This window comes from Streptomyces ardesiacus, assembly GCF_003112575.1.
GTDB classification, from domain to species: Bacteria; Actinomycetota; Actinomycetes; order Streptomycetales; family Streptomycetaceae; genus Streptomyces; species Streptomyces ardesiacus.
In genome coordinates this window covers 1-57,671 of the sequence record NZ_BEWC01000006.1, presented here as the reverse complement: position 1 = coordinate 57,671, position 57,671 = coordinate 1, and the positions used below count along the sequence as shown (strand labels likewise).

At 73.5% G+C, this 57,671-nt stretch carries 47 protein-coding genes and 1 rRNA gene (1 of these 48 running past the window's edge); 33 read left to right on the top strand and 15 right to left on the bottom strand.

Going from position 1 to position 57,671, the window contains the following annotated elements; translation table 11 throughout:
• From ribH to Sdi02f_RS20270, 6 genes are all read left to right on the top strand, one after another.
• Positions 1-138, top strand: the 3' portion of a protein-coding gene (gene ribH / locus Sdi02f_RS20295) for a 6,7-dimethyl-8-ribityllumazine synthase (protein ID WP_030399018.1). 348 nt of this gene lie to the left of the window's left edge; only the last 138 of its 486 coding nucleotides appear in the window; the start codon falls outside the window, past its left edge; the stop codon is at positions 136-138.
• A 33-nt stretch (positions 139-171) separates the two neighbouring features.
• Positions 172-444 carry a phosphoribosyl-ATP diphosphatase gene (locus Sdi02f_RS20290; RefSeq protein ID WP_030399017.1) on the top strand — a complete coding sequence of 91 codons (273 nt, stop codon included), beginning with the start codon at positions 172-174 and terminating at the stop codon, positions 442-444.
• A 47-nt stretch (positions 445-491) separates the two neighbouring features.
• The gene (gene hisG, locus Sdi02f_RS20285) at positions 492-1,349 is read left to right on the top strand and encodes an ATP phosphoribosyltransferase (RefSeq protein ID WP_030399016.1); all 858 of its coding nucleotides are present in this window, start codon (positions 492-494) and stop codon (positions 1,347-1,349) included.
• Between the two features lie 41 nt (positions 1,350-1,390).
• Entirely contained in the window at positions 1,391-1,861 is a 471-nt protein-coding gene (locus Sdi02f_RS20280) for a PH domain-containing protein (RefSeq protein ID WP_030399015.1), read from the top strand.
• Between the two features lie 203 nt (positions 1,862-2,064).
• Complete coding sequence (locus Sdi02f_RS20275; RefSeq protein ID WP_030399014.1) at positions 2,065-3,396, top strand: hemolysin family protein; 1,332 nt, start codon at positions 2,065-2,067, stop codon at positions 3,394-3,396.
• A complete protein-coding gene (locus tag Sdi02f_RS20270; protein WP_053638419.1) occupies positions 3,393-4,430 on the top strand; it encodes a hemolysin family protein in 1,038 nt (345 codons plus the stop codon). The genes Sdi02f_RS20275 and Sdi02f_RS20270 overlap by 4 nt, the downstream gene beginning before the upstream one ends.
• A 68-nt stretch (positions 4,431-4,498) precedes the next feature.
• Here the strand turns inward: Sdi02f_RS20270 and Sdi02f_RS20265 are convergent, their stop codons facing one another.
• Both Sdi02f_RS20265 and Sdi02f_RS20260 read right to left on the bottom strand, forming a co-directional pair.
• Positions 4,499-6,352, bottom strand: coding sequence for an AAA family ATPase (locus Sdi02f_RS20265; RefSeq protein WP_031184869.1), 1,854 nt, complete (start codon positions 6,350-6,352; stop codon positions 4,499-4,501).
• Positions 6,353-6,780: 428 nt separating this feature from the next.
• Positions 6,781-7,350 carry a uridine kinase family protein gene (locus Sdi02f_RS20260; protein ID WP_234328358.1) on the bottom strand — a complete coding sequence of 190 codons (570 nt, stop codon included), beginning with the start codon at positions 7,348-7,350 and terminating at the stop codon, positions 6,781-6,783.
• A gap of 236 nt (positions 7,351-7,586) precedes the next feature.
• On the opposite strand from Sdi02f_RS20260, the gene Sdi02f_RS20255 reads away from it, so the two are divergent.
• The 3 genes from Sdi02f_RS20255 to Sdi02f_RS20245 all read left to right on the top strand — a co-directional run bounded on the left by Sdi02f_RS20255 (position 7,587) and on the right by Sdi02f_RS20245 (position 10,020).
• Entirely contained in the window at positions 7,587-8,981 is a 1,395-nt protein-coding gene (locus Sdi02f_RS20255) for a C39 family peptidase (protein ID WP_108933794.1), read from the top strand.
• A gap of 111 nt (positions 8,982-9,092) precedes the next feature.
• Entirely contained in the window at positions 9,093-9,233 is a 141-nt protein-coding gene (locus Sdi02f_RS20250; protein WP_107049431.1) for an SCO1431 family membrane protein, read from the top strand.
• A gap of 124 nt (positions 9,234-9,357) precedes the next feature.
• Positions 9,358-10,020, top strand: a complete 663-nt coding sequence (locus tag Sdi02f_RS20245) for a TetR/AcrR family transcriptional regulator (RefSeq protein WP_030399009.1) — start codon at positions 9,358-9,360, stop codon at positions 10,018-10,020.
• A gap of 71 nt (positions 10,021-10,091) precedes the next feature.
• Here Sdi02f_RS20245 and Sdi02f_RS20240 read toward each other — a convergent pair whose 3' ends face one another.
• Complete coding sequence (locus tag Sdi02f_RS20240) at positions 10,092-11,357, bottom strand: glycoside hydrolase family 18 protein (RefSeq protein ID WP_055468277.1); 1,266 nt, start codon at positions 11,355-11,357, stop codon at positions 10,092-10,094.
• 368 nt (positions 11,358-11,725) lie between these two features.
• On the opposite strand from Sdi02f_RS20240, the gene Sdi02f_RS20235 reads away from it, so the two are divergent.
• Complete coding sequence (locus Sdi02f_RS20235) at positions 11,726-12,898, top strand: acyl-CoA dehydrogenase family protein (protein WP_108933793.1); 1,173 nt, start codon at positions 11,726-11,728, stop codon at positions 12,896-12,898.
• Here the strand turns inward: Sdi02f_RS20235 and Sdi02f_RS20230 are convergent.
• Together Sdi02f_RS20230 and Sdi02f_RS20225 are read right to left on the bottom strand one after the other, a co-directional pair.
• Positions 12,861-13,175, bottom strand: a complete 315-nt coding sequence (locus tag Sdi02f_RS20230; protein ID WP_055468275.1) for a hypothetical protein — start codon at positions 13,173-13,175, stop codon at positions 12,861-12,863. The genes Sdi02f_RS20235 and Sdi02f_RS20230 overlap by 38 nt on opposite strands.
• 170 nt (positions 13,176-13,345) lie before the next feature.
• Positions 13,346-13,783: a hypothetical protein gene (locus Sdi02f_RS20225; RefSeq protein ID WP_108933792.1), complete on the bottom strand. Its 438-nt coding sequence runs from the start codon at positions 13,781-13,783 to the stop codon at positions 13,346-13,348.
• Between the two features lie 266 nt (positions 13,784-14,049).
• Between Sdi02f_RS20225 and Sdi02f_RS20220 the strand changes: the two genes are divergently transcribed.
• The 4 genes from Sdi02f_RS20220 (at position 14,050) to fxsA (ending at position 18,209) form a co-directional block, all read left to right on the top strand.
• Positions 14,050-14,490: an Lrp/AsnC family transcriptional regulator gene (locus Sdi02f_RS20220; RefSeq protein WP_030399004.1), complete on the top strand. Its 441-nt coding sequence runs from the start codon at positions 14,050-14,052 to the stop codon at positions 14,488-14,490.
• Between the two features lie 89 nt (positions 14,491-14,579).
• Positions 14,580-16,184, top strand: coding sequence for an amidohydrolase (locus Sdi02f_RS20215; protein WP_053638420.1), 1,605 nt, complete (start codon positions 14,580-14,582; stop codon positions 16,182-16,184).
• A 524-nt stretch (positions 16,185-16,708) separates the two neighbouring features.
• Positions 16,709-17,584, top strand: coding sequence for a polyprenol monophosphomannose synthase (locus tag Sdi02f_RS20210; RefSeq protein ID WP_107049443.1), 876 nt, complete (start codon positions 16,709-16,711; stop codon positions 17,582-17,584).
• 46 nt (positions 17,585-17,630) lie between these two features.
• Positions 17,631-18,209 carry an FxsA family membrane protein gene (gene fxsA, locus Sdi02f_RS20205; RefSeq protein WP_108933791.1) on the top strand — a complete coding sequence of 193 codons (579 nt, stop codon included), beginning with the start codon at positions 17,631-17,633 and terminating at the stop codon, positions 18,207-18,209.
• 93 nt (positions 18,210-18,302) lie between these two features.
• Here fxsA and Sdi02f_RS20200 read toward each other — a convergent pair whose 3' ends face one another.
• The 4 genes from Sdi02f_RS20200 to yczE all read right to left on the bottom strand — a co-directional run bounded on the left by Sdi02f_RS20200 (position 18,303) and on the right by yczE (position 21,885).
• A complete protein-coding gene (locus Sdi02f_RS20200) occupies positions 18,303-18,677 on the bottom strand; it encodes an RNA polymerase-binding protein RbpA (RefSeq protein WP_003977404.1) in 375 nt (124 codons plus the stop codon).
• Positions 18,678-18,956: 279 nt separating this feature from the next.
• Positions 18,957-20,312, bottom strand: coding sequence for an MFS transporter (locus Sdi02f_RS20195; protein ID WP_108933790.1), 1,356 nt, complete (start codon positions 20,310-20,312; stop codon positions 18,957-18,959).
• Positions 20,313-20,365: 53 nt separating this feature from the next.
• On the bottom strand, positions 20,366-21,133 hold the full coding sequence (locus Sdi02f_RS20190) for a glycerophosphodiester phosphodiesterase family protein (RefSeq protein ID WP_031184865.1): 768 nt from the start codon (positions 21,131-21,133) through the stop codon (positions 20,366-20,368).
• A complete protein-coding gene (gene yczE, locus Sdi02f_RS20185; protein WP_420707244.1) occupies positions 21,130-21,885 on the bottom strand; it encodes a membrane protein YczE in 756 nt (251 codons plus the stop codon). Before yczE ends, Sdi02f_RS20190 begins: the two co-directional genes overlap by 4 nt.
• 30 nt (positions 21,886-21,915) lie before the next feature.
• Between yczE and Sdi02f_RS20180 the strand changes: the two genes are divergently transcribed.
• Positions 21,916-23,415 (top strand): SCO1417 family PLP biosynthesis transcription factor, encoded by a 1,500-nt coding sequence (locus Sdi02f_RS20180; RefSeq protein WP_030398997.1) that lies wholly within the window; start codon positions 21,916-21,918, stop codon positions 23,413-23,415.
• 179 nt (positions 23,416-23,594) lie between these two features.
• Here the strand turns inward: Sdi02f_RS20180 and Sdi02f_RS20175 are convergent, their stop codons facing one another.
• Together Sdi02f_RS20175 and Sdi02f_RS20170 are read right to left on the bottom strand one after the other, a co-directional pair.
• Positions 23,595-25,358, bottom strand: coding sequence for a P-loop NTPase family protein (locus Sdi02f_RS20175; RefSeq protein WP_108933789.1), 1,764 nt, complete (start codon positions 25,356-25,358; stop codon positions 23,595-23,597).
• Positions 25,359-25,410: 52 nt separating this feature from the next.
• Complete coding sequence (locus tag Sdi02f_RS20170) at positions 25,411-25,605, bottom strand: hypothetical protein (protein ID WP_007447353.1); 195 nt, start codon at positions 25,603-25,605, stop codon at positions 25,411-25,413.
• 281 nt (positions 25,606-25,886) lie between these two features.
• Here Sdi02f_RS20170 and Sdi02f_RS20165 point away from each other — a divergent pair, with 281 nt between their 5' ends.
• From Sdi02f_RS20165 to Sdi02f_RS20120, 9 genes are all read left to right on the top strand, one after another.
• Positions 25,887-26,279, top strand: coding sequence for an ankyrin repeat domain-containing protein (locus Sdi02f_RS20165; RefSeq protein ID WP_030398995.1), 393 nt, complete (start codon positions 25,887-25,889; stop codon positions 26,277-26,279).
• A 334-nt stretch (positions 26,280-26,613) separates the two neighbouring features.
• Positions 26,614-28,038 (top strand): hypothetical protein, encoded by a 1,425-nt coding sequence (locus Sdi02f_RS20155; protein WP_031082830.1) that lies wholly within the window; start codon positions 26,614-26,616, stop codon positions 28,036-28,038.
• Between the two features lie 151 nt (positions 28,039-28,189).
• Positions 28,190-28,885 (top strand): GntR family transcriptional regulator, encoded by a 696-nt coding sequence (locus Sdi02f_RS20150; RefSeq protein ID WP_031082828.1) that lies wholly within the window; start codon positions 28,190-28,192, stop codon positions 28,883-28,885.
• Between the two features lie 92 nt (positions 28,886-28,977).
• On the top strand, positions 28,978-30,504 hold the full coding sequence (locus tag Sdi02f_RS20145; protein WP_108933788.1) for a hypothetical protein: 1,527 nt from the start codon (positions 28,978-28,980) through the stop codon (positions 30,502-30,504).
• A gap of 88 nt (positions 30,505-30,592) precedes the next feature.
• Positions 30,593-31,474: a hypothetical protein gene (locus Sdi02f_RS20140; RefSeq protein WP_030398991.1), complete on the top strand. Its 882-nt coding sequence runs from the start codon at positions 30,593-30,595 to the stop codon at positions 31,472-31,474.
• 84 nt (positions 31,475-31,558) lie between these two features.
• Entirely contained in the window at positions 31,559-36,229 is a 4,671-nt protein-coding gene (locus Sdi02f_RS20135) for a hypothetical protein (protein WP_108933787.1), read from the top strand.
• Positions 36,230-36,334: 105 nt separating this feature from the next.
• Positions 36,335-37,321, top strand: coding sequence for a hypothetical protein (locus Sdi02f_RS20130; RefSeq protein WP_108933786.1), 987 nt, complete (start codon positions 36,335-36,337; stop codon positions 37,319-37,321).
• A 92-nt stretch (positions 37,322-37,413) separates the two neighbouring features.
• On the top strand, positions 37,414-39,261 hold the full coding sequence (locus tag Sdi02f_RS20125; protein ID WP_108933785.1) for an HSP90 family protein: 1,848 nt from the start codon (positions 37,414-37,416) through the stop codon (positions 39,259-39,261).
• Positions 39,262-39,263: 2 nt separating this feature from the next.
• Complete coding sequence (locus Sdi02f_RS20120; protein WP_108933784.1) at positions 39,264-42,449, top strand: ATP-binding protein; 3,186 nt, start codon at positions 39,264-39,266, stop codon at positions 42,447-42,449.
• A 55-nt stretch (positions 42,450-42,504) separates the two neighbouring features.
• Here the strand turns inward: Sdi02f_RS20120 and Sdi02f_RS20115 are convergent, their stop codons facing one another.
• Entirely contained in the window at positions 42,505-43,035 is a 531-nt protein-coding gene (locus Sdi02f_RS20115) for a hypothetical protein (RefSeq protein ID WP_063839764.1), read from the bottom strand.
• Positions 43,036-43,454: 419 nt separating this feature from the next.
• Between Sdi02f_RS20115 and Sdi02f_RS20105 the strand changes: the two genes are divergently transcribed.
• From Sdi02f_RS20105 to Sdi02f_RS20080, 6 genes are read left to right on the top strand one after another with little or no spacing between them, the layout of a single operon-like run.
• Entirely contained in the window at positions 43,455-46,238 is a 2,784-nt protein-coding gene (locus Sdi02f_RS20105; protein WP_108933783.1) for a sensor histidine kinase, read from the top strand.
• Positions 46,235-46,669: a roadblock/LC7 domain-containing protein gene (locus Sdi02f_RS20100; RefSeq protein ID WP_030398984.1), complete on the top strand. Its 435-nt coding sequence runs from the start codon at positions 46,235-46,237 to the stop codon at positions 46,667-46,669. The genes Sdi02f_RS20105 and Sdi02f_RS20100 overlap by 4 nt, the downstream gene beginning before the upstream one ends.
• Positions 46,670-46,679: 10 nt before the next feature.
• A complete protein-coding gene (locus Sdi02f_RS20095) occupies positions 46,680-47,075 on the top strand; it encodes a DUF742 domain-containing protein (RefSeq protein WP_030398983.1) in 396 nt (131 codons plus the stop codon).
• 46 nt (positions 47,076-47,121) lie between these two features.
• A complete protein-coding gene (locus tag Sdi02f_RS20090) occupies positions 47,122-47,727 on the top strand; it encodes a GTP-binding protein (RefSeq protein ID WP_030398982.1) in 606 nt (201 codons plus the stop codon).
• Between the two features lie 52 nt (positions 47,728-47,779).
• Complete coding sequence (locus tag Sdi02f_RS20085) at positions 47,780-48,589, top strand: M15 family metallopeptidase (protein ID WP_108933782.1); 810 nt, start codon at positions 47,780-47,782, stop codon at positions 48,587-48,589.
• 47 nt (positions 48,590-48,636) lie between these two features.
• Entirely contained in the window at positions 48,637-49,173 is a 537-nt protein-coding gene (locus Sdi02f_RS20080) for an NUDIX domain-containing protein (protein WP_030398980.1), read from the top strand.
• Here the strand turns inward: Sdi02f_RS20080 and Sdi02f_RS20075 are convergent.
• Complete coding sequence (locus Sdi02f_RS20075) at positions 49,164-51,542, bottom strand: glycoside hydrolase family 31 protein (protein ID WP_108933781.1); 2,379 nt, start codon at positions 51,540-51,542, stop codon at positions 49,164-49,166. The genes Sdi02f_RS20080 and Sdi02f_RS20075 overlap by 10 nt on opposite strands.
• A gap of 213 nt (positions 51,543-51,755) precedes the next feature.
• On the opposite strand from Sdi02f_RS20075, the gene Sdi02f_RS20070 reads away from it, so the two are divergent.
• Together Sdi02f_RS20070 and Sdi02f_RS20065 are read left to right on the top strand one after the other, a co-directional pair.
• A complete protein-coding gene (locus tag Sdi02f_RS20070) occupies positions 51,756-53,732 on the top strand; it encodes an acetoacetate--CoA ligase (RefSeq protein WP_030398978.1) in 1,977 nt (658 codons plus the stop codon).
• 120 nt (positions 53,733-53,852) lie between these two features.
• Entirely contained in the window at positions 53,853-54,755 is a 903-nt protein-coding gene (locus tag Sdi02f_RS20065) for a DUF8829 domain-containing protein (RefSeq protein WP_030398977.1), read from the top strand.
• Positions 54,756-54,827: 72 nt separating this feature from the next.
• Here the strand turns inward: Sdi02f_RS20065 and ptsP are convergent, their stop codons facing one another.
• A complete protein-coding gene (gene ptsP, locus Sdi02f_RS20060) occupies positions 54,828-56,498 on the bottom strand; it encodes a phosphoenolpyruvate--protein phosphotransferase (RefSeq protein WP_053638432.1) in 1,671 nt (556 codons plus the stop codon).
• A gap of 83 nt (positions 56,499-56,581) precedes the next feature.
• Positions 56,582-57,031 carry a PTS sugar transporter subunit IIA gene (locus tag Sdi02f_RS20055; RefSeq protein WP_030398975.1) on the bottom strand — a complete coding sequence of 150 codons (450 nt, stop codon included), beginning with the start codon at positions 57,029-57,031 and terminating at the stop codon, positions 56,582-56,584.
• A gap of 564 nt (positions 57,032-57,595) precedes the next feature.
• Here Sdi02f_RS20055 and Sdi02f_RS20045 point away from each other — a divergent pair.
• Positions 57,596-57,671: ribosomal RNA gene (locus Sdi02f_RS20045) — 16S ribosomal RNA — on the top strand; the annotation flags it as partial.

Below are 57,671 nucleotides of genomic sequence, written 5' to 3'. Positions count from 1 at the left end.
CTCACCTGCGACACCGAGGAGCAGGCCCTGGACCGGGCCGGCCTCGACGGCTCCCGCGAGGACAAGGGACACGAGGCGGTGACCGCGGCCGTCGCCACGGCGGCCACGCTCCGCTCAGTATCCGAACCGTGGCGCTAGGCCCGCCGGGGCACGCGTAAAGTGGGGGCCATCATGTCCAAGAAGACGTTCGAGGAGCTGTTCACCGAGCTCCAGCACAAGGCAGCCCACGGCGATCCCGCCACCTCCCGCACCGCCGAACTGGTCGGCAAGGGCGTCCACGCCATCGGCAAGAAGGTCGTCGAGGAGGCCGCGGAGGTCTGGATGGCCGCCGAGCACGAGGGCAAGGACGCCGCCGCCGAAGAGATCTCGCAGCTCCTGTACCACGTCCAGGTCATGATGGTCGCCCGCGGCATCTCCCTGGACGACGTCTACGCCCACCTGTGAGACACCGCACCCCCTCTTTCCCCCTTCACGCAAAGGAAGCCGACCCCATGCTGCGCATCGCCGTCCCCAACAAGGGTTCCCTGTCAGGTCCCGCGGGGGAGATGCTGCATGAGGCCGGCTACCAGCAGCGCCGCGAGTCCAAGGAACTGCGGATCGTCGACCCGGTCAACGAGGTCGAGTTCTTCTACCTCCGCCCCCGCGACATCGCGATCTACGTCTCCTCCGGCAAGCTCGACATCGGCATCACCGGCCGCGACCTGCTGGTCGACTCCGGCGCCCACGCCGAGGAGATCCTCCCGCTCGGCTTCGCCCGCTCCACCTTCCGCTTCGCCGGCAAGCCCGGCGCGGCGAACGGCATCGACGACCTCAAGGGCCGCACCGTCGCCACCTCCTACGAGGGCATCGTCGCCGCCCACCTGGCCGACCGGGGCGTCGACGCCTCCGTCGTCCACCTCGACGGCGCCGTCGAAACCGCCATCGAGCTGGGCGTCGCCGAGGTCATCGCGGACGTCGTCGAGACCGGCACCTCCCTGCGCAACGCGGGGCTGGAGGTCTTCGGCGAGCCCATCATGAAGTCCGAGGCCGTCGTCATCCGCCGCTCGGACGCCGAGCCCGACGAGACCACCGAGCCCAAGGTCCAGCAGTTCCTGCGCCGCCTCCAGGGCGTCCTGGTGGCCCGGACGTACGTGATGATGGACTACGACTGCCGGGTGGAGCAGCTGGAGAAGGCCGTCGCCCTCACCCCCGGTCTGGAGTCCCCGACCGTGTCCCCGCTGCACAACGAGGGCTGGGTCGCCGTCCGCGCGATGGTCCCCGCCAAGGAGGCCCAGCGGATCATGGACGACCTCTACGAGATCGGCGCCCGGGCGATCCTGACCACGGCCATCCACGCCTGCCGGCTCTGACCCGCCGCCCGCCGTACCAGGAGCACGACCGGAGCCCCACCATGCCCGACACCACGCCGGACCACCTGCCGGCCCTGCCCGTCACCTTCCGCCCGGGCCGCACCCGTGCCGTCCTGATGGTCCTCGCGGTCGTCACCTTCGTGACCGTCACGGCCCTCGGGATGCTGCTGGGCGGCCTCGGTCCCGGCGAGCGCCTCAGCTTCGTGCTGACCGCCCTCGTCCTGGCCGGCGTGCTGCTCCTGCTGGCCCGGCCCCGGGTGGTCGCCGACGAGACGGGCGTGACCGTGGTCAACCTGACCGCCCGGCGGCACCTCGCCTGGCCCGAGATCCTCAGGGTCAACCTCCGCCAGGGCGACCCCTGGGTCTTCCTCGACCTCAGCGACGGCACCAGCCTGCCCGCCCTCGGCATCCAGCCCGGCATCGCCAGGCAGCGCGCCCTCGCCGACGCACGCGCCCTGCGCGACCTCGTGGAGGCCCGTTCCGGTGCCCTTCCCGAGGCCCCGCGTGACTGACGCGGTGCCGCCGGCCCTGCCGCGGGCACCCTTTTCGTGATTAATCTGGGAACGAGGACGCGGCCCGTCGCGTCCTCGCCCCGTCGCTCCGCCCGGTGCGCGGGGTTCCTGCTACCCGAGGAGTGACTCCCTCCGGCGATGGACGGACCGTCCTGCAGTACCTGCGCCGCTCCCTGCTGTGACCTCCCACAGGCGGCGGCATCATGACCACCCCCCTGCTGCTCCTGGCAGCCGCACTCCTGCTGATCCTCGCCAACGGCTTCTTCGTCGCGGCCGAGTTCGGCCTGGTGACCGTCGAACGCCCCGACGCCGAGCAGGCCGCCGCGGCCGGCGACCGGCGCGCCCTCCGGGTCGTCGAGTCCCTCAAGGAGCTGTCCTTCCAGCTCTCCGGCACCCAGCTCGGGATCACCCTCACCTCCCTCGTCGTCGGCATGCTCGCCGAACCGGCGCTCGCCGAGCTGCTCGACGGCCCGTTCACGGCGCTCGGCGTCCCCGACGGCGCCGTCTCCGGCGTGTCGGTCGTCGTCGGCATGCTGCTGGCCTCGGCGGTCCAGATGGTGATCGGCGAGCTGGTGCCCAAGAACTGGGCGGTGTCCAAACCGCTCCAGGTCGCGCGCTTCGTCGCCGGCCCCCAGCACGCCTTCGCCCGCCTCTTCCACCCGGTGATCGCCGCGCTCAACACCGTGGCCAACCGCCTGGTCCGCACCCTGGGCATCGAACCCGCCGACGAGCTGGCCTCCGCCCGCACCCCCGGCGAACTGGTCTCCCTGGCCCGGCACTCGGCCCGGGCCGGCGCCCTGGAGCAGGACACCGCCGACCTCTTCGTACGGACCCTCTCGCTCGGCGAACTGACCGCCCAGCACGTCATGACCCCCCGCGTGAAGGTCAGCGCGCTGCACTCCTCGGCCACCGCCGAGGACGTGGTGAACCTGACCCGTGCCACCGGCCTGTCCCGTTTCCCCGTCTACCGGGAGAAGATCGACGAGATCGTCGGCATGGTCCACCTCAAGGACGCCCTCGCCGTCCCCGTGCACGACCGGCTGCGCACCCCGGCCGGCCGGATCGCCCGCCCGGCGCTGATGGTCCCCGAGTCCCTGCCCGTCCGGCCGCTGCTCACCCGGCTGCGCAGCGAGCAGCCCATCGCGGTCGTCGTCGACGAGTACGGCGGCACGGCCGGCGTCGTCACCCTGGAGGACATCGTCGAGGAGATCGTCGGCGAGGTCCGCGACGAGCACGACGGCCTCGACGTGCCCGAACTGGCCCCCGCCCCGCCCGAGGACGGCCGCCCCGCCTGGGACGTCGACGGCAGCTGCCGCGTCGATGCCCTGCGCCGCGTCGGCCTCCAGGCGCCCGAGGGGCCGTACGAGACCGTGGCCGGACTCGTCGCCGACCTCCTCGGCCGCATCCCCGCCGTCGGTGACCGGGCCGAACTGCCCGGCTGGCGGCTCTCCGTCCGCCAGGTCGGCCACTACCGCGCCGAGCGGATACGGCTGGTGCGCACCGCGCCGGTCTCCGTGCTGGAGGCCGCCCGATGAGCATCCTGCAACTCCTCTTCGCGGCGCTGCTGGTGCTCGCCAACGGCTTCTTCGTCGGCGCCGAGTTCGCCCTGGTCTCCGTGCGCCGCAGCCAGATCGAACCGCTCGGCACCGCCCGCGCCCGCCAGGTGCTGTACGGCCTGGAGCGACTGCCGCAGATGATGGCCGCCGCGCAGTTCGGAATCACCGTCTGCTCGCTGACCCTCGGCGCGGTCGCCGAGCCGACCGTCGCCCGCCTGCTGGAGCCGGTCTTCGAGTGGATCCACCTGCCGCACGGCGTGATCCACCCGCTCGGCTACGTCATCGCGCTGGCCGCCGTGGTCTTCTGCCACCTCGTCATCGGCGAGATGGTCCCGAAGAACCTCGCGATGGCCGCCCCGGAGAAGGCCGCGCTGTGGCTCAGCCCCGGCCTGGTCGCCTTCGCCCGCGTGTGCCGGCCGGTCACCGTGGCGCTCGGCGCCTGCGCGCAGGGCATCCTGCGGCTGTTCCGCGTCGAGCCCAAGGACGAGGTCGAGGCCGTCTTCACCAGCGAGCAGCTCAACCGGCTCGTGGAGGACGCCGGCCAGGCCGGCCTGCTCGACCCGGAGGAACAGGAACGCCTGGAGGACGCCCTGGAGCTGGGCTCCCGCCCGGTCACGGACGTCCTGCTCGGACGCGAGTCCCTGGTGACGGTCAGCCCCTCGGTCACACCGGGGGAGATCGTCGAGCTGACCGCCCGCACCGGCTACTCGCGCTTCCCGATCGCGGCGGAACAGGGTGCCTTCATGGGCTACCTGCACGTCAAGGACGTCCTCGACCTGGAGGAGTCCGACCGTGCCGTTCCCCAGCACCTGTGGCGGCCGATGACCACCCTGCGTCCCGAACTCCCCCTGGACGACGCCCTCACGGTCATGCGCCGCGCCGCCACCCACCTGGCCCAGGTCAAGGACGCGCCGGGCAGGGTCCTGGGCCTGGTGGCCCTGGAGGACGTACTGGAACTCCTGGTCGGCGAGGTGAGGGACCCGGCCCACCGAGAGGTCACCCTGGCGACCTGACCGCAGCGGCGGCGGGGGCCCGCCCACCGGGCCGCGCACCCGTCCCGGCCCGCGCCGAGGCCCTGCCCCTACGCGGCCGACGGCCCACCGGGCCCCCGCCCCGACAGCACCTCCCCGTACGCCTGCATCAGGTCCGGCAACCGCAACGTCGCCAGGTCGTCCCGGGTCAGCACCCCGGGACACACGGACAACCGCAGGTCCCGGTACGCGCAGCTCTTCTCGTACAGCGTCCGCAGGAACCGCCCGTTCCCCAACTCGTCGATCCACCCCTGGTCCACCACGTGCCCCGCGATCGACCGCAGTTCGTCGAGGGCCTCCTCGTCCCACACGTCCCCGTTCTCCGCCGCGAGCACCTCCCCGATCGAGGTCAGCTCCAGCGGCCGGTACGACGGAAAGTCCACCCGCGTCGTGAAGCGCGAGGACAGCCCGGGATTGGCGCCCAGCAGCCGGTCCATGCCCTCCGGATAGCCGGCCAGGATCACCACCAGGTGGTCCCGGTTGTCCTCGGCCCGCTTCAGCAGCACCTGCAGCGCCTCGTCGCCGTACGCGTCGCCCTTGCCGTACCCGGAGTTGGACAGCGCGTACGCCTCGTCGACGAAGAGGACGCCGCCGAGCGCGGAGTCGATCAGCTCGTTCGCCTTCACGGCGGTCTGGCCCAGGTACTCCCCGACCAGATCGGCCCGCTGCGCCTCCACCAGGTGGTCGCCGCCGAGCAGCCCGAGGGCGTAGAAGACGCGGCCCAGGATGCGGGCCACGGTGGTCTTGCCGGTGCCGGAGGGGCCGGAGAAGACGAAGTGACGTTTGGGCGGCTGCACCGGCAGGCCCTGCCCGGCCCGCAGCCGGGCCATGTTCAGCTGCGCGGACAGCGCCTTGACCTGACGCTTCACCGGTTCGAGGCCCACCATCCGCTCCAGCTCGGCGAGCGCCTCCTCCAGCAACGCGGGATCGGTGGGCCCGGTGGGCAGGGACGGGTCCGGGCCGCCCGACTTCTCGCGCACCGGGGCTCCACCCAGGGGCGGCAGCGGCGCGACCGGCGGGGGCTCGGGCACGGAGAGCTTGACGCCGCGCTCCTCGGTGCCGAAGAGGGGGTCGAGGCCGTCCAGTCCGTCCCCCGCACCGGGCTGGGCGAGACCCGCCAGGTCGGCCGGGTCGTCGTAGCCGTCGCCCTCGGCGATCGCGGCCAGCCGGGCGGAGGTGTCCATGAAGGCGGGGTCGACGCGGTGCACCGCCCGGTACAGCGGGAGCGCGGCGGCGCTGCGCCCGGTGCCCTCGTGGGCCCGCGCCAGCCAGTAACGCAGTTCCTTGCGCTGCGGCTGTTCGCTGCGGCACCGCATCAGCGCCGCCGACAGCAGCGGCTCGGCCTGCCCGTACATCTCCAGGCGGACCCGGGCCATGCCGCTGAACAGGCCGGCCTCGATGCCCAGTAAGGGGTCGCCGAGCAGCGGGTCGGTGTGCCGGACGAGCTGTTCCCAGTCCTTGACGAGGTAGGCGCGGCAGGCGTGCAGGAAACGGACCTGGGGATCGGAGTCCACCGGCGGCAGCCCGGCCAGGGCCCGGTCCAGCTCCGGGACGTGCCGGCCGTCCAGCCAGTGCGAGGCGTGCGCCAGCAGCAGGTCGCGCGGGTTCTCCAGCACGGGCTGCACCCACCAGCCCAGCCAGTACCAGGAATTGAGCGTCCGCCGGTGGCGGGCCCGCTGCTCGCCGAAGCGGTCGCGGTTGCGGAACATTCGCAGGAGCGCGTTCGTGGTGTCGACGCGCAGCGCGTGCAGTCCCAGCCAGGCGTCGGCCATCGTGGGGTCGATCCGCACCGCCGTCCGGAACTCCTCCTCCGCCTGCGGGTACGCCCCCATCGTGTAGGCGTCCACGCCCCGCAGCCAGGCGAGTTCGGCCGGGGCCGGCGGGCCCTGCGTGCCGAAGTCCATCACGTCCCCACCTACCGTGCCCCCGTCGGTAAGCCGCCGAGCCGTCGCTCGTCGGCCGCCTCGGTCAACGGTGTTGCCGCGGACCGGAGTTGCAGGTGCGTGCGGCAATCTCCCGTAGTTCGCACCGAGGGCATCGTACCCGCGGCGGCCTTTCCTCCGAAGGGTGCGGGAGGAGCCGTTCCACGAGGCCGGAGCGGGAGGGGCGCACGAGCGGACGGTGACCGAGAGTGAGTGCGCGGCGCCGCGGAGCAGCCGGGAAACGCGCTCAGGGCAGAACGAAGCCCCCGATCACGGGGGAACAACCGGGGGCTTCGCGTCTGCCGGCGGCTTCGAACTGCCGCACATTCAGAACGTAAGACCTGTACGGCCCCTGGGTCAAGCGAAGTTGGGGCACGTCGGCGGGTTGCCGAGAGCTGATCTTCACGAGTTCAACACATCGCCGACGGCCCGTCACGCTGCGTGAGAAAGTGGGCTCCGGTGCCCTTTCCCGCGGGTCCCGGCAGCACCTCGTACCCCTGTTCCCGCTGTCGCACCAGAAGGTGCGCGAAGGGGCGCGAGGGGTCCTCGGCGAAGTGCCGGCGCTCGGCCGGGATCCACCCGTCCCAGAACGCCCGCTGCTCCGCTCCGTCGCGCGCCCGCCCGCGCGCCCACGCCTGCTCGGGGGGCAGGTCCATCCAGAACAGCCCGGCCAGGTGCGGGCGCAGCGCCGAGCGGCCCGCGCCGACCCCCTCCACGAGGACCACCGGAGCGGGCGGCAGCGGGCGCGGCGGCCCGAACCGCCGGGTCCGCCAGTCATACGGCGTGGGGTGCGCGGTCTCCCCGCGCCGCAGGGGCTCGATCACCTGGGCGAACAGGCGCGCGGTCCAGTCGAACAGCTCGTCGTGACAGGCGATGTCGTCGAGGTGCAGCACCGGCGCACCGTCCAGCCCGTCCGCCAGCCTCCCGGCGAAGGTGGACTTGCCGGACCCGGCGTGCCCGTCGACGCCGATCAGGCGCACGGGCCCGCAGGAGGGGGGAAGCCGGCGGAGCCGGGCTGCCAGGTCGAGGATGACGGTTCCTGTGAGTGGGAGGGACGGACGCGGTCACTCGCACTCTAGTCACTGGTCGACACCAATATTGGTGGCGTGGCGTGCGTGGAAGTGCTGGCAGGACCGGCCGCCCGCGGCCATAGTTGGCGCACGACCGTGCAACGACGGACCCGCCCGACCCGGACACACCTGGGGGTCTCCCGCCCATGAGCAGAGTCGAACAGCCCTCCCGCAGAGCCCTCCTGGCCGCGGCCGTCGCCGCAGCCGCGGCGGCGGGCGGCGCGATCCCGGCCGCCGCCCAGGCCGCGCCCGCCGCGGGCACCGGCACCCGCGACGGCGCGGACCCCGACCGCGCCACCGCCCCGCGAGCGGTCGACTACCACGCCTGGACCACGTTCAAGGACTGGCGCAGCGGGACCGCGAAGGGGGCCCGCGCCGTCGCGGGTGCCCGCCCCGGGGTGGTGATCGGCACCCCGGCCGGCACCACCGACTACACCGACCCGCACACCGGCACCACCGCCGCCTGGGAGTACGCGGCCTGGACCTCGCCCGTGCACCGGCTCCCGGTGCCCGCGACGGAGGTCATCGCCTCCTGGAACGCGCACACGCCGGCCGGCACCTGGATCCAGGTCGAACTCGAGGGCACCTACACCGACGGCACGGCCACCCCCTGGTACGTGCTGGGGCGCTGGACGGCCGGTGACGGCGAGCAGGACATCAGGCGGACCTCGGTCGACGACCAGAGCGACGGCAGGAGCAGTGTCTGGACCGACACCTTCTCCATCGACGACGCCTCCACCGGCCTGCGCCTGGTCTCCTACCGGCTCCGGCTCACCCTCCACCGCCGGCCCGGCACGCGCACCACGCCCACCGTCTGGCGGCTCGGTGCGATGGGCTCCGACGTCCCCGACCGCTTCACCGTCCCGGCCTCCACCCCGCGCCACGCCGGGGAACTGCGCGTCCCGCGCTACTCGCAGGAGATCCACAAGGGCCAGTACCCGGAGTACGACAACGGCGGCGAGGCCTGGTGCAGCCCCACCTCCTCGCAAATGATCATCGAGTACTGGGGCGGCCGTCTCACGGAGGAGCAACTCGCCTGGGTGGACCCCTCCTACGCCGACCCGCAGATCTGCCACGCCGCCCGGTACACGTACGACAACCAGTACGAGGGCTGCGGCAACTGGCCCTTCAACGCCGCCTACGCCGCCACGTTCAAGGGCCTCCAGGGCGTGGTCACCCGCCTCGGGTCCCTCACGGACCTGGAGACGCTGATCGCGGCCGGCATCCCGGCGATCACGTCCCAGTCGTTCCTGGCACAGGAGCTGACCGGGGCCGGGTACGGCACCTCGGGCCACCTGATGACCGTGATCGGCTTCACCGCCGACGGCGACGTGATCGCCAACGACCCGGCCTCGGACGACAACGACGCCGTGCGCCGTGTCTACAAGCGGCGGGAGTGGGAGAACATCTGGCTCCGGACGAAGCGGTACAACGCCAGTGGCAAGGTCGTCTCCGGCACCGGCGGCGTCTGCTACCTCTACTTCCCGGCCCACCCGAGCCCGCGCCAGCGCACGGCGCTCGCGGCGGTGGGCGTGCGCTGACCGGTTCCGCTGTGACCAAGCTCTCGGCCGCACAAACCGCTCACGGTGGCAGAGTGGACACCGTGAGCGGGGACGTCCGCCGCAGCCGAAGCCCGAGACCAGCGAGAAGCCATGACCGCACACACCGCAGCCGCCGCCCGGGCCCGTACCGGCGGGCCCAAGACCGACGGCCCGAAGATCCTCGAACACGTCATGGGCTGGACCCTCGTCGTCGTGGTCGCGATGCTCGTGGTCCGGCTGGGCCTCCTGTGACGTGCCCCGGGGCTCCTGCGGCGTGACCCGGGCCGTCCGTGACGTGACCCGCGTGTGACCTGCCCCACGACCCGACCTGCCATACTGCGGATGTCCCGCCGCCCGTTGGAGACCAGGGTCGAAATTGAATATCAGTCAACAGCGTGCCGACGCCCGTCCCCGGGCGCGCGGCACCGAGCGCTCGGCGGCACGCCGCGCCGAACTCATCGCCATCGGGCGGAAGTTGTTCGCCGACACGTCGTACGACGCGCTCTCGATGGACGACATCGCCCGCCAGGCGCATGTCGCCAAGGGGCTGATCTACTACTACTTCCAGTCCAAGCGGGGCTACTACCTGGCGATCGTCGAGGACTCCGTCGCCGACCTCGTCACCACCGCGGCGCGCGGCCACGAACTGCCGCAGGTGGACCGCGTCCAGCGCACCATCGACGGCTATCTGCGCTACGCCGAGCACAACCAGGCCGCCTACCGCACCATCGTCAGCGGCGGCGTCGGCTTCGACGCCGAGGTGCACGCCATCCGGGACGGGGTGCGCGAGGCGATCGTCGTCACCATCGCCGAAGGAGCGTACGGGCGTTCGGACATCGGGCCCCTGGCCCGGATGGGCCTGCTCGCCTGGGTGTGCAGCGTCGAGGGCGCCACCCTGGACTGGATCGGCCGCCCGGAGCTGGCCCGCGCGACCATGTGCGAACTGCTCGTGAAGTCGCTGGGCGGCACGCTGCGCGCCATCGAGGAACTGGACCCCGCCTACCCGGCCCCGGCCCCGGCGCGCCGCGACGACGCCTGACGGCGCACGGACGGAGGGGTGGAGACCCGAGCCGGTCTCCGCCCCTCCGCCCCCCGTGTGCGCCGGACGGTTCAGTCGATTGCCTTGATCAGCTCACCGTTGGCGGTGTCGCCGCTCAGCTCCCAGAAGAAGGTGCCGCCCAGACCCTGCTCGTTCTTGTACGCCATCTTGGTGGCGATGGTCTGCGGGGTGTCGTAACTCCACCAGTCGCTGCCGCACTTGGCGTAGGCGGTGCCGCCCACCGTGCCGGTCGCCGGGCAACTGGTCTTGAGCACCTTGTAGTCCTCGATGCCGTCCTCGTACGTGCCCTTCGCCGGCCCGGTCGCGGTGCCGCCCGGTTCCGCCTGGGTGACGCCGGTCCAGCCGCGGCCGTAGAAGCCGAGCCCGAGCAGGAGCTTGGAGGACGGGACACCGAGGCCCTTGAGCTTCGCGATCGTCGCCGAGGTGTGGAAGTCCTCCTTCGGGATGCCGGAGTACGAGGCCAGCGGCGAGTGGGGGGCCGTCGGTCCGGTGGCGTCCCAGGCGCCGAAGAAGTCGTACGTCATCGGGTTGTACCAGTCGACGTACTGCGCGGCGCCCGCGTAGTCCGCCGCGTCGATCTTGCCGCCGGAGGTGGCGTCGGCCGTGATCGCGGCGGTGACCAGGTAGTCCTGGCCGAACTTGGCGCGCAGGGCGCCCATCAGCTTCGGGAAGGCCTCGCGGCCGCTGGTGTCGCAGCTCAGGCCGCAGGCGTTCGGGTACTCCCAGTCGATGTCGATGCCGTCGAAGACGTCGGCCCACTTCGAGTTCTCGACCAGGTCGTAGCAGGACTGCGCGAACGCCTCCGGGTTCTGGGCGGCCTGCGCGAAGCCGCCGGACCAGGTCCAGCCGCCGAACGACCAGAGGATCTTCAGGTCCGGGTGCTTCTTCTTCAGCTTGAGCAACTGGTTGAAGTTGCCGCGCAGCGGCTGGTCCCAGGTGTCGGCGACGCCGTCCACCGAGTCGGCCGCGGTGTAGGCCCGGTCGGTCGCCGCGTAGGCGTCGCCCATGGCGCACTTGCCGCCGGTGACGTTGCCGAACGAGTAGTTGATGTGGGTGAGTTTGCCGGCCGAGCCCGAGGACTCGATGTTCTTGACGTGGTAGTTGCGGTCGTAGACGCCCCATTCGGTGAAGTAGCCGACGACCTTGGACCCGGCCGCGGCCTGCGCGGCGGGAGCGTCGGCCGGACCGGCGGGCGCCGCGGCGGTGGCCGTGGCCGGACCGGCGCCGGCCAGCAGCCCGGCGCCGAGGGCGGCGGTGCACAGGGCGGAGAGGAGCGTCCGGACGGGGCGGACGCGGGGGAGGTGCGGGACGTGCATCGGGTGTCTCCTCGTGGGGGGAAGAGGGAACGCGCGCCGATTGGCATGAACGCGTTAAGGCGTTCGGTTCGATCACCGTAGGAGGACTAGACCAGTGCGTCAATGGTGCGGACCAATCTCGGGATCCCGGACCCGCGATGCGCGCCCTCGCGGCCCGGCGCGGGCGATTTCCCGATTTCTTCGAGTAAGCGGTCGTTAACTGGTGACTCCGTGCCCCCGATCGGGCATACTCACAGCGCACAGCCGCTGGTCAGGCGCTTCCGCGACCCGGAAGCGCGAAGATCGGCCAGGTCCGAACGACCCGGCGGAGCCGCCTCCACCCCAGGCTCACGCCCGCCGATGTGCCCGACAGGGAGGAGAGCGTCGACATGTCCGACCGCGCCCCGCAGCCGGTGGACCGGCAACTGCCCACGGACGAGGCTCGGGACCTGATCTCGCTCGTCCGCGACATCGCGCAGCGTGAGATCGTCCCCGGCGCGGCCCAGGAGGAGGGCGCCGGACGCTTCCCGCGCGAGGTCTTCTCCCTCCTGTCCGACTCCGGCCTCCTCGGGCTTCCCTACGACGCCGAGTTCGGCGGCGGCGAGCAGCCGTACGAGGTCTACCTCCAGGTCCTGGAGGAGCTGGCCGCGGCCCGGCTCACCGTCGGCCTCGGCGTCAGCGTGCACACACTCGCCTCCTACGCGCCGGCCGCCTACGGCACCAAGGAGCAGCAGGCCGAGTACCTGCCCGCGATGCTCGGCGGCGGTCTGCTCGGTGCCTACTGCCTCTCCGAACCCGCCTCCGGCTCCGATGCCGCCTCGCTGCGCACCAAGGCCGTGCGTGACGGCGACGACTGGGTGATCACCGGCACCAAGGCGTGGATCACGCACGGCGGCATCGCCGACTTCTACACCGTCATGGCACGCACGGGCGAGGAGGGGCCGCGCGGCATCACCGCCTTCCTGGTCCCCGGCGACGCCGACGGCCTGAGCGCCGCGGCGCCGGAGAAGAAGATGGGCCTCAAGGGCTCGCCCACCGCGCAGGTCCACCTCGACGGGGTGCGGGTGCCCGACGCCCGGCGCATCGGCGACGAGGGGCAGGGCTTCGCGATCGCGCTGTCCGCGCTCGACTCCGGCCGGCTCGGCATCGCCGCCTGCGCGATCGGTGTGGCCCAGGCGGCGCTGGACGAGGCGGTGTCCTACGCGGCCGGGCGCCGGCAGTTCGGCAAGCCGATCGTCGACTTCCAGGGGCTGCGCTTCATGCTCGCCGACATGGCGACGCAGATCGAGGCCGGCCGCGCCCTGTACCTGACGGCGGCCCGGCTGCGCGACGCCGGGCTGCCGTTCGCCAAGCAGGCCGCCATGGCCAAGCTGCACTGCACCGACACGGCGATGCGCGTCACCACCGACGCCGTGCAGCTCCTCGGCGGGTACGGCTACACCGCCGACTTCCCGGCCGAGCGCTACATGCGCGAGGCCAAGGTGCTGCAGATCGTCGAGGGCACCAACCAGATCCAGCGGATGGTCATCGCCCGTCACCTCGCGGGTCCCGAGGAGCGCTGAGACCGGCGGCGACGGTGAGGTCGCCGCCGACCCGGAGGTCGCCGGTGGTGAAGAAGCCACCCGTGGCGAAGTCGCCGAGTCCGCGCGGCGGTTCCGCGAGCCTGACCCACTCCGGGTCGTGGCGTCCCGGCAGGGTCCGGCCGCCGTCGGCCCAGGTCCGCATCAGCTCGCGGTAGATCGGCGGGTCCGGGATCTGCGGAGCCGGGGGAACCGGCCCCGCGGGTACCGGTACGAACACGCGGCGCCGACTCCCGGTCGACGAGTACGTGGGGGTCATACCCGGGCAACGCGGCGCGGCGCGGGCAGGTCACCGCCGGACGCAATCGAGCGTGAGTTCGCCGGTGTCCACGGACCGGCACCAGGCGCCGGAGGCGGCCCCACGGGCCGTCGTACCGCTGCCCGCGTCACGGTTCCACGGACACCGTGACGCGGCCCGGTACCGCTGCCTCAGGCCGCTTCGCGGCGCATCGTCGGCACCCGCATCGGGCGCGAGCCCGGGCCGCCGACGTGGGAGAAGGGCTGGGTCCGCCAGTCGAGGCCCCGGGGGAGCGTCAACAGCAGGGCGGTGTCCTGCTCGTGGGGCCGGAACGACTCGTCCGCCGGGCGCGCCTCGGTGGCCCGGCGGCCGGTGCCGTCGCAGACCGTGAGCCCGAACGGGTTCCACGGCGAGGCGCACAGCGCGTGCTCCGGCAGCGTTTCCTCGTCCGCCAGCAGCGCGATGGGCTGCGCGCAGTCCGGGCAGATCACCCGGTACATCTCGAAGGTGTCGTAGGCGTCGAGTTCCTCGTCGTCGAAGGCGTCCGGTTCGACGCCCTCCGATACGGGCTGGACGACCGGCTGCTGCCGCTTGGACGTGGTACGACCAGGGCGCTTAAGACTCTGCATGGGTTCTCCCCCTCGGGCTGGGCCGTGACGGCACTGCGGCCTCGACCACAGCAAGCACTTCCCGTCCCCCCACCGGGGTAATCACGAGAACATTACGGAGAACGTTCAACCAGTGTGGTCTTCGTCACATGTCGCTCGCAGGTGCCCCGTGCGGCGGGTTTGTCCCCGCCCGCCCGCCGCCCGGCACCCCGTCACATCACGAACGGGGCATGACCTGGGCCGTTCGGCTATCGGAGGAGATCAACCGCACGGTAGGTTCTTGCGCCATGGAGGAGCTGGACCGACAGATCGTGCGGCTGCTGGTCAAGGACGGGCGGATGAGCTACACCGACCTGGGCAAGGCCACGGGCCTGTCCACGTCGGCCGTGCACCAGCGGGTGCGGCGGCTGGAACAGCGTGGCGTCATCCGCGGTTACGCGGCCGAGGTCGACCCGGAGGCCGTCGGGCTGCCCATGACCGCCTTCATCTCGGTCAAACCGTTCGACCCCAGCGCCCCCGACGACATCGCGGACCGCCTCGCCGGCGTCCCCGAGATCGAGGCCTGCCACAGCGTCGCGGGCGACGAGAACTACATCCTCAAGGTCCGGGTGGCCACCCCGCACGAGCTGGAGGAACTGCTCGCGCGCGTCCGCTCCCTCGCCGGCGTCTCCACCCGTACGACCGTGGTCCTGTCGACCCCGTACGAGGCCCGGCCGCCGCGGATCTGACCGGCGACGCGAGAAGGCACCGGGCCCCGCCCGGCTCCCCGGCCGCCCCGACTGCCGGACGCGGCCCGCCAGGGGCGAGACTGGTGCCCATGAGTGAGTCCACCACCCCGTCCTCGACCGTCCTGCTGCGCCGCGGCGAGGTCCACAGTCCCGCCGACCCCTTCGCGACGGCCATGGTCGTCGAGCGCGGCCAGGTCGCCTGGGTCGGCTCGGAGGGCGCCGCGGACGCCTTCGCGGACGGGGTCGACGAGGTGATCGACCTGGACGGCGCCCTCGTCACCCCGGCGTTCACCGACGCACACGTGCACACCACCGCCACGGGCCTCGCGCTCACCGGCCTCGACCTGAGTGGCGCACCCACCCGCGAGGCCGCCCTGGCCCTCGTACGGGACTTCGCCGCCGCCCGCCCGGACGACCGGGTGCTCCTCGGCCACGGCTGGGACACCGCCCGCTGGCCCGACGGGCGGCCCCCGGCCCGCGCCGAACTGGACGCGGCCACCGGCGGCCGTCCCCTCTACCTCAGCCGCATCGACGTCCACTCGGCCGTCGTCACCACCGCGCTGCTCGACCTGACGCCCGGCGACCTCCCGCGGGGCGACGCACCGCTCACCGGCGACGCCCACCACGCCGTACGCGCCGCCGCCCTCGGGGCCGTCACCCCGGCCCAGCGCGCCGAGGCCCAGCGCGCCGCCCTCGCGCACGCCGCCTCCCTCGGCATCGGAACCGTTCACGAATGCGCAGGCCCGGAGGTCTCCTCCGAGGACGACCTCACCGGCCTGCTGCGCCTGTCGGCCGGGGAACCGGGTCCGCGGGTGATCGGCTACTGGGCCGAGCAGGACGTCGACAAGGCGCGGGAACTGGGCGCCGTCGGCGCCGCCGGCGACCTCTTCGTCGACGGCTCCCTCGGCTCGCACACCGCCTGCCTGCACCAGCCCTACGCCGACGCCGGACACACCGGCACCGCCCACCTGGACGCCGCCGCGGTGGCCGCCCACGTCGTCGCCTGCACCGAGGCCGGCCTCCAGGCGGGCTTCCACGCCATCGGGGACGCCGCCGTGACCGCCGTCGTGGAGGGAGTGCGCGCCGCCGCCGAGAAGGTGGGCCTCGCCCGCGTCCGCGCCGCCCGGCACCGGATCGAGCACGCCGAGATGCTCACCCCGGAGACCGTCGCGGCCTTCGCCGAACTGGGTCTGACCGCCTCCGTCCAGCCCGCCTTCGACGCGCTCTGGGGCGGCGAGGACGGCATGTACGCCCAGCGCCTGGGCGCGGAGCGGGCCCGCACGCTCAACCCCTACGCGGCCCTGCTGCGCGCCGGTGTACCGCTCGCCTTCGGCTCCGACAGCCCGGTCACCCCCCTCGACCCCTGGGGCACCGTCCGCGCCGCCGCCTTCCACCGGACCCCGGAGCACCGCGTCTCCGTCCGCGCCGCGTTCACGGCGCACACGCGCGGCGGCTGGCGGGCGATCGGCCGCGACGACGCGGGCGTCCTGGTGCCGGGCGCGCCCGCGGACTACGCCGTGTGGCGTACCGGCGACCTCGTGGTCCAGGCCCCGGACGACCGGGTGGCGCGCTGGTCGACCGACCCGCGCTCGGGCACGCCCGGCCTGCCCGACCTGGCCCCCGGCCGGGACCTGCCGGTCTGCCTGCGGACCGTGGTGGGCGGCCGGACCGTCTTCGTACGGCCGGGCGAGTGATCTCCACGGCCGACGGGGCGGTGATCTTCGTGCGGCCCCGACCTGCGCCTCCTCCGCGCTGACCTGCGCATTGGCGACAAAGGCGCAGGTCGTAGGGCTGTTGACAGGCGACGGCGGGGGGCCGGTAGGTTCGGCGGAGTCCACCACCGGACGCCCGACCGGGGAAACTTCCGCATACGCGTCGCGGCGCCGCTGAGTCAGGGACGGTGTGCCGCACCGGGGCACCGTCGCTGGGAGCCAGGCTCAGTGCCCGCGCCACGACGAGGGAACGTTCCGGCCGGTCGGGAGGTGTGACCCGGGTGGGGCCCGGGCGCTCAGTAGACAACGGCTCAGGTCGACCCGCAGCCGGCGGGTCCCGGGCCGGCCCGAAGGGCGCCGGGCCCCCATCCGTCGCACAACGTGCCGAAACGGCCATCCCTACCCCGCTTCCCGGGAACCGACACCACCGAAGGACCGTCCTGTCACGTTGACGCAGGCCGCGGCGATTATGGTGGTGGTCTGTGCACGGACACGAAGGGGCAGTGGTGAACGACGGCGACGGGACGCCCGCGGCTGCGGGGCGTGAGAGGCGGTTCGGCCCGCTGGGCACGGCCCTGGTGATCATCCCGACCTACAACGAGGCGGAGAACATCAAGGCGATCGTCGCGCGCGTGCGCGAGGCCGTCCCCGAGGCACACGTGCTCGTGGCCGACGACAACAGCCCGGACGGCACCGGCGAGCTCGCCGACGAACTGGCCGCCGCGGACGACCACGTCCAGGTCATGCACCGCAAGGGCAAGGAAGGTCTGGGCGCCGCCTACCTCGCGGGCTTCCGCTGGGGCATGGAGCACGGCTACGGCGTACTGATCGAGATGGACGCCGACGGCTCCCACCAGCCCGAGGAACTGCCCCGGCTGCTGACCGCCCTCAAGGGTGCCGACCTGGTGCTCGGCTCCCGCTGGGTGCCGGGCGGCCGGGTGGTGAACTGGCCCAAGTCCCGCGAGTTCATCTCGCGCGGCGGCAGCATGTACTCGCGGATCGCGCTCGACCTGCCGCTGCGCGACATCACCGGCGGCTACCGCGCCTTTCGCCGCGAGACCCTCGAAGGGATCGGCCTCGAAGAGGTCGCCTCGCAGGGGTACTGCTTCCAGGTCGACCTCGCCCGTCGGGCGATCAAGGCGGGCTACCACGTCGTCGAGGTGCCGATCACGTTCGTCGAGCGCGAACTGGGCGACTCCAAGATGAGCCGCGACATCCTCGTCGAGGCCCTGTGGCGGGTCACCACGTGGGGTGTGGGGGAGAGGGTCGGCAAGGTGCTGGGGCGCGACAAGCGGCCCGGTGACAAGTCGTCCGGGCCGGCCGGGACCGCGGAGCCGGCGGAGTCGGCGGAGTCGGCGAAGGTGTCCGACGGCAAGGCCTGACCTCCCCCTTATGCCGCACTGAGCCGGGGCCAGGCACACTGGGAGTATGACGACAGGCGCCCAGACCCCCAGGTCCCCCGCCCGGCCCCCGCGCTCCCGGCTGCGCACGTTTCTGCCGCTGGGCGTCGCCCTGTGGCTGGTGCTGGAGATCTGGCTGCTGACCGTGGTCGCGGGAGCGTCCAACGGCTTCGTGGTCTTCCTGCTGCTGGTCGCCGGTGTCGTCCTCGGATCCGTGGTCATCAAGGCGGCCGGCCGCCGGGCCTTCCGCAACCTCACGGACACGCTCAACCAGCAGCAGTCGGGTATCCCGCCCGAGTCCGCCCGCCCGAACAGCGAGGGCAACGGCCTGATGATGCTGGGCGGGCTGCTCCTGATCCTGCCCGGTCTGATCTCGGACGTGCTCGGCCTGCTGATGCTGCTGCCCCCGGTGCAGAAGGCCGTCAGCCGCTACGCCCAGCGGACGGTCGAGCGCAAGCTCCGCGACGCCGGCCCGGGCACCCTGGGCGACGCCTTCCGGCAGGCCAGGATGCACCGCCCGGACGGCAAGGTGGTCCAGGGCGAGGTCATACGGGACGAGCACCCGGACGACACCCCGCAGGGTCCCCGTCCTCCGCTGACGCGCTGAGTCCTTCCCCGGGCACGACAAAACCGCGGGTGCCGTACATGGCTTCATGTACGGCACCCGCGGCTGTCGGGCTGTGTCGCCTACGGTCTCCCGCTACGCACTCTTACGGCTGTCTCGCGGATGGACCGCGATGTTCATCGCGCCGGAGCGCAGAACGGCCAGCCGCTCCTCGAGGACCTCTTCGAGCTCCTCGCGGGTGCGTCGCTCCATCAGCATGTCCCAGTGCGTACGCGCGGGCTTGGCCTTCTTCTCCTCAGGGCCGTCGCCGTCCACCAGAAGTGCCTGGGCCCCGCAGACCTTGCACTCCCACTCCGGCGGGATCTCCGCCTCGACCGAGAACGGCATCTCGAAACGATGCCCCTTCTCGCATGCGTACTCCACGGCCTGGCGCGGGGCCAGGTCGATGCCGCGGTCCGTCTCGTAGCTGGTCACCACGAGGCGCGTGCCGCGAAGAGCTCGCTCACTCATGAATCGTGCCTCCCGGGCTTGTCGCCCACAGGACAGGTGTGTCGCTGTCGTCGTCATCCGGTCAACGTCCGGGCGGCGGTAAAGATTCCCGTCCCGACTCCCGATCCGGGCCCTGCGTCGCCGTCGCAGCCGCAGCCTTGCAACCAGTGCAGTACCCGCCGACGTCCGGTTTGTCACCTCTGCAGACAGACGTGACATAGCGATTCGGCACCTTTGACGCGCAGTAACGGTACGCCTGGCAGGCCAAACGCGTACACTACAGCCCTTTCGCGCCCAGCGCTAAATCCTTTCGGGTACCGGATTGCCCGCGTCGGCGATCGCCCGCCGCACGGACACGCGCGCCAGCAGCAGGAAACCGATCACGAAGAAGGCGACCAGCGAGATGATCGCGTCGCGGTAGCTCCCGGTGAGCTGGTAGGTGAGGCCGAAGAGCAGCGGCCCTAGCCAGCTCATCCCGCGGTCGCTCATCTCGTACGCCGAGAAGTACTCGGCCTCCTTGCCCGGCGGGACCAGGTGGGAGAACAGGGAGCGGGACAGCGCCTGGCTGCCGCCCAGGACGAGCCCGATCCCCGCGGCCAGCACGAAGAACCAGCCGGGTGCCCCGGCGGGCAGGAAGTACCCGGCGGCGAGGGTCACCGTCCAGGCGACCAGCGATCCCAGGATCGTGCGCTTGGCCCCGTACCTCCGGGCCAGCAGGCCCAGCGCCAGCGCGCCCGCCACCGCCAGTACCTGGACCAGCAGCACCGCCACGATGAGCGTGGACTGCCCGAGACCCAGTTCCTCGGAGCCGTAGACCGAGGCCTGGGAGATCACCGTCTGGATGCCGTCGTTGTAGACCAGGTAAGCCAGCAGGAAGGCCAGCGTCAGCGGGCGGCGGCGCATGTCCCGGACGGTCGCCGCGAGCTGCCGGAAGCCGGGCAGCGCGGCCTCCCGGGCCACCGCCCGCCGGTCCCGCAGCCGGCGCAGCGGAACGAGCGCGAAGGCGCCCCACCACAGGCCGGCCGACGCCAGACAGATACGGACCGCCGCGCTCTCGCTCAGCCCGAAGGAATCGTGGCCGGTGTACAGGATCAGGTTGGCGACCAGGACCAGGGAACCGGCCGCGTAGCCGAAGGCCCAGCCGCGGGAGGAGACCGCGTCGCGCTCCTCGGGCGGGGCGATCTGCGGCAGGTAGGAGTTGTAGAGCATCATCGCGACCGACTGCGCCGCGTTGGCGACGACCAGGAGCAGGCCGCCCAGCAGATAGCGGTCGCCGTCGAGGAAGAACATGCCGGTCGTGGCCGCCGCGCCGGTGTACGCGGCGGCGGCCAGCAGTGGCTTCTTGCGGCCCGAGCGGTCGGCGGCGGCACCCACCAGGGGCATCACCAGCACCGCCACGACGACCGACAGCGACACCGAGTACGCGAAGAACGACCCGGCGCGCACCGGGATGCCCAGCGGGTGGACGTACCCGTCCGCGTCCGCCGCCGACTCGGCGACCGAGGTCAGGTAGGGCCCCAGGAACACGGTGAGCACGCTCGTCGAGTAGACGGAGCACGCCCAGTCGTAGAAGTACCAGCCGCGCTGCTCGCGCCGCCGTTCGGCCGCCCCGTCGGCTCCGTCGGCCGCGTCCGTCCGCAGGGTGTCGGTGCCCACCCGTGCCCTCGCCTCCCCGTGCACGCGCACCGCCCCCGGGGCGCGGCCGGGCCTCATGCCCAGACGCCGCGGTCCTCCATGACCTTGCGCAGTGTGTCGATGTGATCGGTCATGATGCCATCCACTCCCAGATCCAGGAGCCGGTGCATCCGGTCCGGGTCGTTCACCGTCCAGACGTGCACCTGCAGCCCGCGCGCGTGGGCGGCGCGCACGAAGCGGTGGTCCACCACGCGGACGCCCGACTGCGCCTCGGGGACCTGGGCGGCCACCGCCGAGCGGCGCGGCACGGCCGGTAGGCCCCAGGAACGCAGCCGCAGACCGAGGACGCCCCGGGTGCCGTACGAGGTGGCCAGGCGCGGCCCGGCCAGGCGCTGGGCGCGGACCACGCGCGCCTCGGAGAACGAGCCGACGCAGATCCGGTCCCAGGCGTCGTGCCGTCGGACCAGTTCGAGCAGGGGCCGCAGCGCGGACTCCGCCTTCACGTCGACGTTCCAGCGCGTCCCGGGAAAGGTCTCCAGCAGCTCCTCGAAGAGCGGGACCGGTTCCTCGCCCGCCACGCGCGCGTGCCGCACGTCCTGCCACGGCAGGTCGGCGATCCGCCCGGCGCCGTCGGTCACCCGGTCCAGGGTCGCGTCGTGGAAGGCGACCAGCCTCCCGTCCCGCGTGGCGTGCACGTCGGTCTCGATGTACCGGTAGCCGGCCTCCACCGCGCGGCGGAACTGCCGCAGCGTGTTCTCCAGGCCGTCCGCCGCCCCGCCCCGGTGGGCGAACGGGATCGGGCCGGGATGGTCGAGGTAGGGGTGGCGTATCGGCGTGGTCACCGACGCAGTATCGCGCGCCGGGGTTGACCGGCGGCAACCAGCGTGCTGCCGTCCGGTGCCGACGGCACGGCGAACACGCGCAGGAACACCTGGGCCAGCGGTCCGATCGACACCGCGTAGAGCAGGGTGCCGAGACCGACCGTGCCGCCGAGGGCGAAGCCCGTCACCACGACGGTGATCTCGACGGCGGTCCGCACCAGCCGGACCGAGAACCCGGTGCGCTGGTTCAGCCCCGTCATCAGGCCGTCGCGCGGACCCGGGCCGAACCGCGCGGCGATGTACAGCCCGGTCGCCGCACCGTTCAGGACGATGCCCGCCACCATCGCGGCGATCCGCAGCGCCCAGCCACGGGCGTCCGGCACGACGCCGAGCGTGGCGTCCATCGCGGCGCCGATCACCAGCACGTTGGAGACCGTGCCGAGCCCCGGCCGCTGGCGCAGCGGTATCCACAGCAGCAGGACCACCGCGCCCACGATCGTCAGCACCACGCCCATCGACAGCCCGGTGTGCTCGGCGAGGCCCTGGTGCAGCACGTTCCAGGGCTCCAGCCCGAGTCCGGACCTGACCAGCAGCGCGGAACTCGCGCCGTAGAGCACGAGGCCGCCGTAGAGCTGGCTCAGCCGCCGCGGGAGTCGGCCCGGCTGCCCGGTCCGCGTGGTGTGAGTGGTCCGCCTGGACAAGAGATGCCCCCCTGTGTGGTCGTAGTGGCCTGCCGCATGACACCCTGTGGCCTGGGAGGGAGAGTCAACCATGGCCAATTCGGGGAAGGTGGACTGATTTCCATGGCGCAGTGGACCTCGGCCGTGGGAGCGGGGCAACTGGCCCGGCTTCTCGGCTCGCAGCAGGACCGCCCGGCCGGGCCCGGCACCCGCCGCCCACCGGCCTACCGCGCGCTCGCCGACGGCATCCGGCTGCTCGTGCTGGAGGGACGCGTCCCGGTCGCCGCCCGGCTGCCCGCCGAACGCGAGCTGGCCCTCGCCCTGACCGTCAGCCGCACCACCGTCGCCGCCGCCTACGAGGCGCTGCGCGCCGAGGGCTTCCTGGAGTCCCGGCGGGGCGCGGGCAGCTGGACCGCCGTTCCGGCCGGCAATCCGCTGCCGGCCCGAGGTCTGGAACCGCTGCCGCCCGAGGCCCTCGGGTCCGTGATCGACCTGGGGTGCGCGGCGCTGCCCGCCCCCGAGCCCTGGCTCACCCGCGCGGTGCAGGGCGCCCTGGAGGAACTGCCGCCGTACGCGCACACCCACGGCGACTACCCGGCCGGGCTGCCCGCGCTGCGCGCGATGATCGCCGAGCGCTACACCGCGCGCGGCATCCCGACGATGCCCGAGCAGATCATGGTGACCACCGGGGCCATGGGCGCGATCGACGCCATCTGCCACCTCTTCGGCGGACGCGGCGAGCGCATCGCCGTGGAGTCGCCGTCCTACGCCAACATCCTCCAGCTGATGCGCGAGGCCGGGGCCCGGCTGGTGCCCGTCGCGATGGCCGAGGGGCTCACCGGCTGGGACGTGGACCGCTGGCGGCAGGTGCTGCGCGACGCCGCGCCCCGTATCGCCTACGTCGTCGCCGACTTCCACAATCCCACCGGCGCGCTCGCCGACGACGACCAGCGGCGGCGCCTGGTCGACGCGGCCCGCTCGGCGGGGACGGTGCTGGTGGCCGACGAGACGATGACCGAGCTGCGGCTCGACGACGACGTCGAGATGCCGCGCCCGGTGTGCGCCTTCGACCCGGCCGGGTCCACCGTGATCACGGTCGGCTCCGCGAGCAAGGCCTTCTGGGCCGGGATGCGCATCGGCTGGGTCCGGGCCGCGCCCGACGTGGTCCGCAGCCTGGTCGCCGCGCGCGCGTACGCCGATCTGGGCACGCCGGTGCTGGAGCAGCTCGCCGTGAACTGGCTGTTCAACTCCGGCGGCTGGGAGCAGGCCGTGACGGTGCGCCGCGAGCAGGCCCGGCAGAACCGGGACGAGCTGGTGGCGGCGGTACGGCGGGAGCTGCCCGGCTGGGAGTTCGAGGTGCCCCGGGGCGGCCTCACCCTCTGGGTGCGGACCGGCGGCCTGTCGGGCTCCCGGCTCGCCGAGGCGGGGGAGCGGGTGGGCGTGCGGGTGCCGTCCGGGCCGCGCTTCGGGGTGGACGGCGCCTTCGAGGGGTATGTCCGGCTCCCGTTCACGGTGGGCGGCGCGGTGGCCGAGGAGGCGGCGGTACGACTGGCCGCGGCGGCCCGGCTGGTGGAGAACGGGGGCACCGGCGGCGGCGAGGCACCGCGCACGTTCGTGGCCTAGGGACCCTCCGGCGGAGCGGGCCGTGGGCGCACCACCGGCGCTCGTGCGCCCCGGCCGGCGGAGCCCGGCCCGGAGGGCCGTCGCACTCGGGACGGCGCCGACGCGCTCCGGCCGCCGGTGTTCGCGGACGCGAGGGGGCCGGGGCGGCGCGGTGGGTCGCGCCGGCCCCGGCCCGCGTGTCAGGAGGTCTCCGCAGCGACCGCCTTGGCCGGGACCGGCTCAGACGGAGCCGGCTCGGCCGCCGGCGGCCCCGCCGGCTCCGCGTTCGTCGCGGCCCCGTCCGGCTCGCCCGCGGTCACCGGGGCCGGGGCTGGGGCGTCCCTCTTCTCCATGGAGACGGCTTTCGCTTCGGCCGCCGCTTCCGCTTCCGCTTCCGCTGCCGCCGCCTCCGCCTTGGCCTCCGGCGGAAGGGGCGCCTGTTCCCCGTCCGCCGGTGTCGTGCGCGGGGGGAGCAGGTCGAGCACCGCCTGCCGGTGCGCCTCGCTCGTCGCGTCGTCGTAGGGGTCCGGGGTGGCCGGCACCTGGAGGCGGTGCACCGGTCCGGTGCCGAGGCGGGCGTACCCCCGCCCGGGCGGGACCTGGTCGACGGGCGTGGTGTGCGGGGGAGCGCCCAGCGCGGTCGTCAGCTCGTCCACGCTCGCCGGGCCGAGCACGACACGCGCGCGCGTGTGCTGGCGTACGGCGTCGGTGAGGCCGTCCAGGGCGTCCAGCTGGTCGGCGACGACCACGGTCACGTTCGCGGCCCGGCCGTGCCGCAGCGGGAGCTGGAGCAGGGTCTGCGGGTCGCGTCGGCCGTCCGTTTCCGCGAGGTGGGTGAAGGCGGTGGGGCGGTCCAGGAAGACCCACAGGGGACGCCGGGTGTCGTCCGGCGCCGCCAGGCCCTGCTGACGGGCCCGGTTCACGGAGATGAGGCGCCGTTCCGTTTCCGCGGCGGCCCACTCCAGGCTGGTCAGCGCGCCGGTGAGGCCGCACTCCACGGCCAGGACGCCGTCCCGGCCGACCAGGCAGGCGTACTCCCCGGTGCCGCCGCCGTCCACGATCAGCAGGTCGCCGTGGTGCAGCGCCTGGAGGGCGATCGAGCGCAGCAGGGTGGAGGTGCCGGTGCCGGGCTGTCCCAGGACCAGCAGGTGGGGCTCGGTCGAGCGGATGCCGGTGCGCCAGACGACCGGCGGCACGTCCCGCTGCTCCGCGCCGTGGGTGAGCGGGAGCGTGCGCTGGACGCCGGCCGGGTCGGTGAAGCCCAGGACGGTCTCGCCGGGCGCCGTCACGAAGCGCTGGGCGGCGATGTCGGTGGGGAGCGCGGGGAGCACGTCCACGGCGAGGTGGTTGGCCTCCTCGTCCCAGGTGAAGCGGTACTCGCGGCCCCGCCCGGACTTCGTGGCGAGCAGGTGCTCGATCCGGGCGCGGGACTCCGCCTCGCCGTCGGTGAAGTAGGCGGGGTAGCGGATCACCAGGTGGGTGACGCGGCCGTCGTCGTCGAACTCGTGGGCCGGGACGGCCTTCTCCCACCCGCCGCCGTGGGAGTACAGCGGGTCGGGGTCCTCGGCGATCGAGAAGTACGGGACCAGCGCCTCGTAGAGCGACTGCAGACGCCGGCTCCGCGAGTCGTCGGGGGCCGCGGGCGCGGGCGGGGTGCGGTCCCTGCCCTGCCAGGCCGCCGCCGCCATCAGGACGACGACGGCGAGCAGCGGACCGTACGGCACGAGTGCCACGACCAGGACCACCGAGGCCACCAGGAACAGGAGCGCGCCGCGCCGGTCCTTGGGGGTCTCGGTCCACCTGCGCCCCGCGGCCGAGGCCAGGCGGCGCAGACCGCGGGCGATCGTGATCAGCGGCTGGAGGACGTCGGTGGCGCCGTCGGCCGCCGTCCGGGCCAGCTCCCGGCTCCGGGCGAGCTGTGCGCCGCCGTTGCTCAGAATGCGGGGGAGGGGCCGCCGGGCCACTGCTGCCTCCTGGAGGTGCGTACGTGCGGATGTCGGGCGGGGGAGCGGGTCGTCAGAACTTGATGCCGCCGAGGAGACCCGCCAGGCTCTCGCCGCCCGCCTTGATGCTCGGGGCGATGGCCGTACTCGCGAGGTAGAACCCGAAGAGAACGGCGACCAGCAGGTGCGAGGCCTTGAGGCCGTCCTTGCGGAAGAAGATGAAGACGACGACGCCGAGCAGGACGACGCCGGAGATCGAGAGGATCATGTGAGTTCTCCTGGTTCACGGGGACAGTCACCATGAGTACTGCCAGGCTCACAGCATGTATCCATACGATAAAAGGTGCAAATGGGGGAAATTCGCGAGAATTGCCCCAGGTGGCAGAGGGGTCCTTGATCCGCTCGGGTGTCCCACGAGCCAGTACCCTGGCGATTCGCTCGCACGGCCACACCGCTCGTGGCCGTGCGCACACGTTGTCCCCGGCGCCCGTCGGCTTCAGGACGGGCGTCACGTTCGCAGTGACTGTGCAGTGAGAGGTGGTCCGGCCGATGAGTGAAGCCCCCGACCCCGAGGTCGTGGAGCTGGCGACCAAGATCTTCGACCTGGCCCGGCAGGGGCGGACCGAAGAGCTGGTGGCGTACGTGGACGCCGGTGTCCCGGCCGATCTCACCAACGACCGCGGCGACTCCCTCGTCATGCTCGCCGCCTACCACGGCCACGCCGACGCGGTGCGCGCGCTGCTCGCCCGCGGCGCCGACGCCGACCGGGTCAACGACCGGGGGCAGACGCCACTCGCCGGAGCCGCCTTCAAGGGGGAGACGGAAGTGACCAGGGCGCTTCTGGAGGCCGGCGCGGACCCGGCGGCGGGCACCCCGTCGGCCGTCGACACGGCGCGGATGTTCGCCCGGACGGACCTGCTGGAGCTGTTCGGCGCCTCGTGACGGGGCGGCGGAACGGAACCCGCCCGGGACCGCTCCGCACTTTCTGACCAGGGAAAACACTGAAAACGGGGGAGGCGGTACAGGGCCGCCGAAATTTCGGTCGCGGCAGATGTGACCGCCGGGTCATCATGACGACGTGGTTCACGGACGTGATGGCTGGGCAGATGTTGCCGCACCGCGCGGGCCGTGACACGGCCCGCAAGGGCCACCGACGAGAGGCAGAGGAACATGGCTTTCAGCAAGCAAGAGACGGCGGGCGCTCCGACGTGTTGGCGCACGGCCAGGTAACGCGTGCTCCCCGGTTGCGTCGACGCTTGATGTGAGGCTGTTTCCCATGTTCGATCCGGTCATAGCGCCCAGCGGCACGCTGCTCGGCCTGCTTCAGCGGGGTCGCGGCGACGGCACGCTGCACGCGCTCACCGCTCCGCGCGCCGAAGCGCTCGCGGCGCTGAACCACTGTGTGCTCCACGACCCCCGCCACGACTGGCAGGTCGAGAACCGCTCCCTCTACTACGCCCGCCTCTACCTCGACCTGGACGGCGAGCTGGACGCGGTCGAGGCCCACCTGTTCGACCCCGAGGACGTCCTGGACGCCGACGAGTCGCGCACCGGGCTGGCCCTCGCGGTCCTGGGCCACCTCGCCTCCTACGGCAGGCTGGACGCGCTCCAGTTGCTGCGCCGGTACGCCGCTCACGGCGTCAACTGGGCGTGGGCCCTGGACGAACTGGCGCTGCGCGACGACGACGCCGGTCTGCGCGCCCTCGCCGCCCCCGTGCTCGCCCGCTTCCCGCGCGACGCCGAGGGCGAGGCCGAACTCGCCGTCGCGATGCGGGAGGCCTTCGAACCCCGGCCCTGGCGCCTGTGGGCCGACGACCCCCGCGAATCGATCGCCACGCGCGTGCGTGCCGCCCAGGAGACGGGCTGCTTCGACCGCTGGCAGCGCCAGATGAACTCCACCGGGCCGCGTCCCGGCTGGAGCGTGCGGGCCGTGTTCGAGTGGGCCGAGCAGGGCGTCGAGCGCGGCACCCCGCTCCATGTGCCGGCCGCCCGCTGCCTCACGGCCGTCGCCGGCCCCGAGGACCGCCCCGAGATCGTCGAGGCGGCGCGGTCCGGCACCGAGGGCGCCCGCTGCACCGCCCTGCGCTATCTCGCCGACAGCGACGACCCGGACGTCCTCGACCTGATCGAGGGGGCCGTGGCCACCGGCTCCGCCCCGGTCGTGGAGGGCGCCGTCGCCGCCTACGAGCGGATGCGCGGCCCCGCCGCCGTCGACCGGGCCCGCGGCTGGGTGCACCGGCCCGACGCCCTGGGGGCCGCCGCCGGGCGCGTGCTGGCCTGCCGGGGCGCCGCCCAGGACCGCGATCTCGTCCTCGCCGCGCTGCGCGAGGCGGTACGCGGTGAAGGCCCCGATGCGCCGACCCTGTGGACCCTCGTCGACGGCACCGGACGGCTCGGCATCGCCTGCGCCGCCCCCGTACTGCGCCACATCTACCGCGAGACCGCCTCCTCCCACCTGCGCGGCCGGGCCGCCCGCGCGCTGGCCGCCACCGATCCGTCCTTCGCGGCGGGCTTCGCCGTCGAGTGCCTGTGGGACTGCGAGGAGACCACCCGCGAACTCGCCGCCCGCCACGCCGAGACCGGCGACAACCGCGTCGTGGAACGGCTGCGCAGACTCGCCAGCGACCCGGCCGAGGAGGACGAGGTCCAGACGGCGGTGCGCAGCCGCTTCGGCCCGGACGCGGACGCGCCGGCCGTGTGAGCGCCGCACCGCCGTCGCGGGCGGCCCTCTCCCCGAGCGCGTGAAGCACGGCAGGCCCGGGCGCCCCGCCGGGCCCCGGGCCCGCTCGATCGTTCAACGATCCCTCGATACCCCTATTGTTTCGTCCTCGCATCTGCGATTGAATCCCGGCATGGCAGAGCAGTTGACGGGACTGGCCGGCGACCGTGCCCTCCTCGGGCGGACCAGTACCGCCGAGCGGGTCTCGGACATCCTCAGGAGCCGGATAGCCGAGGGCTACTTCCCGCCCGGAACCCGGCTCTCGGAGGACAGCATCGGCGGCGCCCTCGGCGTCTCCCGCAACACCCTGCGCGAGTCGTTCCGCCTGCTCACCCACGAACGCCTGCTCGTCCACGAACTGAACCGGGGCGTCTTCGTCCGCGTCCTGACCGTCGAGGACGTCGAGGACATCTACCGCACCCGCTCCCTCGTCGAGTGCGCCGTCGTCCGCGGCCTCGGCGAGCCGCCGTACCGGCTGGGCGGGCTCGCCGAAGCCGTCGAGGCCGGGCGCCGGTCGGCCGGTGAGGGCGACTGGAAAGGCGTGGGTACGGCCAACATCCACTTCCACCGGGAACTGGTCGCCCTCGCCGGCAGCGAACGCACCGACGAACTGATGCGCAGCGTCTTCGCCGAACTGCGCCTCGCCTTCCACGTCGTGGACGACCCGCGGCGCCTGCACGAGCCGTACATCGCCAAGAACGCGGAACTCCTCAAGACCCTGGAGAACGGGGAGCGGGAGGAGGCGGCGCACATGCTCGCGGTCTACCTCGACAACTCGCTCGAGCGCGTCGTGGAGGTCTACCTGCGGCGCGTCGGGGACGACGCGTAGGCCCGGGCCGTCCGGCCGCCCGTCCCCGTGCCTCCCGGGGCAGATCTGCGCCGTTTGGGCCGATGTCAGACCGAGGACCTAGTCTGTGCACCGTGACTTCGCCTGCATCGACGGACAGCGTTCCGCCCCAGCTCGGCGCGGGGCCGCGCCCCGCCCCGGGCCCGGCCGCCGACGAGGGGCTGGCGCGGCGGCTGCGCGCGCTCGCCTGCACCGCGCCGCTGCACGACCTCGACGCACGCAAGGCCAACCTCGCCGGTGAGTACTCGGTGTACGGCATGGCGGAGGTCGCCCTCGCCGCCATCGACCTCGTCACGCTGAACATGGACTTCGACACGGGCGCCGACCACGACCAGATAGTGGCCAGGCTCATCCCGCGCGTCGCCGCCCAGGCCCCGCACCGCCCCGCCGCCGAGCACGAGCGGGTGGCCCGCTGGGTCCTGGAGAACCTGATCAACGTCGGCAGCGTCGACCGCGGCTTCCGCGCGGTGTACGGCACCTTCGGACCGGACGGCACCTATGTGCGCCGGGACTACGACTTCAAGCTCCTCGAAGAGGTCCCCGGCCCCGGCGGCACCGTCTACCTGCGCACCACCGACGAAGCGGTCAACGTCCTCGTCGGCGCCCTGGACACCGACGTCACCAGCGCCCAGATCGCCGCCGAGGTCAAGCTCGAGGTGTTGATCAGCCGCGGTCGCCTCGCCGACGCCCAACTGGCCGCCGAACAGGCCCGGTACCGGACCGTGCAGTACTCCGAGACGCTGCGCAGGGCCCTGGACGCCACCCGGCGCAACGTCCGCGCGGTGGACTGGCTCACCGCCGTCCCCGACATGATCGCCGAGGCCCTGGACCACGTCGCCGACCGGTACCGCCACGAGAACGCGATCCTCACCAACATCCGCAAGGCCCGCGACGAGACCGAGGACGCCGAGCACAAGCGCCGCGCAGCCGAGCTGGTCGACATCGTCAAGGACTGCATCCGCCGCCACACCCAGCTCCAGTCCCGCCTCCTGGAAGCGGGCCCGCTCTTTCGCGCGGAACAGGACCGGCAGGCCTTCGCGACCCCCCTGACCACCTCCGGCCTCGACCTGTACGGCCACCTCGTCGCCCCCGTGCTGCCGCTGCCCGTGGAGAGAGCGCTGCGCGTCACCGACGCCTTCTTCGCCCGCGGCACCGGCCTGCGCACGCCCGTCTCCGTCCGGGTCGGCGACCTCGTCGACCTGCTCCTGACCCCGCCGGTGGAGCGGGAGCACCTGGGCGCCGAGATGCCGGAGCCCGACCTGATCGCCACCCCGGACGACAGCCGATTCAGCGAGGAACAGCTCGCGGCCGCCATGGAGCTGCTCGACCTGCCGCACGACGCCCCGCGCCGCCTGTCGGGACTGCTGGCCGACGCCCGCGAACGGGACGCGGACCTGCCGTACCTCGTGGCCCTGCTCGCCGTCCACGCGGCCAGCCCGCCGGTCGGCACCGCCTACCGCCAGGGCGAGCCGAAGCTGCTGTTCGCCGTGGACGACGGCACCGAGCTGGACGACCCCGAGTTCGGCGGCGCCGACCTCATCGTCGGCACGGCGCTGCTGGACGCGGCGGGCATGGCCGCGGACCGTACGGAGGCCGCATGACCGGCCCGCGCCGCCCCGCCCACCGTCCCACCCACCGCCTGTCCCGCCACCGCGGCACAGAGCGGCAGCACAGCAAGGAGTACCGACCGTGACCGAGCACGTCGACCGGAGCGAACCGGAGGCGGGTGCCGCACCGGCCACCGCGGCCGTCACGCCCGCCGACGCCGCCGACGCGGCGCGGCTCGTCGCCTTCGGCCTCCAGCCCAAGCTGCTCCCCGCCCGCGACCAGGAGTACGCCGACCTGCTGCGCCGCTACCGCGAGGACCCGCCCTTCGCCCGGCTCGCCGACGCCGTGGCCGCCGGTCTCGGACTCGTCGTCCTGGAGGTGTCCCCCCGCGCGGGGATGGCCGTCACCGCCGCCGAGGACTCGGTGTTCGCCGTCCGCATGGGCGACTACGCGCGCCGCGCCGCCACCGACTCCGGCGACCGCTTCCTGCACGGCCTCGCCCACCTCGCCGTCGCCGCCATGGCCTACCCCCGCCCCGAGGACCTGGCCGACGACGGCTACATCGGCCGCGTCACGGTCAACGGCGTGGACGCGTTCGTCCGTCAGGCCTGCCGCCGGCTCGAGGAGCGCGCGGAGCAGCAGGGCGAGAACACCGACCCTGCCACCGACGCCCCCGGCCTGGAGGCCGCCTGGCGGATCTGGGTCAGGCGCAGTGCGACCGGCGCCACCAAGGACGCCCGCAGACTCCCGGGCTCCACCACCGGCATCGTAGGCAAGGCCGCCGCGTTCCTCACCGAGTCCGGCTTCCTCCAGCGCACCGGCGACGACCACGGCGGCACCTACCGGACGACCGCCCGCTACCAGCTCCAGGTGCGCGACATGGCGGGCAGCGCCGCCATGGCCGAGCTGCTCGACCTGGGCGTCGTCCCGGTCACCGACGGCACCGCGACGCTGCTGCCCGCCGAGGAGACGGACGACCTGGAGCTGGTCGCCGACGCCGGCCTGCCCTTCCACTCCTCCTGACCCGCCTCGCGCCGGCCGCACCCCGCCGACCGCCGCGCCCCCGTCCGAACGTCCCCGACTTCCGAAGACTTACGAGAGTCCGCCATGTACGAGCTGTCCCGGGTCCGCCTCTACTCCATCGGACCCGCCGGTGCGCGCTACGCCGACACCGTGCTTGACCTGCGCGGGGTGGGCGAGCCCGTGCCCGATCCCGCGCCCACGCAGGCGGAGTTCTTCGAGGAGGAGCCGGTCGGCCCGCCGCGCCGGCCCGCGCCCGCCGGCGTGCTCTTCCTGGAGAACGGCGGCGGCAAGTCCGTACTCCTCAAGCTGATCTTCTCGGTGATGCTGCCGGGCCACCGCAACACCCTGGGCGGCGCCAGCTCCGGCGTGCTGCGCAAGTTCCTGCTCGCCGACGACTGCGGACACGTGGCACTGGAGTGGCAGCACGTGCAGACCGGCGAGTGCGTCGTCGTCGGCAAGGTCAGCGAGTGGCGCGGACGGCAGGTCTCCGGCGACCCGCGGAAGTTCGCCGAGGCCTGGTACTCCTTCCGGCCGGGCCCCGGACTGACCCTGGACAGCCTGCCGGTCGCCGAGGCCACCGCCGTACGCCCGCCCGTGGAGGGCGCCTCCGGCGCGCAGGGCAGGCGGCGCACCATGAAGGGCTTCCGGGACGCGCTCACCGAGGCCGGCAAGGCCTACCCGCACCTGGAGGTGCACTGGGAGGAGATCCACGACCGCTGGAACGAGCACCTGGGCGACCTCGGACTCGACCCCGAACTCTTCCGCTACCAGCGCGAGATGAACGCCGACGAGGGCGAGGCCGCCGGTCTCTTCGCGGTCAAGAAGGACTCCGACTTCACCGACCTGCTGCTGCGGGCCGTCACCGACACCCGCGACACCGACGGCCTCGCCGACCTGGTCGGCGGCTTCGGCAACAAGCTGGGCCGGCGCGCCGAGCTGATCGCCGAACGGGACTTCACCGCCGGGTCCGTCGACCTCCTCGGCCGGATCGTCGAGGCCGCGGAGGCGCGCGCCCGTGCCCGGGACGTCCACACCGGCGCCGAACGCCGCACGAGGAACCTCGCCCGCCGGCTCTCCGCCCGCGGCGCCCAGGAGCGGGTGCGCGCGGGCGACCTCGCCCAGCGGGTCACGGCCGCCGCGTACGCCGTCACCCACGCCGAGTCCGCCCGGGACCGCAGCGCCCTGATCGCCGCCGAACTCGCCTACCGGCACGCCTCGCTGGCCCTGGCCGGCGCGGAGAAGGCCGCCGCCGCGCAGAAGCGCGAACTGGCCGACGCCCGCACCCTGCACTCCGCCTGGCAGGCCGCGGAGGCGGTACTGCGCCACCGTGCCGCCGCCGACCGCGTCGCCCGCGTGTCCGCCGCCATCCAGGAGGCCGAACGGGACGCGGCCCCCGCCCTCGCCGCCCGCACCAGGGCCGCCGTCGACCTCGTCCGCGCCCTGCACGCGGCCGCCGGAAAGGCCGAGCAGCACGCCAACGAGGAGGAGGAGAGGTCCGCCGCCCTCCAGGAGGTCAGCGACACCGCCCACCGCGACTCCACCACCGCCGCCACCGAGGCCCAGCGCGCCCGCAGCGAGGCCGGGCACCTGCGCCAGCGCCTCACCGAGGTCGAGCAGGAGACCGCCGAGGCCGTCCGCGCCGGGTGGCTGGACGACAGCGCGCCCGACGCGGACCCCGCCCGCGCGGCCCTCGCCGCCAGCGACGCGGAGAAGACGACCGTCGCCGCCTGGGACACCGCCCGCGAGGCCGCCCGCCGGGCCACCGAGCACGCCCGCGAGACCGCCGCCGCCGAGAGCCGCGCCGAACTGACCGCCGCCCGCGCGGCCGACGCGGCCACCGCCGCCGAGCGCGCCCACCAGGGCGAACGACGCACCGCCGAGGCACTGGCCGCGGAGGAACGGCTCGCCGAACTGCTCGGCCTGGCCGCCGAGGCCCGCCCGGGCATCCCCCAGCCCCGCAAGGACACCGACCGCGAGGACCGCGCCGCCGCTCCCGGCGCCTCGGACAACGCGCTCAGCCCCGAGGAACTCGACCGCTTCGCCGACGAACTGCGCGAACTGCTCGACGGCACCGTCTCCGCCGCCGAACGCCAGCTGTTCGAGCTGCGCACCGCCGCCGCCGACGACTCCCGCATCCTCGGCGCGCTCGGCGACGGCGGACTGCTGCCGCCGGGGCCGGACGTGCTGGCCACCGTCGAGTTCCTCGGCGAGCACGGCATCCCCGCCCTGCCCGGCTGGCGCTACCTCGCCCAGGCCGTCGACCCCGCCGACCACGCGCGCGTGCTGGCCGCGCGGCCCGAGCTGGTCGACGGTGTCGTCATCACCGACCCGGACTCGCACACCCGCGCCCGCGAGGTCCTCGGCGACGCCGCCCTGCTGCCGCGCTCCGCCGTGGCCGTCGGTACCGCCGCCGCCCTGCTCGCCCCCGCCCCGGCCGCCGAGTCCGGCTCCGGGGACGTCTTCCTCGTACCGCCGAACCCGGCCATGCACGACGAGCAGGCCGCCGACGAGGAGCGGCACGCGCTGCGCGCCCGGGCCGGCGAGCGCGACGAGGAGATCCGGACCCTCGCCGCCCGTCTCGGCAAGGACCGTGAACTGGCGGCCCGGCTCGCCTCCTGGCGCACCGGCTGCCCCGCCGGACGCCTCGCGGAGCTGGCCCGGACCGCCGAGGAGGCCCGTGCCTTCGCCGAGGAGACCGAGGCCGAGCTGACCGAGGCCCGCGCCCTGCGCGCCGAGGCCGACGAGAGCGCCGCCGAGGCCGTCCACCTGCGGGACGAGCGTCAGGAGGCCGCGCAGAAGGCCCGCCGCGCCGCCGACGCCCTCGCCGGACTCGCGTTCCGGCTGCGCGAACGCGCCGGCTGGCAGGTCAAGGTCCGTGAACTGGCCGACGAGGCGGCCGAGGCCGAGGCCCGCGCCCAGGCCTGCCTGGAACGGGCCCGCGCCGCCGACGAGGACCGGCGCGCCGCCCAGCGCGCCGCCGACGACGCCCGCCGCACCGCGCGGGCCCTGCGCGCCGAGCGCGCCGAGATCGCGGGCGCCCCCGACGACGTACCCGAAGAGACCGGCGAGGACGGCGCCGGGGCGACCAGGGCGAAGGCGTCCCTGCCCGACCTGCGCGAGGCCTACCGCGCCGCCTCCCAGGTGTACGAGAAGGTCGGCGTCGGCGCCGACCTCCGCGCCGAACAGGCCCGCGCGGAGAGCGACGAAAGCGCCGCCCGCGCGGAGCTGGACCGGCTCAGCAACAAGGTCCGCACCCGCGCGGCTCAGCTCCTGGAGTCGCCCGACGGCTCCGACGGGCCCTCCCGGCAGGCCGCCGCCGCCCGCGCCGAGGAACTGGTGCAGCTCCTGGAGACCCGCATGTCCAGCGCGAGCGAACAGCTCGGCCGGCTGCGCGGCGAGGCCGAACGGCACGCGCCCGAGGACGGCGACACCCACACCGACCTGCCCGAGGAACTCCAGCCGCGCGACGCCGAGCACGCCCAGAGCCTGCTGCGCACGGCGACCGCCGAACTCGCCTCCCGCACCGAGGCGCTCGCCCAGGCCCGCGAGGCACACGCCGAACTGCTCGACGCGCACCGCGCCGCCGAGGACGGGGCGGGCGGCTTCGACGAGACGGCCGCCCTCCTGCGCGACCTGCTGCGCGACCACGCGCCCGAGGAGGAGCAGGAGGAGCCCGAGCCCTACGCGGGCGACCTGGAGGAGGCCCGCAGGGCCGCCGCCGAGGCCCGTCGCTCGCTGCGCGGCTGCGCCGCCGACCTGTCCGCCGCCGAGGCCGCCGTGCGCGAGGCGAGCGACGTCCTGGTCCGGCACGCCAACTCCACCCGCTACGAGCAGGTCCGCACGCCCGCCCGTCAGCAGATCCGCGAACTGCCCGCCGCCGCGCTGCCCGAGCACGCCGCCAAGTGGGCGGACGCCTTCGCGCCCCGGCTGCGCGTCCTCACCGACGAGCTGGCCCAGTTGGAGCGCAACCGCGACTCGATCGTGGACCGGCTGCGCGGCCTGGTCGAGTCCGCCCTCGCCACCCTCCGCTCCGCCCAGCGGCTCTCCCGGCTGCCGGAAGGGCTCGGCGAGTGGTCGGGGCAGGAGTTCCTGCGCATCCGCTTCGAGGAGCCCGACCAGGCCACCCTGACCGAGCGGCTAGGCGAAGTCGTCGACGAGGCCACCCGCGCCGCCGTGAAGAAGAACTCCGACCTGCGCCGCGACGGCATGTCCCTGCTGCTGAGGGGCGTCGCCGCCGCCCTGCAGCCCAAGGGCGTCGCCGTCGAGATCCTCAAGCCCGACGCCGTCCTGCGCGCCGAACGCGTCCCCGTCGGGCAGATGGGCGACGTCTTCTCCGGCGGCCAACTGCTCACCGCGGCCATCGCCCTGTACTGCACGATGGCCGCGCTGCGCAGCAACGACCGGGGCCGTGACCGGCACCGCCACGCCGGCACCCTGTTCCTCGACAACCCCATCGGCCGCGCCAACGCCACCTACCTGCTGGAACTCCAGCGGGCCGTGTCCGACGCGCTCGGCGTCCAGCTCCTGTACACCACCGGCCTGTTCGACACCACCGCGCTGGCCGAGTTCCCCCTGGTCATCCGGCTGCGCAACGACGCCGACCTCAGGGCGGGCCTGAAGTACATCAGCGTGGAGGAGCACCTGAGGCCGGGCCTGCCCCAGCCCGCCCCCGCCGCCGGGGGAGAGGGCGAGGCGGTGCACAGCGAGATCACGGCGACCCGCATGTTCAAACGCCCCGCGCAGTCGCCCGCGTGACCCCGCTCCCCACGTGAAGCCGGTGTGGAAATGAAGTGGAGGCATTGTCAGAGCTTCGCTCTATGCTGCTCCAGTTGATCAAGCGGCACCTGGGGAGGGCGCGACATGCTCGGCAAGCTGTTCGGCAAGGCGGGGGAGAGACCGGAGGCGGATGCGCACGCCCTCCCCGTCCCGCGCGGGCGCCGGAACGGGACGTACCCGGTGCGCGCCCTCGGCGACACGCGGGTGCTGGCGCTGGTGGAAGCCGCCGACGCGGGGGACTGGGACGGGGTGAAGGCCGCGCTGGCCCCGTTCGACCTCGGCCGGGACCACCGGGTGCTCGGCGAACTGGCCGACCTGGACGGGGTGCAGGACTGGATCGGCCGGGCCGTCGAGCAGGACACGGAGCACCGGGCGACCGCGCTGCTCATATCGGGGGCGCGTCACATCGCCTGGGGCTGGGAGGCACGGACCGCCGACCGCGCCGTGAACGTCACGCGGGAACAGTGGCGCGTCTTCCACGAGCGGCTCGATATCGCCGAGGAACACCTGCTGCTCGCCGCCGAGGCGCGCCCGCACTGGGTCACCCCCTGGTGCCGGCTCCTCACCTCCGCCCGCGGCATGTCGCTCCCGGACGACGTCAAGAGGACCCGGTACGAGGCCGCGCTGCGCCGTGACCCCCTGGACCTGGAGACCCACCTGGAGCGCGTGTCCCAGCTGCAGCCCCGGTGGGGCGGCGAACCGGGGGAGGCGACGAGGTACGCCCGCGAGGTCTTCACCGGCGCACCCGAGGGACACCGCCTGGGCTGCGTGGTGGCCATGGCCCACATCGAGGACTGGGTGGAGTCGGACAGCCCGGGCTGCCTCGACCTGCCCTACATCCAGAAGGAGTTGCGGGACGCGGCCCGGCACAGCATCCTCCACCCCGCCTACGAGCGGCGCCCGGGCTGGCAGCAGGACTTCAACATGTTCGCCATGGCCCTGTCGCTGGCCTCGGAGAGCGTCGCCGCCCCGCAGGTCTTCCACGAGCTGGGCGGTGCCTACACGCCCTGGCCCTGGCGCTACATGGCCCAGCCCGAGAAGGCGTACGCCCGCTTCCGCCGCCACGCCTGAGCCGGACCGGCCGCACTCCACCGCCCCGGTCTGCCACTCCGGCGCCCTCCGGCGCCCCTCACTCCTCCCTCACGCCACCCCGGGACTGCCCGATGACTCTGCCCGACGCTTCCTCGAATCCGGCCGGCGCCGACCGCACCTTCCAGGTGGACCTGCGCGGCCTCGTCGACCTCCTCTCCCACCACCTCTACTCCAGCCCCCGCGTCTACCTGCGCGAACTCCTGCAGAACGCGGTGGACGCGCTGACCGCCCGGCACACCCTCGAACCGGCCGCCCCCGAGGGCGCCTTCGGCATCCGGCTGTACGCCGACGGTTCGGTCGTCCGGGTCGAGGACGACGGGGTCGGCCTCACCGAGGCCGACGTCCACACCTTCCTCGCCACCATCGGCCGCAGCAGCAAGCGCGCCGAGCAGGTCGCCGAGCAACGCGGCGACTTCATCGGCCAGTTCGGCATCGGACTGCTCTCCTGCTTCCTGGTCGCCGACGAGATCCACGTCGTGAGCCGCTCCGCCCGCACCCCCGACGCGCCGGCCGTGGAGTGGCGCGGACGCGGCGACGGCAGCTACACCCTGCGCACCCTGCGCGCCTCCGCCCGGCCCCGGCCCGGCACCACCGTCACGCTGACGCCCCGTGCCGACGCCGGCGAGTGGACCCGGCCGACGCAGGTGCGGGCGCTGGCCCGGCACTTCGGCTCCCTGCTGCGGCACCCCGTGACCTTCAGCGACGGCACGGGCGGCACGGGCACCGCCGTGAACCCCGAGCCCGCGCCCTGGGCCCGGACCCACCCCACCCCGGGGGCCCGTTCCCGCGCCCTGGCCGCCTACGGCGAGGAGGTCTTCGGGTTCACGCCGCTGGACACCATCGAACTGGACCTGCCGGCTGTGGGCCTCAAGGGCATCGCGTGCGTACTGCCCCAGGCGGTACCGGCCGGACGCCGCCACGGCCACCGCGTGCACGTCAAAGGCATGCTGCTGTCCGAACAGGCCGAGGAGATCCTGCCCGAGTGGGCGTTCTTCGTCCGCTGCGTCGTCGACGCCGAGAGCCTGCGCCCGACGGCCTCCCGCGAGTCCCTGTACGAGGACGACACCCTCGCCGCGGTCCGCGACGCCCTCGCCGAGCGGCTGCGCGCCTGGATCGCCCGGGCCGCCGCCAGCGACCCCGACCTGCTCGCCCGCTTCCTGCACGCCCACCACCTGGCCGTGAAGTCCCTCGCCGTGCACGACGACGAGATCCTGCGGATGCTGCTGCCCTGGCTGCCGTTCGAGACCACCGACGGGCACACCACCCTCGACGCGTTCGCCCGCACCCACCGCACCGTGCTCGTCACCGCGAACGTGGAGGAGTTCCGGCAGGTCGCGGCGATCGCCTCGGCCGCCGGGCTCGGAGTCGTCAACGGGGGCTACACCTACGACCGCGAACTGGTCCACCGGCTGCCCGAGATCAGGCCCGAGACCAGCGTCGCCGACCTCGACCCGGCCACCCTCACCGCGCACCTCGACCCGGTCGACCGGGAGACCGAACTGGCGGCGGCGGCCTACCTCGCCCGGGCCCGCGAAGCCCTCGCCGTCTTCGACTGCGACGTCGCGCTGCGGACCTTCCAGCCCGCCTCCGCCCCGGCCCTGCTCGTCGACAGCCGCGAGGCCCGCCACGAGCGCACCCGCTCCCAGCTCGCCCGGGAGCAGGAGGGCGGCCTGTGGGGCGACATCCTCGGCGCCCTGCGCCAGGAGGCCCCGCGCGCCCAGCTCATCCTCAACCAGCTCAACCCGCTGGTCCGCGCCGCCGTCGCCATCGACGAGCCCGAACTGGCCCGCACCAGCGCCGAAGCCCTCTACGGCCAGGCTGCGCTGCTGTCCCGTCGCCCGCTCAGGCCCGCCGAGTCGAGCCTCATCAACCGCTCCTTCCTCGACCTCCTCGCCCACGCCCTCCGCAAGGACCACTGACGATGCCGACCGCACCCCAGACCATCGACGAGCTGTACGAGGCGCTCCAGGCCAACCAGCGGCGCCCCTACGGCCGTACGCGCACCGTCACCGCCGAGGAACTCGCCGACGCCGCCGAGCAGTTCGACGAACCCCTGCCGCTCGTCCGCGCGCTGCTCGAACTCCAGGAGGCGTACACGTACGGCTCCGAGCCCCGCAAGTCGCCCGTGGCCTTCGCCCGGCTGCTCACCCTCTTCGACGAGCAGCCCGACGTCTTCGACGAGAACCTGCGCCACCTGGTGTTCTGGCGGTTCAAGTGGGTGGCCGCCGCCCTGCGCGCGGTGCCGGAGATACCCCTGACCAGCCTGCGCCAGTGGCTGACCGAGATGCGCGAGAGGTACGAGAAGGCCGGTCACGGCCTCCAGCCCTACTACGGGCAGGCCTACCGCCTCGCCGCCCACGTGGGCGAGGACACGGACCTCGCCCACGAGCTGTGGGCGGGCCGCACCCGCACCCCGCTCAGCGACTGCGAGGCCTGCGAGATCTGCGAACGCGCCCTGTACCACCTCGCGTCCGGTGACGACGAGCGGGCGCTGCGCACCTGGGAGCCCGTCCTGGCCGGCAAGGAGTCGTGCCAGGAGGAACCCGCCCGCTCCATCGCCCACGCCCTGCTGCCCCTGCTGCGCTCCGGCCACACCGACCGGGCCCGGGAGCTGCACCTCGCCGGCTACCGCGGCTGCCGCCGCAACCCCGGGATGTCCGGCGAGGTCGGCCGGCACCTGGAATTCTGCGCGCTGACCGGCAACGAGGCCCGCGGTCTGGAACTGCTCGCCGAGAACCGGAACCTGTTCGACGAGGTCGACTCGCCGCTGGAACTCCTCGACTTCCTCAACGGCGTCGAGGTCCTCCTCCAGCGCGTCGAGCAGCTCGGCCACGGCGATCTGCCCGCCGCCGGCTACCCGGGCCGCACCTGGACGGTGACCGGCCTGCGTGCCGAGGTGCACGGCCGCGCCGACGACCTGGCCGCCCGCTTCGACGCCCGCAACGGCACCACGGCCCACGGGGAGCGCCGCGGCGCCCGCCTCGGCCGCGCCCCGCTGCTGGAGACGCTGGAACTGACCCTGCGCCCCCGCCGCCTCGACGACGTGGCCCCGGCCGCGCCGGTCGCCGTCCCCGCCGCCCGTACGGTGCCCGCGGTCCCCGAGGCACTGCCCGAGCTGGTCGCCCGCGCACGGGCACTGGAGGAACAGGGGCACCCGGACGCGCGGGCCTGCTGGGCGGAGCTGCGCACCCGTCTCGCCGCCCGCGACTACACACACCCCGACGACCCCGCCGTGGGGCCGCTCGAGCGGCTGCGCGCCGACCTGCTGGCCGACGAGGCGAGCCGGCTGGGCGAGAAGGACGAGTTCACCGAGGCCGCCGCCCTGTACGAGGAGGCCGCGGGCCTGTACGAGGACGCGGGAGCGCCGGCCCACGCGGCCCTCGCCCGGGCCCACGCCCTCCTCGCCACCGCCGAGGTCCCGGCCCAGGAGTCCGCGCGGTCCGCCACCGAGCCCCCTGAGACGGCCGCGGCACCCGCCGGTCCGAGCGCTGACGCACCCGCGCCCGCCGCGCCACCGACGGAGGCGGCGGCCACGGAGGGCGCTGCCGAGTCCCCGGCCGGTGCCGCGGCCGAAACCCGGGACTCCGCCGGCGCCTTGGCGACGACCGCCGCGCCGGATTCCGCCGGAGTCCGCGCGCAGGACCCCGCCGGTGACCCGACCCGACCCCCGGCGGAGGGTGCCGACGACGGCACCCCGGCCAAGGTCGCCGCGCTGAGCGCCGCACACGCCGCCATGGTGCGCCTGCACGAGGAGACGCCCGGCCTGGTCCCGTACCAGGAGGCCCGGCTGCTGCGGCTCAGGGCCACCGCGCTGGGCCTGCGCCTGCAGGCCTCCGGGAACGACGAGCACGTCGCCCCGGTCCTCGCCGAGGCCGGCCTCCTGCACGCCTTCGCCACCCGGCACGACGTCCTTGGGCAGATCGCCGGTGCCCTGCTGCTGCGGGCCAGCACCCACGCGATCTCCGGCGACCTGCCCGCCGCGCTCGCCGAGACCGACGCGCTCCTGGACCGGCTCAAGGAGCACGGTCCCGCCTGGCACCTGCCCCGGGCACTGGGACTGCGCGCGCGGCTCCGGCTCGGCCTTAAGGACGCGCAGGCAGCCCACGCGGACCTGAGTGAGGCGCTGCGCCTGGCCGCCGACTGGCCGGCCGACGCCGTCGACACCGCCCGCCTCCACGGCGACCTCGCCGAGGCCTGCATGCACCTGGGCCGTCCCGACGACGCGCTGCGGCACCTGTCCCGCTCGGCGGAGCTGAACCTGCGGCGCGGCCACCGCTTCGACGCGTACTGCGCCTACAGCAACGCGGCCACGCTCAGCCTCGACCTCGGCCGCGTCGAGGACTGCATCGCCCTGCTCGACTCCCTGCTGGCCGAACCGGACGTCGTCGCCGGAGAGCTGGACGACCGGCTGGTCGCCCAACTGCGCCTGACCCGCGCCCGTGCCCTGCACACGGGCGAGGACCTCAAGGCGGCCACCGCGGAGCTCCTCGCCCTGGCCGCCGAGTCGGCAGGCTGGGACGACGACCCGGGCAGCCACGCCATGATCGCCGCGGAGACGGCCGTACTCCTGGCCGAGGGCGGTGAGTTCGGCCGGGCCCGGGAGGCGGCCGACCAGGCGCTGGCCGCGCACGCCCGGGCCCCGCGCCACGAGGCGCTCAGCAACTGCCTGCGCGAACTGGCCCGTCTCCACGCGCAGCAGCAGGGCTCCGACGGCCTGGCCGAGGCGCTCGCCTTCCTCGCCGACGCGGGCCGGGTCGCCGCTGGGGCCCGCGCCGCCGGGTACGAGGCCCACGGCCGCCCCCTGGACTCCGCGCTGGCCTACGAGTACGGACGGGTCAACGCCTACGCCGGCGCCTACGAGGACGCCCTGACCGCACTGGAGAAGGCCCTCGCCCTGGTCGGCGAGCCGGGGCCGGAGAACGACCGTGCCGGGGAGTGGGCCGAGTGCGTCCGCTTCGCGGCGGCCATGGAGGGCGTCTACCTCGAACGCCCCGCCCCCGCCCTCGCCCGTCTCGACGCGGCCGTCTCCCGCCTGACCGCCCTGGGGCACACCGAGGAGACCGAGCCGCTGACGTCACTGGCGGCCCGACTGCGCGACGAGGAGTGAGCAAGCCGTCAGCGACGGCGGGGCGGGAGCGGCCGGGCGAGCGTCGTCCGGCCGCTCAGGGATGCGACAGCTGTCCCGCGCCGCCCCGCCGGCCTATCCGCCCGCCGCCCGTCTCGGCGGCCCTTGCCCGCCGCCGCGCCCGACGGCGCTCACGGCGCATGGCCCGCGCGGTGCTGCTCGGCACCGACACCACTCCGTGCCGCTGGTTCCACACCTGTCGTGTCACCCACACGTCCAGGACGCACCAGGTGGCCACCACCGTGCCCGCGACACTGGCGAGCACCATCGGGAACGCCAGCCAGGACTCCGCCAGCGTGGACAGGAAGGCCACCATCGCCAGTATCAGCGTCACGGCGACCACGAGCACCGCCCGCACCGCAGCCGTCCGCACCGGATCCGGCATCCGCCGGCGCCGCGCGGGCTCCTCGCGCCACAACGGCCGGTACCCCGGCCGCCGTTCGTCCGCCGCCGCGTCCGGCCCGGCCACCGGAACGCCGTGATCCGGTGCCGTGGCGGCCACTGATGCGCTCACCCCGGTCCCCCCGTCCTCCGGCGCCCCGCGCCGCTCCGCCGTACCCATCGCCATGTCACTCCCCACCGCCGGCAGACAGCTCGCCCGTGTCCCGAAACACGGCTCCCCTCTGGTTGCCCGGCTTGCGCCGCTTTACGCCACCCGGGGGCGGCATGCGGCTCCTGTGGCCGATTCCGCCGCCATTTCCCGTAGTGAAGGACGAACGACGGGTCCCCAAGATTCCCGGAAATCACGCCCAGTCGAAAAATTTCGGCCATTCCGCCCGTCACCTCGGAACGACGACCGCTCGTCCACCCGGCGCTCCGGAGGACGCAATCTCCCGCAAAGGACGGACAACTGACCATCGCCGACCCGGGTACGGAGGTGCCGCCTCCGGATGGGCCTTCGAGTTACCTGTGGGTCGGTAGTAGGCTCGCGCCGTTTGTTGACGCACATGTGTACCCCCGTCGCAGGGGGCCGAGCTGGGGGAGGCCATGCGCTTTCGCGGGAAGTCGATCCGCCGGAAGATCGTGGCGCTGCTCCTCGTGCCGCTGGTGTCCCTGACCGCGATCTGGGCCTTCGCCACGGTGCTGACGGGACGTGAGGCCGCGCAGCTGTTCAGCGTCTCCACCGTCGTCGAGAAGATCGGCTACCCGGTCGAGGACACCGTCCGCGTCCTCCAGCAGGAACGCCGCCAGACCCTCGTCCACCTCGCCGACCCGCGCGCCTCCGACGGCCTCGCCGCCCTGCAGCGCAGCCGCACCGCCACCGACGAGGCCATCGCCGAGATCCGCCGCAACGCCGCCGACGGCGACGTGCGGGGAGCCCTCGGCCAGGCGGAGGAGGAACGGCTCACGGCCGTGCTGGACGCCTTCGACGGCATCGGCTCCCTGCGCCGCAGCGTCGAGGACGGCACCGTCGACCGCGCGCAGGCCCTCGGCCTCTACAACCGCCTGGTCGACCCCTGCCACGACCTGCTCGCCAACCTCGCCGTCGTCGACAACGTGGGCCTGGACAAGCAGTACCGCGCGCTCGTCAACCTCTCCCGCGCCCGCGAACTGCTCTCCCGCGAGGACGCCCTCCTCGGCTCCGCCCTGGTCACCGGGCGGCTCACCCGCACCGAGATCCGGGACGTCTCCGACCTCGTGGCCCAGCGCACCATGATGTACGACATCAACCTGCCGCTGCTGCCCGCCGCCGAACGCGGCCGCTACCAGCGCTTCTGGAAGAACGCCTCCTCCGCCCCCCTCCGCGTCGCCGAGCAGGCCGCCGTCTCCTCCGACACCGGCACCCCGCGCGGAGTCACCGCCAAGAGCTGGGACACCGCCGCCGGAAGCGTCCTGCGGGAACTCGGCGAACTCGACGACACCGCCGCCGACCGCTACCAGGACCGCGTCGACCCGGTCGCCACCCGCACCATCGTCAAGGCCGTCGTCGCCGGGGCGCTCGGCCTGATCGCCCTGCTGTACTCCCTCTTCCTGTCCGTGCGCGTCGGGCGCTCCCTCATCCGCGACCTCAGGCAACTGCGCCTGGAGGCCCACGAAGCCTCCGGCGTCCGCCTGCCCAGCGTGATGCGCCGCCTGTCGGCGGGCGAGGAGGTCGACGTCGAGACCGAGGTGCCGCGGCTGGAGTACGACAAGAACGAGATGGGTGAGGTGGGCCAGGCCCTCAACACCCTTCAGCGGGCCGCCGTGGAAGCCGCCGTCAAACAGGCCGAACTCCGCGCCGGCGTCTCCGAGGTCTTCGTCAACCTCGCACGCCGCAGCCAGGTGCTCCTGCACAAGCAGCTCACCCTGCTCGACACCATGGAGCGCCGGACCGAGGACACCGAGGAACTCGCCGACCTGTTCCGCCTCGACCACCTGACCACCCGCATGCGCCGGCACGCCGAGGGCCTGGTCATCCTCTCGGGCGCCGCCCCCTCCCGGCAGTGGCGCAAACCCGTCCAGCTCATGGACGTGGTCCGGGCCGCCGTCGCCGAGGTCGAGGACTACGAACGCATCGAGGTCCGCAGGCTGCCGCGCGTCGCCGTCACCGGACCCGCGGTCGCCGACCTCACCCACCTGGTGGCCGAACTCCTGGAGAACGCCACGGTGTTCTCGCCGCCCCACACCGCGGTCCAGGTGCTGGGCGAGCGCGTCGCCAACGGCTTCACCCTGGAGATCCACGACCGGGGACTCGGCATGGCCGCCGACGCCCTCCTCGACGCCAACCTCCGGCTGGCCGAGACACCCGAGTTCGAGCTGTCCGACACCGACCGGCTCGGCCTGTTCGTCGTCAGCCGGCTCGCCCAGCGCCAGAACGTCCGGGTGTCCCTGCAGCCCTCGCCGTACGGCGGCACGACCGCGGTCGTCTTCGTGCCCGACGCCCTGCTCACCGACGACGCCCCGGACACCAACGGCGTCGGCTTCCGCCTCGACCGTCCCCAGCCCGCGCAGAAGAAGGAGCGGGAGGACAGCCGCCGCTCCGCCCTCTCCCACGTGCCCGCCCGGCTCCCCGAGCGGCCGGCCGCGATGCTGGACGGCCCGGTCGAACTGGAGGCGCCCGTCGACCTCGACGCCCTCGACCTGCCGGAGGTGCTCGACGACCAGGACGGCGAACGCGGGGGCCTGTTCCGCCCCCGCCGCTCCCTGGCCGCGGCCGACGACGACCAGGCGGCCCGCCGCCCCGGACGGCGACGCCCCGGGCCCCGGCACGGCGACGACGCGGCCGAGGACGGGCCCGGGGCCGACGCGCCGGTCGCGCTGCCGCGCCGCCGTACCCCCAAGCTGGTCAGCTCGCACGGGCGCCCGGTCCCCGAACGGCCCGCCCGGGACTCCGCCGACGAGCAGCCCGCGACCGGCACGGACCGGACTGACTCCCCGGCCGCACCCCGGTCCCGGGCGGACGACCTCCCGGCCCTGCCCACCCGCCGCCGCGGCGACCGTGCCGCGGACCGGACCGCGGACCGGGCTGAGGGCCCCGCCGCCGGCCGCGACGACGAGCCCCGCGCGCCCGAGGACACGCCGTCCGCGCACGCCGGGACCGGCCCGCTGCCCCGGCGCGTACGGCAGGCCAGCCTGGCCCCCCAGCTCCGGCAGAGCCCCGAACCGTCCGCCGAGGACCGCTCGGGCCCCGCCGACCGCGACGCCGACGAGGTGCGCAGCCGCATGGCCTCGCTCCAGCGCGGCTGGCAGCGCGGCCGCGAGGAGAACGCCGGGACCGACGACCCACCCGGCGGCACAGCACCATCCGCACCATCAGCACCACGAGGAACGACTAAGGGGGACGGTCGATGACCGCACCGAAGGCGACCGGCCACACCGACACCGAGTCCGGCGAGCTGAACTGGCTCCTCGACGACCTGGTGGACCGTGTCGCGAGCATCCGCAAGGCCGTCGTCCTGTCCGGCGACGGGCTGGCGACGGGCGTCTCCAAGGACCTCACCAGGGAGGACAGCGAGCACCTGGCCGCCGTGGCGTCCGGATTCCACAGCCTCGCCAAGGGCGTGGGCCGGCACTTCGAGGCGGGCACCGTCCGGCAGACGGTCGTCGAACTGGACGAGGCCTTCCTCTTCGTCACGGCCGCCGGCGACGGGAGTTGCCTGGCCGTCCTGTCCGACGCCGACTCCGACGTCGGCCAAGTCGCCTACGAGATGACCCTGCTGGTCAAGCGGGTCGGCGTGCACCTGGGCACCGCTCCGCGCACCGATCTGCCCTCCGGCGGGTAAGTGGGATGACATGAGCGCAGACGGTCAGGGAAGAAACCACTGGTTCGACGACGAGGCGGGCCCCGTCGTCCGCCCGTACGCCATGACGCGCGGCCGCACCACCAGCGCGGGCCAGCACCGCCTCGACCTGATCGCGGTGGTCGTCACGGAACCCCACGCGGACGACCCGGAGGCGGACGTCACCCTTTCCCCGGAGCACGTGGACATCGTCGGACTGTGCCGCGAGAGCCCGCAGTCGGTCGCCGAACTCGCCGCCGGACTCGACCTCCCCGTCGGGGTCGTGCGGGTCCTGGTCGGCGACCTCGTGGACAGCGAACTCGTCCACGTGAACCGCCCCGTGCCCCCGGCCGAACTGCCGGACGAGAACATCCTGCGCGACGTGATCAGCGGGCTGAGGGCACTGTGAACCGGACCCCGCGCACGTCGGGCGGCACGTTGAGGAGAAGAGACAGATGATCTTCGGGCGTTCCCAGCGCGGCAAGCCGCCGGTCGAGCCCGTCACGTTGAAGATCCTCGTGGCCGGCGGGTTCGGCGTGGGCAAGACCACCCTCGTCGGCGCGGTCAGCGAGATCAGGCCGCTGCGCACCGAGGAACTGCTCACCGAGGCCGGGCGGCCCGTCGACGACGTCAGCGGCGTGGAGGGCAAGCACACCACCACGGTGGCCATGGACTTCGGGCGGATCACCCTGCGCGAGGACCTGGTGCTGTACCTCTTCGGCACGCCCGGCCAGGAGCGGTTCTGGTTCATGTGGGACGAGCTGTCCGAGGGCGCGCTCGGGGCCGTCGTGCTGGCCGACACCCGGCGCCTGGAGGACTGCTTCGCCGCCGTCGACTACTTCGAGCGGCGCTCCATCCCGTTCGTGGTCGGCGTCAACTGCTTCGAGGGAGCGGCGCGCTATCCGGCCGACACCGTCCGCCAGGCGCTCGATCTCGACGCGGACGTGCCTCTGGTGCTGTGCGACGCGCGGGACCGGGAGTCCGTCAAGGAGGTCCTCATCGGCGTGGTCCAGCACGCGATGACCCAGGCGGCGGACCGCCGCCGGACCGTCACGACCTGAACCCGTCCGGCCCCTTCCCCCGTCGAACCCCGGCCTGATAGATGCAGGGGACATGACACGACTCTCCACCACCCTCCGCGGTCTGGCCACCGCCTTCGCCGCCGTACTCGCCGTCACGGCCGTCCCCGCCACCGCGCAGGCACGGCCCGAAATGAGGGCCCCGGAGGACTTCGTGGCGCTGCGCGCCGTCGACCCGACGATCATCGAGGAGATGCGCTACGCCACCGTCCACAACTTCGTCGGCGAGCGCGTCGACGGCTACGCGCAGCCGCTGTGCATCCTCACCCGCCCCGCCGCCGAAGCCCTCCACCGCGCCCAGACCCGGCTGCTGCGCCAGGGCTACTCCCTCAAGGTGTACGACTGCTACCGGCCCCAGCGCGCCGTCGACCACTTCGTCCGCTGGGCCGAGGACCTCGACGACCAGAGGATGAAGGCGGAGTTCTACCCGGAGGTCGACAAGACCCGCCTGTTCGCCGACGGCTACATCGCGGAGAAGTCCGGCCACAGCCGCGGCTCGACCGTGGACCTCACCCTCGTACGTCTCCCCGCGAAGCCCACCCGCCCGTACCACCCCGGACAGCCCCTGGTGTCGTGCTTCGCACCCCAGGACGAGCGCTTCCCCGACAACTCCGTCGACATGGGCACCGGCTACGACTGCTTCGACACCCGCTCGCACACGCTCGACCCGCGCATCCAGGGCAACCGGCACGCCAACCGGATGCTGCTCAAGAACACCCTGGAGGACGTCGGCCTGGTGAACCTGCCCGAGGAGTGGTGGCACTTCACGTACAAGCCCGAGGCCCACCCGGACACCTACTTCGACTTCCCGGTCTCCGCCGCGTCGCTCGCCGGCCGCCGCTGACCGGCCTGCCGGAGCCGCCCCCTCCGCGATCGGATACAGTCCGCCGCGTGTCCGAAACTCAAACCTCCGTTCCCAACTCCGCAGCCGGTTCCCACTGTTCGAGCTGCGGATCGCCCTACGGAGAGGGCGTCTCCGGCTGGCCCCGCACCTGCCCCGCGTGCGGCGCCGTGGCCCACCGCAACCCGCTGCCGGTCGCGGTGGCCCTCCAGCCCGTGTACGACACGCAGGGCACCGCCCTGGTCGTCATCACCCGCACCGTGACCCCCGCGCGCGGGGGAGTCGCCCTGCCGGGCGGCTACGTCGACGACCGGGAGGACTGGCGGCAGGCCGTCGTCCGCGAACTCAAGGAGGAGACGGGCATCGACGCCGCGAGCCGCGACGTGCGCCTCGCCGACGCCATGAGCGCGGCCGACGGCCACCTCCTGCTCTTCGGCCTGCTGCCCGAGCGGCCCGCCGAGAACCTGCCGCCCTCCGCCCCCACGGACGAGACCGAGGGCTGGCACCTCCTGCGCCGGGCGGAGGAGCTCGCCTTCCCGCTCCACACCCAGGCCGTACGGGCGTTCTTCGAGGGCCGCTACATCTGAGCCGTCCGCTCCGCCAGCCCACGGACGCGGACCGGGCGGGACGGCTCACCCACCCCGTCCTCGCCCGACCGCTCCACGACCACCCGCCGCCCCTCCCAGCGGCACACGTACCGCTCGATCTCCGGTTCCACCCATCCGTCGCCCGCGTCGGGCACGACCAGCCCACCGCCGGTCCGCCCCCGCGCGGGCGCCCACACCTCCAGCTCCGGCGCCCCGTCCTCCCCGCGCACCGCAAGCACCGCTCCCGCGCGCGCGAACACCGGAATCCGCTCCACCGGGGCGTCGACGAGCACCTGCGCGGGCCCCTCGTACGCCCGCTCCGTCCGCACGTCGTACCAGCGCCCCCGAGGCAACCGCACCGCCCGCCGGTCCGCTCCCGGGCGCAGCACCGGAGCCACCAGCAGACAGTCGCCCAGCAGAAAGGCGTCCTCGCAGTCCCGCAACGTCCGGTCCTCCGGCGCCTGCCACCACAGCGGACGTACGTAGGGGGCGCCCGTACGCCGGGCCAGATGCGCCAGCGTCACGAAGTACGGCAGCAGCCGCCGCCGCTCGACGAGCACCGCGCGCGCGTGCCCGAGGATCTCGGCCCCGAACTCCCACGGCTCCGGACTGCCCGCCCGCTCTCCGGCGTGCGTGCGGAACAGCGGCAGGTGGGCGGCCAGTTGCAGCCCCCGCAGATACAGTTCCGGCGACGGTGCCCTCCCGGACCCGCCCACGGCGGGCCCCGAGTACGGCACCCCGCACAGCCCGAGGCCCATCACCCGCGCCAGCGCGGCCCGCAGCCCCGCCCAGTCCGTCACCGCGTCCCCCGACCACGTACCGCCGTAGCGCTGCAGGCCGGCCCACCCGGAACGGGAGAGGACGAACGGCCGCTCGTCGGGCGCCAGCGCCCGCAGCCCCTCGTACCCGGCCCGCGCCACGCACAGCGCGTAGACGTTGTGCGCCTCCCTGTGGTCGCCGCCCCGGCCCTCCAGCCCGTGCCGCGCCGACCGCGGCAGCGTCGGTTCCCCGAAGGCGGCGAACGACGTGGGCGCGTCGAGGTCGTGCCGGAACCCGGCGAACCCCTGCCCGAGCCGTTCCTCGTACAGTCCGCCCCACCACGCACGCACACGCGCGTGCGTGACGTCCGGGAAGACCACGTCCCCGGCCCGCCCCACCCCCCGGACGACCGCCCCCGCGGCGTCCCGCACGAACGCGTCCCCGCGCGCCCCCTCGTCGTACACGGCGTTGCCGGGAGCGGCCACGACCGCGGGCTCGACGGCCGACACCAGCCGGACGCCCTCCCTGCGCAGCTCCTCGGCGAGCACCGGCAGCTTCGGGAACCGCTCCTCGTCGACGGTGAACACCTGCTGGGCGTCGGCGTGCCCCAGACCCAGATGCACCGCGTCCAGCGGCAGACCGCGCTCCTGATGACCGGCCACGATCCGGCGCAGCTCCTGCTCGTCGCCCCACCCGGACCGCGCGTGATGGTGCCCGAGCGCCCACGCCGGCGGCAGCGCGGGCGCGCCGGTCAGCGACGCCCAGGCCAGCAGCACGCGCGCGGGGGTCCCCACCGTCACCCAGCACCGCAGCGGACCGCCGTCCATCCGCAGCACACTCCGCCCCGGCCGGTCGTGCCCGGAACCCGCCCCCTCCTCGCCCTCGCGCAACGCCACCGTGCCGTCCCACGACGTGTCGTGGAAGACCAGATGCGTCCCCGCGTCGGCCACCACCATCTGCACGGGCATCGTGACGGACGCCGCGTCCGCGCCGGCGGCGGACGGCGCCCCCGGGCCGGAGTTCCACAGGCGGTACGTGCCGTCGCGCAGCCGGGGCCCCACGGACCGCCCACCGAGCCCGAAGAACCGCGCGTCGGCCGCCACCTCCGACCGCTGCGTCCAGCGCGCCGGCCCGCCGTCGACCGGCTCCCACCAGCGGGGCGGCAGCTCACGACGCAGGACGACACCCCCGGGCGTGCGCACTTCCACCGCACCGTCGCGGGACACGGCCACCGTCACCCGCTCCGCCACCACCCGCCGGCCGCCGTCCTTGTCCGGCTCCAGCACCGCCCGCGGATCCGGCTCGGGACAGCGGCCCGCCAACGCGTAGGAAGGCTCCGCCCCGGCGCCGTCCCACCCCCAGAACACGGCACCGTTCACCGCGACGAGGACGCGCAGCTCCGACCGCTCGAACCGGATCACACCGCCCCCGGGGCCGGGCACCACCTCCCGCATCACCCCCGGGACCCGCGCCCGCTCCGCACCCCGCCGGGGCAGCGCGGCGGCATCGGCACGGCGACCGCGCCACGCCGCCCGCACCGAACGCAACCCCTGCGCCACCCCCGCCGAACCGACCGTCTTCATCGAACGCACCAGGTCACGACCGTCCATGCCGATCACCCTGCCATCGACGACCGCGCGCGTGGGCGTCGTTCAACTGCCGTTCACCCGGTACCGGACCACATCTTCGTGTCACCGACTGTGTGAGGCGTGCCCTGGTGCGGAAGTCGATCACGTGGCATCGTCCCTGTCAGCCGCGTCACGCGCACACCCCAGCCCGTGCGCGGAGGACGCACACGACGCGCACAGTCCGGGAGCCGCCCCATGCCGACCGAGAACGCCCAGCCGCTCTGGCAGCCAGATGCCCACCGCATCGAGCAGGCACGTATCACCAGGTTCCAGACCTGGGCGGCCGAACACCACGGAGCCCCCGCCGACGGCGGATACGCCGCCCTGCACCGCTGGTCCGTCGACCACCTGGACACCTTCTGGAAAGCCGTCACGGAGTGGTTCGACGTCCGCTTCTCGACCCCCTACGCGCGCGTACTGGGCGACCGGACGATGCCCGGCGCCCCGTGGTTCCCGGGCGCCACACTGAACTACGCCGAACACGCCCTCCGCGCGGCCGGCACCCGCCCGGACGAAACGGCCCTCCTGCACGTCGACGAGACCCACGAACCGACCCCCGTCACCTGGGCCGAACTGCGCCGCCAGGTCGGCTCCCTCGCCGCCGAACTGCGCACCCTCGGCGTACGCCCGGGCGACCGCGTCAGCGGCTACCTCCCCAACATTCCGCAGGCCGTGGTCGCCCTCCTGGCCACCGCGGCCGTCGGCGGCGTCTGGACCTCCTGCGCGCCCGACTTCGGCGCCCGCAGTGTCCTGGACCGCTTCCAGCAGGTCGAACCCGTCGTCCTGTTCACCGTCGACGGCTACCGCTACGGCGGCAAGGAACACGACCGCCGCGACACCGTCGCCGAACTCCGCAGGGAACTGCCCACCCTCCGCGCGGTCGTCCACATCCCGCTCCTCGGCACCCCCGCCCCCGACGGCGCGCTGGACTGGCGGACCCTGACGGCCGCGGACACGGAACCCGAGTTCGAGCAGGTGCCCTTCGACCACCCCCTGTGGGTGCTCTACTCCTCCGGCACCACCGGCCTGCCCAAAGCCATCGTCCAGTCCCAGGGCGGCATCCTCGTCGAGCACCTCAAGCAGCTCGGCCTGCACTGCGACCTCGGTCCCGAGGACCGCTTCTTCTGGTACACCTCGACCGGCTGGATGATGTGGAACTTCCTCGTCTCCGGCCTGCTCACCGGCACCACGATCGTCCTCTACGACGGCAGCCCCGGCTTCCCGGCCACCGACGCCCAGTGGCGCGTCGCGGAACGCACCGGCGCCACGCTCTTCGGGACCTCCGCCGCCTACGTCATGGCCTGCCGCAAGGCCGACGTCCACCCGGCCCGCGACCTCGACCTCTCCGCGATCCAGTGCGTCGCCACCACCGGCTCCCCGCTCCCGCCCGACGGCTTCCGCTGGCTGCACGACGAGTTCGCCGCCGGCGGCGCCGACCTGTGGATCGCCTCCGTCAGCGGCGGCACCGACGTCTGCTCCTGCTTCGCGGGCGCCGTGCCCACCCTCCCGGTCCACATCGGAGAGCTCCAGGCCCCCGGCCTCGGCACGGACCTCCAGTCCTGGGACCCGAGCGGCAACCCCCTCACCGACGAGGTGGGCGAACTGGTCGTCACCAAGCCCATGCCCTCCATGCCGATCCGCTTCTGGAACGACCCCGACGGCAGCCGGTACCACGACAGCTACTTCGACACCTACCCCGGCGTCTGGCGGCACGGCGACTGGATCACCCTCACCTCCCGCGGCTCCGTCGTCATCCACGGCCGCTCCGACTCCACCCTCAACCGGCAGGGCGTCCGCATGGGCTCCGCCGACATCTACGAAGCCGTCGAGCGACTCCCCGAGATCAAGGAATCCCTCGTCATCGGCATCGAACAGCCCGACGGCGGCTACTGGATGCCCCTGTTCGTGCACCTGGCCCCCGGGGCCTCCCTCGACGACGCCCTCCTGGACCGCATCAAGCAGACCATCCGCGCCAACCTCTCCCCGCGCCACGTCCCCGACGAGGTCATCGAGGTCCCGGGCATCCCGCACACCCTCACCGGCAAACGCATCGAGGTCCCGGTCAAGCGCCTCCTCCAGGGCACCCCGCTGGACAAGGCGGTCAACCCCGGCTCCATCGACAACCTCGACCTGCTCCACTTCTACGAGGAACTCGCCCGCAAACGCTCCTGACCAGCACGCCCACGAGCCGACCGCCCCGAACCGCGGCCGGCTCCCGCGTCCGCCCGGCGCCGTTGTCAGTGCTCCCGATTACTGTGAGTGAGCATTGATCGACCGTGCACAGGGGGAAAAATGGCGCACACCGACCAGTCCGACCAGACCATGCGACGCGATCTGCGCCGCGAGATCGCGGGCACCATCGGCCTGCTCACCGACGAACACGACTTCCACGCCATGCGGCGCTACCGCAGCTTCACCTTCCGCGACCACGCCGTGTACCTCCGCCAGGTTGAAGCCCTCCTCAGGGCACGCGCGGCCGAGGGCGCCCACACCACGGTCGCCCTCTTCGACCCGGAGGAGTACGCCGACTTCTGCACGGCGGCCGGCCTGGACGCCGACGCCCGCGCCAGCCGCGCCCGCTTCACCGCTGAACTGGCCGCCCACGGCCCCACCGTTCCGTACGAGGGCCAGTCCCTCACCGACCTGCTGCCCGCCCTCGTCGACGAAGCCGTCCGCCAGGCCACCTGGGAGTACACCTCGACCCTCCTCGCCACCCTCGGAAACTGCGCCACCTGCGGTGAGGACCTCGGACGGGCCGCCTTCACCCGAGCCTCCCGGCTCCTGCACCGCGTCCTCGAGACGGCCCCGCCGGGCAGCAGGCACCTCGTCTGCAGCGTCTTCGGCCACCCGGAGGAGACCCTCGTCTCCGCCCTCCTCGTCGACGAGGAGACCGACGGCACCCCGCACATCGACGAGGCCGAGGCCCTGGAGTTCACCGGCGTCCTCGCGCTCGGCCTGGTGACCCACAGCCCCGGCGGACTCGTCATGCGCATCAGCCCGCCCAGCGGCCCCGACCGCATCCACGGCTGGCGCCTGCGGGGATACGGTCTCGAACCCCTCACCGCCGCCGAGGTCTTCGACGCCTACTGCACCGACGTCGAGTCCGGCGACCTCATCTCCCCGGAATCCAACGTCGACTACTGCGCACCGCCCGACCTCGGGGAGGACCCGCTCCCACCGGGACACCACCACTGAACGCGGGCGGGGCGCCCCACCCGAAGGTGGAACGCCCCGCACCACGGCCGCATCGGCGACCGCACCCCGGCCCTACTCGCCGGACAGCACCGCCTGCGCGGCGTTCCGTGCCTCCTCGGCACTGTCCGTCGCCCGCGCGGCAGCCGCGGCACGCTCGCACTGCGCCAGCGTGAACTTCGCCAGGGTCGCGCGGACGTACGGCAGCGACGCCGCGCCCATGGACAGGGAGGTGACACCGAGACCGGTCAGCACACACGCCAGCAGCGGGTCCGAAGCGGCCTCACCGCAGACACCGCAGCTCTTGCCCTCGGCCTTCGCCGCCTCGGCCGACAGCGCGACCAGGTCGAGCAGCGCCGGCTGCCACGGGTCCTGCAGACGGGACACGGCACCCACCTGACGGTCGGCGGCGAAGGTGTACTGCGCGAGGTCGTTCGTCCCCAGCGACAGGAACTCGACCTCCTGCAGCACCGAGCGGGCCCGCAGCGCGGCCGACGGGATCTCCACCATCGCGCCGAACTTCGCCCGCAGCCCGGCCTCGCGGCAGGCGTCCGCGAACGCCTTCGCGTCGGCCCGGTCCGCCACCATCGGAGCCATGACTTCGAGGTAGACGGGCAGCCCCTCGGCCGCCTTGGCCAGCGCGGTCAGCTGGGTACGCAGCACGTCGGGGTGGTCGAGCAGCGTCCGCAGGCCCCGCACGCCCAGTGCCGGGTTCGGCTCGTCGCCCGGCGTGAGAAAGTCCAGCGGCTTGTCGGCACCCGCGTCCAGCACCCGCACGACGACCCGGCCCTCCGGGAACGCCTCCAGCACCTGGCGGTAGGCGGTGACCTGCTTCTCCTCCGACGGCGCGTTCTCACTGTCGTCGAGGAAGAGGAACTCGGTGCGGAACAGACCGACGCCCTCCGCGCCGGCCTCGACCGCCGCGGGTACGTCGGCGGGACCGCCGATGTTCGCCAGCAGCGGCACCTTGTGACCGTCCGAGGTCGCGCCCGGCCCCGTCGCCGCGGCGAGCGCCGCCTTGCGCTCGGCAGCCTCGGCCGCCAGCCGCGCCTTCTTCTCCTCACCGGGGTTCACGAAGATCTCACCGGTGCTTCCGTCGACGGCGACGACGGTGCCCTCGGGAAGCTCACCGGCACCCGGCAGGGCGACCACGGCGGGCACACCGAGCGCCCGGGCGAGGATCGCGCTGTGGCTGGTCGGCCCGCCCTCCTCGGTGACGAAACCCAGGACGAGGGTCGGGTCGAGCAGCGCGGTGTCGGCCGGCGCCAGGTCCCGCGCGATGAGCACGTACGGCTCGTCGCTGTCCGGCACCCCCGGCATCGGCACCCCGAGCAGACGGGCGACGATACGGTTCCGCACGTCGTCGAGGTCCGCCACGCGGCCGGCCAGGTACTCCCCGGCACCGGCAAGAAGGGCACGGTACGCGGCGAAGGCGTCGTACACGGCGCGCTCCGCCGTGCTCCCGACCGTGATCCGCCGCTCGACGTCCGCCATCAGTTCGGGATCCTGGGCCATCATGGCCTGCGCCTCGAGCACGGCCTGGGCCTCGCCCCCCGCCAGATTGCCGCGCGCCATGAGATCGGCCGCCACAGCTTCCACGGCCTTGCGGGCGCGCCCCTGCTCACGCTCCGCGTCCTCGGCCGGAACCTGCTTCGCGGGCGGCTCCAGGACCGCCGTCCCCATGTGCCGAACCTCGCCGATCGCCACACCGTGGCTCACACCGACGCCTCGCAGCGTTGTCTCCATCTCACCCGTCCCGATCATGCGGCGGATCCCGCCGCTGTGGTTGTCCTGCCGGCCGACGATGCCGTCGTGCGACGGCACGGGCGTCACTTCCAGAGGAAGAGACTCTCGCCGGCCTTCACGTCGCCCTTCTCAAGGAGGTCGGTGAGCGCCTCGGCCGTGGCTTCCAGAGCCACGATCGGGCAGATCGGCGACTTGCCCGCAGCCTCGACCGCGGCGGGGTCCCAGCGGACCACGCCCTGACCGCGCACCACGGTGTCCCCCTTGTTCACCAGCAGCTCGAAACCCTCTCCATTGAGCTGCACGGTGTCGATGCCGAGGTGGGTCAGCACCCCGTGCCCACTCTCGTCGACGACGACGAAGGCGTGCGGGTGCAGAGAAACGATGACGCCGTCGACCGGGGCGACCGCCTCGGAGGGCTCCCGCACGGGATCGATGGCGGTGCCCGGGCCCACCATGGCCCCGGAGAAGACGGGATCGGGCACGGCGGCCAGGCCGATGGCGCGTCCTGCGAGCGGGGACGAGACGGTGGTCATGGGAAGCCTCCCAGGGCGGAGATCTGTACGGGCCGTCACTGCTTGTCCCGGACGGCACACTGAGCAGCAGGGTATGTCATAGGAAGTACCGGTTCCGCATAAGTCTTCCCAATAGAGGTCTAGACCACATCTCCCACGGATTTGCACCCGTTCGGCGGCCCCGTGTACAGTCGTTACTCCTGCCTGAGGTTGAGAGGTGCGATGTGACGCGCCCTGACCGCGGCAGTACCCAACTCATCAGATCCTAACTCTGGATCACCTTCTGCATGTCCGCAGGACGGTGGTCAGAGGGACCGGGAAAGCCTGATAGTGTTGGAAACACCGAAGGGAAGCGCCCGGAGGAAAGCCCGAGAGATTATCTCGTGTGAGTACAAAGGAAGCGTCCGTTCCTTGAGAACTCAACAGCGTGCCAAAAGTCAACGCCAGATATGTTGATACCCCGACCTGATCGGATCTCTGATCGGGTTGAGGTTCCTTTGAAATACACAGCGAGGACGCTGTGAACGGTCGGATCATTCCTCCGACTGTTCCGCTCTCGTGGTGTCACCCGATTACGGGTAAACATTCACGGAGAGTTTGATCCTGGCTCAGGACGAACGCTGGCGGCGTGCTTAACACATGCAAGTCGAACGATGAACCA

Bases quoted from the DNA above. Each gene is read 5' to 3' on its own strand.
- Sdi02f_RS20290 (WP_030399017.1), top strand. From the start codon at position 172: ATGTCCAAGAAGACGTTCGAGGAGCTGTTCACCGAGCTCCAGCACAAG.
- hisG (WP_030399016.1), top strand. From the start codon at position 492: ATGCTGCGCATCGCCGTCCCCAACAAGGGTTCCCTGTCAGGTCCCGCG.
- Sdi02f_RS20280 (WP_030399015.1), top strand. From the start codon at position 1,391: ATGCCCGACACCACGCCGGACCACCTGCCGGCCCTGCCCGTCACCTTC.
- Sdi02f_RS20275 (WP_030399014.1), top strand. From the start codon at position 2,065: ATGACCACCCCCCTGCTGCTCCTGGCAGCCGCACTCCTGCTGATCCTC.
- Sdi02f_RS20270 (WP_053638419.1), top strand. From the start codon at position 3,393: ATGAGCATCCTGCAACTCCTCTTCGCGGCGCTGCTGGTGCTCGCCAAC.
- Sdi02f_RS20265 (WP_031184869.1), bottom strand. From the start codon at position 6,352: ATGGACTTCGGCACGCAGGGCCCGCCGGCCCCGGCCGAACTCGCCTGG.
- Sdi02f_RS20255 (WP_108933794.1), top strand. From the start codon at position 7,587: ATGAGCAGAGTCGAACAGCCCTCCCGCAGAGCCCTCCTGGCCGCGGCC.
- Sdi02f_RS20250 (WP_107049431.1), top strand. From the start codon at position 9,093: ATGACCGCACACACCGCAGCCGCCGCCCGGGCCCGTACCGGCGGGCCC.
- Sdi02f_RS20240 (WP_055468277.1), bottom strand. From the start codon at position 11,357: ATGCACGTCCCGCACCTCCCCCGCGTCCGCCCCGTCCGGACGCTCCTC.
- Sdi02f_RS20235 (WP_108933793.1), top strand. From the start codon at position 11,726: ATGTCCGACCGCGCCCCGCAGCCGGTGGACCGGCAACTGCCCACGGAC.
- Sdi02f_RS20230 (WP_055468275.1), bottom strand. From the start codon at position 13,175: ATGACCCCCACGTACTCGTCGACCGGGAGTCGGCGCCGCGTGTTCGTA.
- Sdi02f_RS20225 (WP_108933792.1), bottom strand. From the start codon at position 13,783: ATGCAGAGTCTTAAGCGCCCTGGTCGTACCACGTCCAAGCGGCAGCAG.
- Sdi02f_RS20220 (WP_030399004.1), top strand. From the start codon at position 14,050: ATGGAGGAGCTGGACCGACAGATCGTGCGGCTGCTGGTCAAGGACGGG.
- Sdi02f_RS20215 (WP_053638420.1), top strand. From the start codon at position 14,580: ATGAGTGAGTCCACCACCCCGTCCTCGACCGTCCTGCTGCGCCGCGGC.
- fxsA (WP_108933791.1), top strand. From the start codon at position 17,631: ATGACGACAGGCGCCCAGACCCCCAGGTCCCCCGCCCGGCCCCCGCGC.
- Sdi02f_RS20200 (WP_003977404.1), bottom strand. From the start codon at position 18,677: ATGAGTGAGCGAGCTCTTCGCGGCACGCGCCTCGTGGTGACCAGCTAC.
- yczE (WP_420707244.1), bottom strand. From the start codon at position 21,885: ATGGTTGACTCTCCCTCCCAGGCCACAGGGTGTCATGCGGCAGGCCAC.
- Sdi02f_RS20180 (WP_030398997.1), top strand. From the start codon at position 21,916: ATGGCGCAGTGGACCTCGGCCGTGGGAGCGGGGCAACTGGCCCGGCTT.
- Sdi02f_RS20170 (WP_007447353.1), bottom strand. From the start codon at position 25,605: ATGATCCTCTCGATCTCCGGCGTCGTCCTGCTCGGCGTCGTCGTCTTC.
- Sdi02f_RS20165 (WP_030398995.1), top strand. From the start codon at position 25,887: ATGAGTGAAGCCCCCGACCCCGAGGTCGTGGAGCTGGCGACCAAGATC.
- Sdi02f_RS20155 (WP_031082830.1), top strand. From the start codon at position 26,614: ATGTTCGATCCGGTCATAGCGCCCAGCGGCACGCTGCTCGGCCTGCTT.
- Sdi02f_RS20150 (WP_031082828.1), top strand. From the start codon at position 28,190: ATGGCAGAGCAGTTGACGGGACTGGCCGGCGACCGTGCCCTCCTCGGG.
- Sdi02f_RS20135 (WP_108933787.1), top strand. From the start codon at position 31,559: ATGTACGAGCTGTCCCGGGTCCGCCTCTACTCCATCGGACCCGCCGGT.
- Sdi02f_RS20130 (WP_108933786.1), top strand. From the start codon at position 36,335: ATGCTCGGCAAGCTGTTCGGCAAGGCGGGGGAGAGACCGGAGGCGGAT.
- Sdi02f_RS20125 (WP_108933785.1), top strand. From the start codon at position 37,414: ATGACTCTGCCCGACGCTTCCTCGAATCCGGCCGGCGCCGACCGCACC.
- Sdi02f_RS20120 (WP_108933784.1), top strand. From the start codon at position 39,264: ATGCCGACCGCACCCCAGACCATCGACGAGCTGTACGAGGCGCTCCAG.
- Sdi02f_RS20115 (WP_063839764.1), bottom strand. From the start codon at position 43,035: ATGGCGATGGGTACGGCGGAGCGGCGCGGGGCGCCGGAGGACGGGGGG.
- Sdi02f_RS20105 (WP_108933783.1), top strand. From the start codon at position 43,455: ATGCGCTTTCGCGGGAAGTCGATCCGCCGGAAGATCGTGGCGCTGCTC.
- Sdi02f_RS20100 (WP_030398984.1), top strand. From the start codon at position 46,235: ATGACCGCACCGAAGGCGACCGGCCACACCGACACCGAGTCCGGCGAG.
- Sdi02f_RS20095 (WP_030398983.1), top strand. From the start codon at position 46,680: ATGAGCGCAGACGGTCAGGGAAGAAACCACTGGTTCGACGACGAGGCG.
- Sdi02f_RS20090 (WP_030398982.1), top strand. From the start codon at position 47,122: ATGATCTTCGGGCGTTCCCAGCGCGGCAAGCCGCCGGTCGAGCCCGTC.
- Sdi02f_RS20085 (WP_108933782.1), top strand. From the start codon at position 47,780: ATGACACGACTCTCCACCACCCTCCGCGGTCTGGCCACCGCCTTCGCC.
- Sdi02f_RS20075 (WP_108933781.1), bottom strand. From the start codon at position 51,542: ATGGACGGTCGTGACCTGGTGCGTTCGATGAAGACGGTCGGTTCGGCG.
- Sdi02f_RS20070 (WP_030398978.1), top strand. From the start codon at position 51,756: ATGCCGACCGAGAACGCCCAGCCGCTCTGGCAGCCAGATGCCCACCGC.
- Sdi02f_RS20065 (WP_030398977.1), top strand. From the start codon at position 53,853: ATGGCGCACACCGACCAGTCCGACCAGACCATGCGACGCGATCTGCGC.
- ptsP (WP_053638432.1), bottom strand. From the start codon at position 56,498: ATGGAGACAACGCTGCGAGGCGTCGGTGTGAGCCACGGTGTGGCGATC.
- Sdi02f_RS20055 (WP_030398975.1), bottom strand. From the start codon at position 57,031: ATGACCACCGTCTCGTCCCCGCTCGCAGGACGCGCCATCGGCCTGGCC.